General features: G+C 74.4%; 50 protein-coding genes (2 of these 50 only partly in view). 15 read left to right on the forward strand and 35 right to left on the reverse strand.

The genetic code is table 11. The features are described from left to right. Positions 1-1,175, forward strand: the 3' portion of a protein-coding gene (locus E8D37_RS07770; RefSeq protein ID WP_240770271.1) for a cytochrome P450. It extends 208 nt beyond the left edge of the window; the window shows 1,175 of its 1,383 coding nt (coding positions 209-1,383); its start codon lies off the left edge, out of view; the stop codon is at positions 1,173-1,175. Here the strand turns inward: E8D37_RS07770 and E8D37_RS07775 are convergent. The 13 genes from E8D37_RS07775 to E8D37_RS07835 all read right to left on the reverse strand — a co-directional run bounded on the left by E8D37_RS07775 (position 1,172) and on the right by E8D37_RS07835 (position 16,731). After that, positions 1,172-3,145 (reverse strand): phosphoenolpyruvate carboxykinase (GTP), encoded by a 1,974-nt coding sequence (locus E8D37_RS07775; RefSeq protein ID WP_240770272.1) that lies wholly within the window; start codon positions 3,143-3,145, stop codon positions 1,172-1,174. The genes E8D37_RS07770 and E8D37_RS07775 overlap by 4 nt on opposite strands. A gap of 278 nt (positions 3,146-3,423) precedes the next feature. Continuing rightward, positions 3,424-4,482 carry a hydrogenase expression/formation protein HypE gene (gene hypE, locus E8D37_RS07780; RefSeq protein WP_136569215.1) on the reverse strand — a complete coding sequence of 353 codons (1,059 nt, stop codon included), beginning with the start codon at positions 4,480-4,482 and terminating at the stop codon, positions 3,424-3,426. A 28-nt stretch (positions 4,483-4,510) separates the two neighbouring features. Next, positions 4,511-5,611, reverse strand: a complete 1,101-nt coding sequence (gene hypD / locus E8D37_RS07785; protein WP_136569216.1) for a hydrogenase formation protein HypD — start codon at positions 5,609-5,611, stop codon at positions 4,511-4,513. Further along, complete coding sequence (locus E8D37_RS07790) at positions 5,608-5,946, reverse strand: HypC/HybG/HupF family hydrogenase formation chaperone (protein WP_136569217.1); 339 nt, start codon at positions 5,944-5,946, stop codon at positions 5,608-5,610. The genes hypD and E8D37_RS07790 overlap by 4 nt, the downstream gene beginning before the upstream one ends. 169 nt (positions 5,947-6,115) lie before the next feature. Then, complete coding sequence (gene hypF, locus E8D37_RS07795; protein ID WP_206055634.1) at positions 6,116-8,572, reverse strand: carbamoyltransferase HypF; 2,457 nt, start codon at positions 8,570-8,572, stop codon at positions 6,116-6,118. Then, on the reverse strand, positions 8,569-9,825 hold the full coding sequence (locus E8D37_RS07800; protein WP_206055635.1) for an NHL repeat-containing protein: 1,257 nt from the start codon (positions 9,823-9,825) through the stop codon (positions 8,569-8,571). Before E8D37_RS07800 ends, hypF begins: the two co-directional genes overlap by 4 nt. Next, the gene (locus E8D37_RS07805) at positions 9,822-10,736 is read right to left on the reverse strand and encodes a NifU family protein (RefSeq protein WP_136569218.1); all 915 of its coding nucleotides are present in this window, start codon (positions 10,734-10,736) and stop codon (positions 9,822-9,824) included. Before E8D37_RS07805 ends, E8D37_RS07800 begins: the two co-directional genes overlap by 4 nt. Beyond that, positions 10,733-12,271, reverse strand: a complete 1,539-nt coding sequence (locus E8D37_RS07810; RefSeq protein WP_136569219.1) for a hypothetical protein — start codon at positions 12,269-12,271, stop codon at positions 10,733-10,735. The genes E8D37_RS07805 and E8D37_RS07810 overlap by 4 nt, the downstream gene beginning before the upstream one ends. A 94-nt stretch (positions 12,272-12,365) precedes the next feature. After that, positions 12,366-12,548 carry a hypothetical protein gene (locus E8D37_RS07815; RefSeq protein ID WP_206055636.1) on the reverse strand — a complete coding sequence of 61 codons (183 nt, stop codon included), beginning with the start codon at positions 12,546-12,548 and terminating at the stop codon, positions 12,366-12,368. Further along, the gene (locus E8D37_RS07820) at positions 12,526-13,593 is read right to left on the reverse strand and encodes a hydrogenase maturation protease (protein WP_206055637.1); all 1,068 of its coding nucleotides are present in this window, start codon (positions 13,591-13,593) and stop codon (positions 12,526-12,528) included. Before E8D37_RS07820 ends, E8D37_RS07815 begins: the two co-directional genes overlap by 23 nt. Further along, positions 13,556-15,184 carry a nickel-dependent hydrogenase large subunit gene (locus E8D37_RS07825; protein WP_136569221.1) on the reverse strand — a complete coding sequence of 543 codons (1,629 nt, stop codon included), beginning with the start codon at positions 15,182-15,184 and terminating at the stop codon, positions 13,556-13,558. The genes E8D37_RS07820 and E8D37_RS07825 overlap by 38 nt, the downstream gene beginning before the upstream one ends. A 30-nt stretch (positions 15,185-15,214) precedes the next feature. Then, entirely contained in the window at positions 15,215-16,186 is a 972-nt protein-coding gene (locus E8D37_RS07830; protein ID WP_136569222.1) for a hydrogenase, read from the reverse strand. Between the two features lie 26 nt (positions 16,187-16,212). Then, the gene (locus E8D37_RS07835; protein WP_136569223.1) at positions 16,213-16,731 is read right to left on the reverse strand and encodes a DUF1641 domain-containing protein; all 519 of its coding nucleotides are present in this window, start codon (positions 16,729-16,731) and stop codon (positions 16,213-16,215) included. 209 nt (positions 16,732-16,940) lie between these two features. On the opposite strand from E8D37_RS07835, the gene E8D37_RS07840 reads away from it, so the two are divergent. From E8D37_RS07840 to E8D37_RS07855, 4 genes are read left to right on the forward strand one after another with little or no spacing between them, the layout of a single operon-like run. Next, positions 16,941-18,005, forward strand: coding sequence for an AraC family transcriptional regulator (locus E8D37_RS07840; protein ID WP_168929675.1), 1,065 nt, complete (start codon positions 16,941-16,943; stop codon positions 18,003-18,005). Next, positions 17,998-18,390, forward strand: coding sequence for a hydrogenase maturation nickel metallochaperone HypA (locus E8D37_RS07845; RefSeq protein ID WP_136569225.1), 393 nt, complete (start codon positions 17,998-18,000; stop codon positions 18,388-18,390). Before E8D37_RS07840 ends, E8D37_RS07845 begins: the two co-directional genes overlap by 8 nt. After that, on the forward strand, positions 18,390-19,241 hold the full coding sequence (hypB, locus tag E8D37_RS07850; protein WP_136569226.1) for a hydrogenase nickel incorporation protein HypB: 852 nt from the start codon (positions 18,390-18,392) through the stop codon (positions 19,239-19,241). Before E8D37_RS07845 ends, hypB begins: the two co-directional genes overlap by 1 nt. A gap of 2 nt (positions 19,242-19,243) precedes the next feature. Continuing rightward, entirely contained in the window at positions 19,244-20,119 is an 876-nt protein-coding gene (locus E8D37_RS07855) for a hypothetical protein (RefSeq protein WP_136569227.1), read from the forward strand. 117 nt (positions 20,120-20,236) lie between these two features. Here E8D37_RS07855 and E8D37_RS07860 read toward each other — a convergent pair whose 3' ends face one another. From E8D37_RS07860 to E8D37_RS07890, 7 genes are all read right to left on the reverse strand, one after another. Further along, complete coding sequence (locus E8D37_RS07860; protein ID WP_136569228.1) at positions 20,237-20,812, reverse strand: hypothetical protein; 576 nt, start codon at positions 20,810-20,812, stop codon at positions 20,237-20,239. 136 nt (positions 20,813-20,948) lie between these two features. Beyond that, complete coding sequence (locus E8D37_RS07865; RefSeq protein ID WP_136569229.1) at positions 20,949-21,839, reverse strand: PHB depolymerase family esterase; 891 nt, start codon at positions 21,837-21,839, stop codon at positions 20,949-20,951. Positions 21,840-22,094: 255 nt separating this feature from the next. After that, on the reverse strand, positions 22,095-22,370 hold the full coding sequence (gene catC, locus E8D37_RS07870) for a muconolactone Delta-isomerase (RefSeq protein WP_136569230.1): 276 nt from the start codon (positions 22,368-22,370) through the stop codon (positions 22,095-22,097). A 466-nt stretch (positions 22,371-22,836) separates the two neighbouring features. Continuing rightward, on the reverse strand, positions 22,837-23,694 hold the full coding sequence (catA, locus tag E8D37_RS07875; protein WP_136569231.1) for a catechol 1,2-dioxygenase: 858 nt from the start codon (positions 23,692-23,694) through the stop codon (positions 22,837-22,839). 151 nt (positions 23,695-23,845) lie between these two features. Further along, positions 23,846-24,949 carry an enolase C-terminal domain-like protein gene (locus E8D37_RS07880; protein WP_136569232.1) on the reverse strand — a complete coding sequence of 368 codons (1,104 nt, stop codon included), beginning with the start codon at positions 24,947-24,949 and terminating at the stop codon, positions 23,846-23,848. 89 nt (positions 24,950-25,038) lie between these two features. Next, positions 25,039-26,001, reverse strand: a complete 963-nt coding sequence (locus E8D37_RS07885; protein ID WP_136569233.1) for a LysR substrate-binding domain-containing protein — start codon at positions 25,999-26,001, stop codon at positions 25,039-25,041. Positions 26,002-26,069: 68 nt separating this feature from the next. Further along, the gene (locus E8D37_RS07890; protein WP_136569234.1) at positions 26,070-27,020 is read right to left on the reverse strand and encodes an AraC family transcriptional regulator; all 951 of its coding nucleotides are present in this window, start codon (positions 27,018-27,020) and stop codon (positions 26,070-26,072) included. Positions 27,021-27,312: 292 nt separating this feature from the next. Between E8D37_RS07890 and E8D37_RS07895 the strand changes: the two genes are divergently transcribed. From E8D37_RS07895 to E8D37_RS07905, 3 genes are read left to right on the forward strand one after another with little or no spacing between them, the layout of a single operon-like run. Beyond that, the gene (locus E8D37_RS07895; RefSeq protein ID WP_136569235.1) at positions 27,313-28,539 is read left to right on the forward strand and encodes a cytochrome P450; all 1,227 of its coding nucleotides are present in this window, start codon (positions 27,313-27,315) and stop codon (positions 28,537-28,539) included. Continuing rightward, the gene (locus E8D37_RS07900) at positions 28,539-29,615 is read left to right on the forward strand and encodes a 2Fe-2S iron-sulfur cluster-binding protein (protein ID WP_206055638.1); all 1,077 of its coding nucleotides are present in this window, start codon (positions 28,539-28,541) and stop codon (positions 29,613-29,615) included. The genes E8D37_RS07895 and E8D37_RS07900 overlap by 1 nt, the downstream gene beginning before the upstream one ends. A 2-nt stretch (positions 29,616-29,617) precedes the next feature. After that, positions 29,618-29,905, forward strand: coding sequence for an EthD family reductase (locus tag E8D37_RS07905; protein WP_136569236.1), 288 nt, complete (start codon positions 29,618-29,620; stop codon positions 29,903-29,905). Between the two features lie 18 nt (positions 29,906-29,923). On the opposite strand, the gene E8D37_RS07910 is transcribed toward E8D37_RS07905, so the two are convergent. Together E8D37_RS07910 and E8D37_RS07915 are read right to left on the reverse strand one after the other, a co-directional pair. After that, positions 29,924-30,811, reverse strand: coding sequence for a Cof-type HAD-IIB family hydrolase (locus E8D37_RS07910; RefSeq protein WP_206055639.1), 888 nt, complete (start codon positions 30,809-30,811; stop codon positions 29,924-29,926). Between the two features lie 107 nt (positions 30,812-30,918). Continuing rightward, positions 30,919-32,298 (reverse strand): NAD-binding protein, encoded by a 1,380-nt coding sequence (locus E8D37_RS07915; protein WP_136569237.1) that lies wholly within the window; start codon positions 32,296-32,298, stop codon positions 30,919-30,921. Positions 32,299-32,523: 225 nt separating this feature from the next. Between E8D37_RS07915 and E8D37_RS07920 the strand changes: the two genes are divergently transcribed. Continuing rightward, on the forward strand, positions 32,524-33,456 hold the full coding sequence (locus tag E8D37_RS07920) for an SMP-30/gluconolactonase/LRE family protein (protein ID WP_206055640.1): 933 nt from the start codon (positions 32,524-32,526) through the stop codon (positions 33,454-33,456). Positions 33,457-33,503: 47 nt separating this feature from the next. Further along, positions 33,504-35,381 carry a glycoside hydrolase family 3 N-terminal domain-containing protein gene (locus E8D37_RS07925; RefSeq protein WP_136569238.1) on the forward strand — a complete coding sequence of 626 codons (1,878 nt, stop codon included), beginning with the start codon at positions 33,504-33,506 and terminating at the stop codon, positions 35,379-35,381. Positions 35,382-35,547: 166 nt separating this feature from the next. Here E8D37_RS07925 and E8D37_RS07930 read toward each other — a convergent pair whose 3' ends face one another. Genes E8D37_RS07930 through E8D37_RS07950 form a run of 5 tightly spaced genes read right to left on the reverse strand, consistent with a single transcriptional unit; the run spans position 35,548 to position 41,016 of the window. Continuing rightward, a complete protein-coding gene (locus tag E8D37_RS07930) occupies positions 35,548-36,600 on the reverse strand; it encodes a cyclase family protein (protein ID WP_240770273.1) in 1,053 nt (350 codons plus the stop codon). Continuing rightward, positions 36,597-37,814: an alpha/beta fold hydrolase gene (locus tag E8D37_RS07935; protein WP_136569239.1), complete on the reverse strand. Its 1,218-nt coding sequence runs from the start codon at positions 37,812-37,814 to the stop codon at positions 36,597-36,599. Before E8D37_RS07935 ends, E8D37_RS07930 begins: the two co-directional genes overlap by 4 nt. Positions 37,815-37,870: 56 nt before the next feature. Then, positions 37,871-38,854 (reverse strand): fumarylacetoacetate hydrolase family protein, encoded by a 984-nt coding sequence (locus E8D37_RS07940; RefSeq protein WP_206055641.1) that lies wholly within the window; start codon positions 38,852-38,854, stop codon positions 37,871-37,873. An 11-nt stretch (positions 38,855-38,865) separates the two neighbouring features. Beyond that, on the reverse strand, positions 38,866-39,828 hold the full coding sequence (locus tag E8D37_RS07945) for a VOC family protein (RefSeq protein WP_136569597.1): 963 nt from the start codon (positions 39,826-39,828) through the stop codon (positions 38,866-38,868). A 57-nt stretch (positions 39,829-39,885) separates the two neighbouring features. Beyond that, positions 39,886-41,016: an FAD-dependent monooxygenase gene (locus E8D37_RS07950; protein ID WP_136569240.1), complete on the reverse strand. Its 1,131-nt coding sequence runs from the start codon at positions 41,014-41,016 to the stop codon at positions 39,886-39,888. 160 nt (positions 41,017-41,176) lie between these two features. On the opposite strand from E8D37_RS07950, the gene E8D37_RS07955 reads away from it, so the two are divergent. Both E8D37_RS07955 and E8D37_RS07960 read left to right on the forward strand, forming a co-directional pair. Next, positions 41,177-42,145 (forward strand): LysR family transcriptional regulator, encoded by a 969-nt coding sequence (locus E8D37_RS07955; RefSeq protein WP_240770274.1) that lies wholly within the window; start codon positions 41,177-41,179, stop codon positions 42,143-42,145. Between the two features lie 143 nt (positions 42,146-42,288). Beyond that, positions 42,289-43,542: an MFS transporter gene (locus E8D37_RS07960; protein ID WP_136569242.1), complete on the forward strand. Its 1,254-nt coding sequence runs from the start codon at positions 42,289-42,291 to the stop codon at positions 43,540-43,542. A 122-nt stretch (positions 43,543-43,664) separates the two neighbouring features. Here E8D37_RS07960 and E8D37_RS07965 read toward each other — a convergent pair whose 3' ends face one another. The 4 genes from E8D37_RS07965 to E8D37_RS07980 all read right to left on the reverse strand — a co-directional run bounded on the left by E8D37_RS07965 (position 43,665) and on the right by E8D37_RS07980 (position 52,399). Then, positions 43,665-44,564, reverse strand: a complete 900-nt coding sequence (locus E8D37_RS07965) for an SGNH/GDSL hydrolase family protein (protein WP_240770275.1) — start codon at positions 44,562-44,564, stop codon at positions 43,665-43,667. Between the two features lie 171 nt (positions 44,565-44,735). Continuing rightward, positions 44,736-49,559 (reverse strand): PKD domain-containing protein, encoded by a 4,824-nt coding sequence (locus tag E8D37_RS07970; RefSeq protein ID WP_136569243.1) that lies wholly within the window; start codon positions 49,557-49,559, stop codon positions 44,736-44,738. Positions 49,560-49,748: 189 nt separating this feature from the next. Continuing rightward, on the reverse strand, positions 49,749-51,917 hold the full coding sequence (locus E8D37_RS07975) for an ATP-binding protein (protein WP_168929676.1): 2,169 nt from the start codon (positions 51,915-51,917) through the stop codon (positions 49,749-49,751). 206 nt (positions 51,918-52,123) lie between these two features. Then, positions 52,124-52,399, reverse strand: coding sequence for a chorismate mutase (locus E8D37_RS07980; protein ID WP_136569599.1), 276 nt, complete (start codon positions 52,397-52,399; stop codon positions 52,124-52,126). Positions 52,400-52,648: 249 nt separating this feature from the next. On the opposite strand from E8D37_RS07980, the gene E8D37_RS07985 reads away from it, so the two are divergent. Continuing rightward, the gene (locus E8D37_RS07985) at positions 52,649-52,810 is read left to right on the forward strand and encodes a hypothetical protein (protein ID WP_136569245.1); all 162 of its coding nucleotides are present in this window, start codon (positions 52,649-52,651) and stop codon (positions 52,808-52,810) included. Positions 52,811-52,903: 93 nt separating this feature from the next. On the opposite strand, the gene E8D37_RS07990 is transcribed toward E8D37_RS07985, so the two are convergent. After that, on the reverse strand, positions 52,904-53,374 hold the full coding sequence (locus tag E8D37_RS07990; RefSeq protein WP_136569246.1) for a hypothetical protein: 471 nt from the start codon (positions 53,372-53,374) through the stop codon (positions 52,904-52,906). Between the two features lie 229 nt (positions 53,375-53,603). Here E8D37_RS07990 and E8D37_RS07995 point away from each other — a divergent pair, with 229 nt between their 5' ends. Next, positions 53,604-54,407 carry a siderophore-interacting protein gene (locus E8D37_RS07995; RefSeq protein ID WP_240770276.1) on the forward strand — a complete coding sequence of 268 codons (804 nt, stop codon included), beginning with the start codon at positions 53,604-53,606 and terminating at the stop codon, positions 54,405-54,407. Positions 54,408-54,437: 30 nt separating this feature from the next. Here E8D37_RS07995 and E8D37_RS19795 read toward each other — a convergent pair whose 3' ends face one another. Then, entirely contained in the window at positions 54,438-54,593 is a 156-nt protein-coding gene (locus E8D37_RS19795; protein ID WP_168929677.1) for a hypothetical protein, read from the reverse strand. Positions 54,594-55,409: 816 nt separating this feature from the next. After that, positions 55,410-56,441, reverse strand: a complete 1,032-nt coding sequence (locus E8D37_RS08000; protein WP_136569248.1) for an ATP-dependent 6-phosphofructokinase — start codon at positions 56,439-56,441, stop codon at positions 55,410-55,412. A 110-nt stretch (positions 56,442-56,551) separates the two neighbouring features. Here E8D37_RS08000 and E8D37_RS08005 point away from each other — a divergent pair, with 110 nt between their 5' ends. Beyond that, positions 56,552-56,998, forward strand: a complete 447-nt coding sequence (locus E8D37_RS08005) for a MarR family winged helix-turn-helix transcriptional regulator (protein WP_136569249.1) — start codon at positions 56,552-56,554, stop codon at positions 56,996-56,998. 55 nt (positions 56,999-57,053) lie between these two features. Here the strand turns inward: E8D37_RS08005 and E8D37_RS08010 are convergent, their stop codons facing one another. Beyond that, on the reverse strand, positions 57,054-57,517 hold the final stretch of the coding sequence (locus tag E8D37_RS08010; protein ID WP_206055643.1) for an MFS transporter. It continues 1,000 nt past the right edge of the window; only the last 464 of its 1,464 coding nucleotides appear in the window; its start codon lies off the right edge, out of view — the gene reads right to left on this strand; the stop codon is at positions 57,054-57,056.

The following is a 57,517-nucleotide window of genomic DNA, read 5'->3' on the forward strand; positions in this document are numbered from 1 at the left end:
GGTACGCCTGGACGACGGCCGACCACGCCGTCGTGAAGGAGGTGCTCAGCCACCCCGACCTGCGCAGCGGCTTCCCCCGCCCGCAGCGCGACCGGGTCCAGCGGCTCGCCCTGTGGGCCGAGGAGCCGCGGCGGCTCGGGCCGCTCTCCCCGCCGTCCCTGCTCGTGACGGACGGCCCCGACCACGCCCGCTACCGCCGCCTGGTCACCCGCGTGTTCAGCGTGCGGGCCGTGGAGGCCCTGCGCGCCCGCACCCAGGAGGTGGCGGACGCCCTCGTGGCCGACCTGCCCCGGCACGTGGGCCCGGACGGCACCGTCGACCTCGTCGAGGCGTACTGCTCACCGCTGCCGGTGACGGTGATCTGCGAGATCCTCGGCGTCCCCGCCTCCGAGCGGGAGCGGGTGGCGGCCTTCGGGCAGGCCGCGGCACCCAGCCTCGACCTCGGCCTCTCCTACCGGCAAGCCAGGCGGGTGGAGGACGCGCTGGAGGACTTCCGCACCTGGCTGGTGGCGCACCTGGAGCACCTGCGGGCGCACCCGGGCGACGACCTCATGAGCCGCCTCGTCGCCGCGCGCGACGACGAGACCGGGGACGGCCTCAGCACCGACGAGCTCCTCGCCACCGCCGGGCTGGTGCTCGCGGCCGGCTTCGAGACCACCGCCAACCTGCTCTCGAACGGGCTGGTGCTGCTCCTCGAGCACCCCGACCAGCGCGCCCGGCTGGCGCGGGAGCCGTCGCTCTGGCCGAACGCGGTCGACGAGGTGCTCCGCTACGACCCGCCGGTGCTGCTGACCGGACGCACCCCCGCGGTCGACACGGAGGTCGCGGGGCGGCGCGTCCGCGTGGGCGAGATGGTCGCCGCCGTCCTGGCCGGGGCCAACCGCGACCCGGCGGTCTTCACCGACCCCGACGTCTTCGACGTGGCCCGGGAGAACGCCCGCGAGCACCTGTCGTTCTCGGGCGGCCGGCACTTCTGCCTGGGCGCCGCCCTGGCTCGGATGGAGGGCGAGGTGGGGCTGCGGACGCTGCTCGACGCGTTCCCCGACCTCGCGCTCGGCTCGGGGGAGACCCGCGCGGCACGACGGCCCACCCGCATCCTGCGCGGGTGGGCCGTGCTGCCGGCGCACCTGGTTCCCTCGACCGTGTCGGCGCCGGCCGTCCGCAGCCGGCCCTAGGCCTGGCCCTCGGCGCCCGCCGCCTCGTCCAGCGCCGCCGCCACCCGGCGGTGCGCCTCCCAGATCTCCTCCGGCAGCCGCTCGAACTGGGCCAGGTGGTCGGCCCGGAAGCCCATCTCCTGACGCCACCGCTCGAGGTCGACGGTGAGGATCGCCTCGAGGTCGGCGGCCGGGACGTCGAGCCCGACCAGGTCGAGCTCCTCGGCCGTCGGGACGACGCCGACCGGCGTGGCGGTGCCGGTGACCTCGCCGTCCTTGAGGGCGAGCAGCCACAGCAGGGCCCGCAGGTTCTCGCGGTAGCCCGGCCAGCGGAAGTGCCCGTCCTCGGGGTCGCGCGCGAACCAGTTCACGTGGGCGAAGATCGGCTGCTCGGTGGCCGCGCCGACGACGTCCAGCCAGTGCTGGGCGTAGTCGCCCTCGCCGTAGGCCAGGAACGGCCGCATGGACATGGGGTCGTAGCGCAGCTGACCGTCCAGGCCGTCCGCCGCGAAGGTCGCCTCGGCGCCCAGCGTGAGGCCGTCGTAGACGCCCTCGGCCAGGTCCGTGATGGCCCGGACCAGCGGCTCGCGGTCGCGGGTGCGGCCGCCGAAGATGATCGCGTCGACGGGGACGCCGGCGGGCTCGGCGTAGTCCGCCGCCACGTTCGGCACGTTGGCCAGCGTGGTGGTGAACCGGCTGTTCGGGTGGGCCCACGGGGAGGTGTCCCCGGGCTCGCGGTCGGCGATCGCCTCGCCCTTCCAGTCCAGCCACCCCGTGACGTCGGCCGGCGGCTCCGCGGTGCGGCCCTCCCACCAGACCTCCTGGGTGGTCGGGTTGTAGGCGACGTTGGTGAAGATCGCGCCGCTGCCGGGCTGGATCGCCTCGAGCGCGGTCGGGTTGGTCTTCTCGTTGGTGTCCTTGGCGACGCCGAAGACGCCGAACTCGGGGTTCATCGCGTAGAGGCGGCCGTCCTGGCCCACCCACAGCCACGCGATGTCGTCGCCGTAGAAGTCCACGACGTACCGGTCGCCGAGGGCGTCCGGGGCCAGGGTCATGGCGAGGTTGGTCTTGCCCGAGGCGCTCGGGAAGCCGCCCGCCACGTGCCACCGCTTGCCCGTCTGCTTGTCGGTGATCCCGAGGAGCATGAACTGCTCGGCGAGGAAGCCCCGCCCGTCCTCGAACCCCCGGGCGGCCGAGGCGTACCCGTCGAAGCAGGCCTGGCGCAGGCCGTGCGCGATCTTGCCGAGCAGCGCGTTGCCGCCGTAGCTCGAGCCGTAGTGGAGGATCGTGCGCCGGTCGGCGACCGTGACGAAGTAGCGCTGGTCCTCCGGCGTGCCCTGGCCCAGGTTCGGCAGGTCGCCGGTGACGTGGACGGCCTTGACGAAGTCCTGGGGGTCGTCGAGGGCGTCGAGGTGGTCGATGCCGACCCGCGCCATCCGGATCATGTGCAGCACGACCGGCCGGTTGTCGGTGACCTGGACGCCGGCCGCGTACTGCGCCAGCGGCGAGCCCTCCGGGCTCATCAGGTAGGGCACCACGTACATGGTCTTCCCGACCGACTGCCCGGCCATCCGCTCGATCTGCGAGCGCACCATGTCGTCGCCCGAGCGCCAGTTGTTGTAGACGCCGCGGTGCCGCTCGTCGTCCGTGGCGACGATCGTCCGCTCCTCGCTGCGGGCGGTGTCCTTCACGTAGCTGCGCGAGTAGTAGAGGCCCTCGCCCGCGGGCTGGAGCTCACCTGCCTCCAGCGCCTCCGCGACCAGCCGCGCGTCGTCCGAGGCGTCGACCACCTCGACCCGCGACGGCTGCGTGATGTCGGCCCAGTAGCGGACGTAGGCGCGCACGTACGGGTTGCGGACCCGTCCGGCGTCCAGCGCCGCGTCCACCTCCGCCGCGCTCACCGGGGTGTCGCCACCCCGCGCGACACCGTCTTCCATCGTGCTGTCGACGCCCTGCTCGGCGACCTGCTCCATGCCCATCTCCGTGACCATCTCGATGCCCGTTCCGTCGGCCTGCGGCCGCCAACCTAGTCGCGTCCATGACCCTCGTGGGCGTTCCGACGAATTGGAACGTTCAAGACGTCCGCGCAGGTCAGAACGGGTGAGAGTCGTGCTTCCTTTACCCAGACAACCTCGCGGCCCGAGCGTCGGGCAGGGGCCTAGGGCCCGACATCCGTGAACGGTCGCGGGCCCGCGAGCAACGACGCCGCCGCCCGTTCGGGCGGCGGCGTCGTTCGGTGAGCGGTCGGGGACGACCGGTGAGCGGGGGCTCAGCAGATGCGCGGGAGCTGCTCCCCGATGGGCAGGTCGATGACGCGGGTGCCGCCCAGGCCGGTGCGGGCCACCACCATGCGCGGGTGGTCCTCGACGACCGTGCCGATGCGCACCGCCCCGAGGCCGAACGGGTGCGCGCGCAGCGCCGCCAGGGCGACGTCCGCGTGCTCCGCGGGCACGATCGCCACGAGCTTGCCCTCGTTGGCCACCTGCCACGGGTCCAGCCCCAGCAGCCCGCAGGCGTCCTTGACCTCCGCGGGCACCGGGACGTCCCGCTCGACGACCTCGATCCCCACCCCGGAGGCCGAGGCGATCTCGCACAGGGACGCCGAGAGCCCGCCGCGCGTGGGGTCGCGCAGCACGTGCACGTCGGCCCCGGAGGCGAGGAGGTCGGCGACCAGCCCGTGCAGGGGCGCGGAGTCGCTGCGGACGCCGGTGCCGAACTCCAGGCCCTCGCGGACGCTCATCACGGCCACGCCGTGGACGCCGATGTCGCCGGAGACCAGGACGACGTCGCCCGGCCGCGCGCGGGTCGGGCCGATGTGCACGCCGTCCGGGACGACCCCGATGCCGGCGGTGTTGACGTAGACGCCGTCGCCGGAGCCGTGGTCGACGACCTTGGTGTCGCCGGTGACCAGCTGGACGCCGGCGGCCTCGGCGGCCTTGCCCATCGCGGTGGCGATGCGCCCCAGGTCGGCCATCTCGGTGCCCTCGGCCACGATGAAGCCGGTCGAGAGGTAGAGCGGCACCGCGCCCGACATCGCCAGGTCGTTGACCGTGCCGTTGACGGCCAGGTCCCCGATGCACCCGCCGGGGAAGAACATCGGCTTCACCACGTAGGAGTCCGTCGAGAACGCCAGCCGCCCGGCCGGCCGCGGCAGCACGGCGGAGTCGCCCAGCTCGCCGGGCGAGGCCGCCGCGAACGCCGGCAGGAACAGGTTCTCCACCAGCTCGGCGCTCATCGCGCCGCCGCCGCCGTGGCCCATCACGACCTGCGGGGTGTCGCGCAGCGGCATCGGGCAGGTCCAGCCCTCGAAGTCGAGGTCGTTGCTCATCTTCTCTTCTCCTCCGGTCGTGCCGGCGTCAGCGCGTGGTCAGCTCGAGGCGGCGGTAGGCGTAGTACGCGGCGCAGGCGCCCTCGGAGGAGACCATCGTGGCCCCCAGCGGGTTGCGCGGCGTGCACTCCTTGCCGAAGGCGGCGCACTCGTGGGGCTTGATCAGCCCCTGGAGCACCTCGCCCGAGCGGCACAGCGGCGACTCCTCGGTCACGATGTCGGTGACCTGGAACCGCAGCTCGGCGTCGAAGTCGGCGTACTTGTCCGCCAGCCGCCAGCCGGACCCGGGGATGCGGCCGATGCCGCGCCACGTCCGGTCGGTGACGGTGAAGACGTCCTCGAGCATCGCCTGGGCCGCCGGGTTGCCCGCGGCGGGGACGGCGCGCTCGTAGGCGTTCTCCAGCTCGTGCCGGCCCTCCTCGAGCTGCACGATCGTCTTGCGGATGCCCTCGAGGATGTCGAGGGGCTCGAAGCCGGTGACGACGATCGGGACGCCGTACTTCTCGGCCAGCGGCGGGTACTCCTCGGTGCCCATCACGGAGCAGACGTGGCCGGCGGCCAGGAACGCCTGCACCCGGCAGGTGGGCGACTCCATGATCGCCGACATCGCCGGCGGGACGAGCACGTGGCTGACCAGCAGCGAGAAGTTCGTCAGGCCCAGGCGGCGGGCCTGGTGCACCGTCATCGCGTTGGCCGGGGCGGTGGTCTCGAAGCCGATGCCGAAGAAGACGACCTGCTTGTCGGGGTTCTCCACGGCCAGCTGGACGGCGTCCAGCGGCGAGTAGACGACGCGGACGTCGCCGCCGCGGCTCTTGATGGTGAACAGGTCCCGGTCCGAGCCGGGCACGCGGAGCATGTCGCCGAACGAGCAGAAGATGACGTCGGGGCGCTCGGCGATGGCCAGGGCCCGGTCGATCGTCTCCAGCGGCGTCACGCAGACCGGGCAGCCGGGGCCGTGGATCATCTCCACGCCGTCGGGCAGGAGCTGGTCGATGCCGTGCCGGATGATCGAGTGGGTCTGCCCGCCGCACACCTCCATCAGCGCCCAGGGGCGGGTGGTGACGGCGTGGATCCGGTCGAGCAGCCGCTTGGCGAGGTCCGGGTCGGAGAACTCGTCCAGGTACTTCACGAGGCCACCCCCGGCGTGGTCGGGTCGACGCCCCGGGCGGGCTGCCCGACGGGGTTGGGCATGCCCGCGTCCCGGGCCGCCAGCGCGAAGCCGTCGCCGAACTCCTCCTCCAGGATGCCCATCCGCTCGAACGTCTCGAGGGTCTCCTTTGCGGAGGCCTCGTCGAGCCGCTGGATGGCGAAGCCCACGTGCACGATCACGTACTCCCCGACGGTGATGTCGGGCAGGTAGGCGAGGCAGACCTTCTTGCGGGCGCCGCCGAAGTCGACGTCGGCCATGGTCGTGCCGCTCTCCTCGTAGACCTCCAGGACTCGCCCAGGGACGGCCAGGCACATGGTGTTCTCCTTCGGTTGGCGGTGCTCTGCTTCAGGTGCTGCTTCGGGGTGGTGCTGCGGGGTGGTGCCGTGTGGTGCTGGTGCTGCGTGAGCGGGGGGAGAACCCCTTCACTCTGCCTCCGCGGGGCGACGCGGCCAAGGGGTCGGGCCCTCCGCCGGGCGGGTGGGGTCAGACGTCCCGCGCCGCCGGTGACGAACGGGCCAGGACGGCCGCGCCGACGGCGGCCTGCCCCAGGGCGAGCCCCCCGTCCGTGCACGGCACGACCGCGTGGTGGAGGACGTCGACGCCGCGCCCGCGCAGGGCCGCGACGACGGTTTCCAGGAGGAGACGGTTGACCCATACCCCGCCGCTGAGCCCGACGGCGGAGGCCCCGTGCCAGGCCGCCTGCTCGGCGGCGAGGGAGGCCAGGGCCGTGCCCAGGCCGGTGTGGAAGGCCAGCGCGAGGTCGCCGGGGTCCTCGCCGAGGCGGGCGCGCAGGGCGAGGTCGCGGACGGCGGGGCGGACGTCCAGCCGGGTCAGCCCGCCGGCGTCCTGCACGAGGTCGAAGGCGACGGGCTCCGGGGACCAGGAGGCGCGGGCCGCGCGGCGGGCGACCGCCTCGAGCTCGATGGCCGCCTGGGCGTCGTAGCTCGTGCGGTGCCGGACGCCGAGGATCGAGGCCGCGACGTCGAAGAGCCGCCCGGTGGAGCTGGTGTCGACCGCCCCCTCGCCGGAGAGGTGCACCCGCTGGAGGAGCGACTGCTCGGCCTCCGAGAGCTCCTCGCCGACCGCGGAGCCCTCGAGGTCCACGCCCGCGTCGAGCAGGGCGAGGGCGGCGGTGCGCACGGGGTTGCGGACGCCGGCGTCCCCACCGGGCAGGCGGACGGTGCCGAGCGCGGCCACCCGCTCCACCTGGGTGCCGCCCTCGCTCAGCACGAGGAGCTCCCCGCCCCACACGGTGCCGTCGCAGCCGTATCCGGTGCCGTCCAGGACGACGCCCAGCAGCCGGTCCTCGAGCCGGCCGTGCTCGGCGGCGAGCGCGGCCAGGTGCGCGTGGTGGTGCTGCACCTCGTGCGTCTGGACGCCCAGCTCCGAGGCGAACCGGCGGGCCCAGGCCCGGGAGGCGTACCCGGGGTGCGCGTCGCAGACCAGCAGGTCGGGGCCGGCCCGGTGGAAGGTCAGCAGCGCGTCGGTGACCCGCTGGTGGTGCTCGCGCGCGGCGAGCGAGGCCAGGTCGCCCACGTGCCCGGAGACGTACGCGCGACCGTCGCGCACCAGGGCCACGGTGTTCTTGATCTCGGCGCCGGCGGCCAGCACCACCGAGGAGGGGTCGGCCCCCGGCAGCTCGACCGGCTGCGGCGCCCACCCGCGCGAGCGACGCACCGGCACGGCGCCGAGCGCCCCGCTCCACGCCACCACCGAGTCCTCCACCGGCACCGCGATCGGGCGGTCGTGCGCGAGCACCAGGTCGGCCGGGCCGTCGCCGGCGAGCCTCGCCACCGCGTCCGCGTCGTCCACGCAGAGCGGCTCGCCGGAGACGTTGCCCGAGGTCATCACGAGGAACATCGGGGCGCCGGGGCCGCCGTCGGGGTCCGCGCCCAGGAGCAGGTGGTGCAGCGGCGCGTAGGGCAGCAGGACGCCGAGCTCGTCCAGGCCCGGCGCGACGCCCTCGACCAGGGGCCCGCCCTCGAGCGCGGGCAGCAGGACGACGGGACGCTGCGGGGACTCCAGGAGCGCCTCGGCGCCGGAGCCATCCCCGCCGGTGTCCACGATCGCGCGCGCCGCCTCCAGGTCGCGCGCCATCACGGCGAACGGCTGGTCGGGGCGGTGCTTGAGCCGGCGCAGCCGCGCCACGGCCGCCGAGCTCTGGGCGTCGCACGCCAGGTGGTAGCCACCGACTCCCTTGATCGCCACGACCCGGCCGGCGCGCAGCGCCGAGGCGGCCGCGGAGAGCACCGGGTCTGTCCCCCGCGCCACGACGTCGCCGCTGCGGTCGAGCAGCCGCAGGGTGGGCCCGCAGTCGTGGCAGGCGATCGGCTGGGCGTGGTAGCGCCGGTCCGTCGGGTCCTCGTACTCGGCCCGGCAGGCGGGGCACATCTCGAACCCGGCCATCGTGGTGGCGGGTCGGTCGTACGGGAGGTCGGTGATGATCGAGAGCCGCGGCCCGCAGTGGGTGCAGGTGACGAAGGGGTGCCGGTAGCGGCGGTCCTCGGGGTCCGCCAGCTCGGCCAGGCAGGCCGCGCAGGGCGCGGTGTCCGGCGGGACCTCGGTGCGCGCCGCGCCCTCCACCGGCCCGGTCTCCGACGCCACGATACGGAAGCCGGACGCGCCGGTGGGCTCGACGTCCGTCGTCTCGACGTCCCCGACGCGCGCCAGCGGCGGCGCCTGGGAGACGAGGCGGTCCAGCAGGGCGTCGACCGCCCCGCGCGGCCCCTCCACCTCGAGGACGACGGAGGCGGCGTCGTTGCGGCACCAACCGGCCAGCCGCAGCTCGCGGGCGAGCACCGCGACGTGCGGGCGGAAGCCGACGCCCTGGACGACCCCGCGCACGACCGCGCGTCGACGCACCACGCCGGCGGGGCGGTCGTCGCCGCCGATCGCCACGGGGTCGAACGGGTCGAGCGGGGCCGTCGGGAAGGAGCTCACGCCAGGCCACGCTGCCAGAGGACGACACGGTTGTTGCCGGAATCGGCGACAGCCACGGTCTCGACGGGCACTTCCCCGTGCGCGGAGGCACCCGCCACGGGCCGGTGCCAGTGCACGCCGTAGGGCCAGCAGAAGGTGTCCGCGGCGACGCGCTCCCAGCGGTTCTCGCCGTTGGCGGCGTAGGTCGGCTGGCCGAGCACCGCGACCGGCAGGGCGTCGCCCACCGCGTCCGTGCCCGGGTAGAGCAGCACGCGGTTGTTGGCGGTGTCGGCCACGGCGGTGCCCCACGCGCCCGCGCCGGTCACCGTGGCCAGCCCGTAGGGGAAGCGCATCCGCCCCGCCTGGGAGACGTAGGGGAACTCGGTGCCGGTGACGAGGTCGGGCTGGCCGAGCACGGCGTCCGCGGGGGCGTCGGCCTCGGGGTGCACGTCCCAGCGCAGGACGCGGTGGTTGCCGGCGTCCGCGACGAGGAGGCCGCCGGTGCCGGTGCCCGCCATCGCGTGCGGCCAGCGGAAGGACGCCGGGCCGACCTCCCCGCCGCGGTTCTCCTCCCGGGCGTGCTCGTCGGGCTGGCCCAGGACGACGTCGGCCGGGCGCCCGTCGAGGGGCAGGCCGTCGCGCCACACCAGGACGCGCCGGTTGCCCGTGTCGGCGACGTGGAAGCGGCCGTCGACCAGGGCGATCCCGAAGGGCCAGTAGAAGGTGCCGGCGTCCGCCTCGCCGCCGGCGTTGGGTTCCACGTCGGACGCGCTCGGCTGGCCCAGCACGTGGTCGGGCGGGGTGGCGGTGGCGGTCGGCACCTCGTCCCACACCAGCAGCCGGTGGTGCCAGGCGTCGGCGACGACCAGGCGGCCGTCCACGACGAGGACGCCCGTGGGCAGGTACATCCCGTTCTCGGGGCCGGCACCGCCGGCGGCCGGGCCCTCGGTGTGCTCGTCGGGCTGGCCGAGGACGACGTCCGCCGGCGTCCCGTCGGCCGTGGGCATGGTGTGCCACACGAGCACGCGGTGGTTGCCGGTGTCGGCGGCGACGACCCGCGTGCCGTCGGTCCACACCGCGCGCGGGCCGTACATCCAGGCGGCCGTCGGGCTGGCCGGGGGCAGCGCGAGGCCGCCGGGCGAGTCGGCGCCCAGCACCACCGCGGGCCGCCAGCCGTCGTAGGTGGACGGCGGGGCGTCGGGGGTGTCCGGGACGCCCAGCCCGGGCACGTGCCCGGTGTGCACCTGCCCGGGGGCGATGACGCGGACCTTCACGACCGGCCCCCGACGGCCGCGTGCGCGCCGCGCACCCAGACCCGACCGGCCTCGACGCGCACCGGCACCTGCTCCAGCTGTGCACCCGGCATCGAGGTGCACTCCCCCGAGTCGGCGTCGTAGCAGAAGCCGTGCCACGCGCAGGTGAGCGTGCCGGCGTCCGGGTCGACCAGCGCGTTGGCCAGGCTCAGCCCCTGGTGGGCGCAGCGGTCGACGTAGGCCTGGACCCCGAGCCGCGTCCGCACCACGACCACGTCGGTGGAGGCGGCGTCGTCGACGGCGGTGGCGGTGCGCAGGTCGCCCAGCCCGAGGTCGTCCGCCCCCGTGTCCGTCCACCCCGCGGCGACCAGCTCGGTGGCGGTGTCGCCCGCGTCGGCGGGGCGGAGCCCGATCGCGGACAGCGGGATGACGGTGGGGCTCGGCTCGTTCGGCACGACCTCGACGCCCCGCAGGCCGGGCACGCCGGCGGTGAGCGCGGCCTCCACGGTCTCGCGCAGCGTCACCGACGCCATCGAGCAGCCGTTGCAGGCGCCCTCGAGCCGGATGTAGGCGATCCCGTCCTCGACGCGGTCCAGCGACGCGTCCCCGCCGTGGGAGGCGAGCGTGGGGCGGACCTGCTCCAGCGCCACGCTCGCGGCGGTCGTCGGGTCCGGCCGGATCACCCCCAGCACGGTGAGCAGCATCCGGACCTCGGGCACGTCGACGAGCGCGAAGAGCAGCTCCTTGCCGCGGGGGTCCTCCCGGAGCCCCCGCACCATCGCCACGACGCCGCGCCGGTGCAGCTCGGTGTGCGCGGCCAGCGCCTCCTCCAGGACGTCGCCCTGGCCCGCGTCCGCGGCCCGGGCCGTGGCCTCGTCCAGGCGCGCGGCGAGCTCCTCCAGCGACAGCGGGCCGAGGTCGGGGGCGCTCATCGGGCGTCCGTCCCCGCGCCGTTCCCGGCGTCCGGCCGGCCGGTCGGGCGCTGGCTGGGGTCGACCCGCGTCACCCGCCGCGGCGGCGGCACGGAGTCGCCCGCCGGCAGGTTGATCGAGCCCGCGTCGATGCTGACGCCCATCCCCGACGTGAACGAGGTGGGGGCGTCCATCCGGCTCATCGCCTCCACCTGGCGGGCCAGGTCGTCGAGGTCGGTGTCGGGGTCGGTGACGCCGACGCGGGCGATCTCGTCCTGGAGGCCCCGGACGGTGAGCGCGCCCTCGTGGTCGAGCTCGGTCTCGAACAGGTACCGGGCCTCCGCGAGCGCGGCGCGGGCCTCGTCCAGCGCCCCCGCGTGGGCCAGGGCGTTGCCCAGGTTCATCAGCAGGCGGGCGCGGCCGACGGCGTCGTCGTCGCGGGTGCCGGAGTCGACGACCTCCTGGTAGAGCCCGATCGCCTCGACCAGGTTCTCCGAGCGGTGCTGCGAGGGCGTGTAGACGAGCGCGTTGGCCAGGTTCACCGTGGCCGTCGACCACGGGCCGGGGTGGGTCTCCGGCGTGAACACGCGGCGGCAGGCGCGCAGCGACTGGGCGGCCACACCCAGCCGCAGCTGGTCGCTGGCCTGGGTCATCGGGACGGCGAGGTGGGCGGCGGCCAGGTCGAGCTGGACCGAGGCCCACAGCTCGGGGGCCGACGTCTCCGAGACGAGCCCGAGGGCGTCGTAGTAGTGCCCCATCGCCTCGCGCATGAGGGCCGCGCGCTCGACGTCGCGGGGCTCCTCGGCGGCCCGTTCGTGGACGCACAGGCCCAGCTCGTGCAGCAGCTCGGCGCGCACCTCGGGCAGGTCGCTGCCCTCGAGCGCGTCGGTGGAGCGGCGCAGGAGGGTGCCGACCTGCTCGGCGGGCGCGCCCGCCTCGCGCAGCAGCGAGGCGGTGTTGCCGCGCAGCATCGCGGCGAGCGCGGGCCCGCGCGCGTCCGCGGCCTGGGCCGCGTAGCCCAGCAGGGCGCAGGCGACGTCGGGCGAGCGCTGCTCGAGCGCGGCGCTGGCCCGGGTGGCGAGCACGAGGGCGCCCACCTCGGGCTCGGAGCGCACCTGCTCCGGGGTCGGCTCGGCCGGCACCTCGGCACCGGGGACCCCGATCGTCCACGCGACCACGTCGACCAGGGGCCGCAGGTCCTCGGGCAGCCCGGCGCGCACCGCGTTCGGCTCGGCGGTCGCGGGGTCGAGCAGCCACCGGTTGAACGCCACGAGCGGGTCGCCCGCCCGGGGGGCCCACGCCGCGAGGGCGCCCGCGAGGTCGCCGGCGTGCGCGGCGGCCACCGGCGCCAGCCCGCTCGGCCACACCGGCGGCACCCGCCCGGCGGCGAGGTTGGCCCGCACGGCCAGGGACTCGGCGTCGTCGCCCAGCAGGAGCAGCCCCTGGGGCAGGGGGAAGACGCCCAGGCCGCGGGGGGCGCCGGCGCCTGAGCCCGGCCCCTCGACGGCCGCGTCCTCACCCGGCGCGGTCGGGAGCTGCTGCTGGGTGGTCGTCATCGGTGTTCCCCCTGGTGAGCGAGTGGTGCTGCGGGTTGGTGCTGCGAGCGGTGGAGCAGGGCCTGGAGCGAGCGGTGGTGCCGGTCAGGGCTGGTCAGGGCTGGTCGGGGCGGGGCGGGCGTCGTCGGGAGGCCGTCCGCTCCACGACGGACGCGGCGGTGCGGGCGAGCGCCTCCGTGCGGTAGGTCTCGAGCCGGCGCCGCTCGACCCCGTCGGGGCCGAGGACCAGCAGGTAGACCGCCCACTGGCCGCGCTCAGCCACCACCTCCGTGCTCACCTCCGGCACCGCCACCCCCGTGGTCCGACTCGTGCGTGCGGAGCGCGACGCGCAGCACGCCGCGGCCCTCGTCCCAGTCTGCGTCGAGCGTCCCCGGCTCGGCCACGGTCCTGCCCACCGGGGAGGAACCGACGCTGAAGCCGAGCACCTCCGAGAGCAGGACGGCGCGGTCGCCCGCGGCGTTGCGCTGCTTGAGCACCAGCCCGCCGTTGCCGGGGCCGACCAGCGGAAGCAGCTCGAGGACCGGGTGCGCCGCCCCGGCGTCCCCGCCTGCCCCGGAGTCCGACGCCGAGCCCTCCACGACCCGGGCCACCAGGGCCGACTCGGGGAACCAGCGCTCGGCCTGGGCCGCGCTGAGGTGCAGCGAGCCGCCCGCGGTGAGCGTGACGGTCTCCCCCGCCGGCCGGGCCGGGTAGAACTCGCGCTCGAGCAGGTCGGCGAGCACCGCCACCTGCGGCTGCACCTTCTCGCTCAGCGGCTGCCCGGGCTCGAGCGCACCGGCCTCGCAGAGCAGGACCGTGACGTCGGTGGGCGCGTGCGGCCCGAGCAGCCAGGAGGACAGCGCGAGCGCGTGGTCCCAGCGGAAGTTGTGGCTGTGCAGGCCGGCCAGCGGCGGGGTCTCGCCCAGCTCCGAGGCGGGCAGCCGGTAGAGCGTCCCCGGCTCGGCCCCGGTCGCGCACGCGTCCACGAGGACGACGCGCGCGGCGCCGCGCATCCCGAAGGCCACGTCCATCCCCGCGGTGCCGCCGTCGACGAGGCGCACCCCCTCGGGCACGCCCCGTTCGTAGAGGGTGCGCACGAGCACGGGACCGAACGCGTCGTCCCCGCGCAGGATGTTGCCGCAGCCGACCACGAGCAGGTCGCACGGCTCCGGCGCGAAGCCGTCGTCGAGGAGCTCGTGGGGCGCCTGCGTCGCGACCGCCGCCTGCCCGGCGGCGGGAAGCGCAGGACCGCCCGACCCCTCGGTCGGGCGGCCTGCCTGCGGGACCGGTGCCGTGGCCGTGGCCTCAGACCATCCCGTTGATGACGAAGTTGTTGAGCTCACGGCCCGTCTTCCCGTCGTACGCGTGCACCGTGCAGACCAGGCAGGAGTCGAACGAGCGGGCCACGTGACCGAGCTCGACCGGGTCCTCCATGTCCTTGATCGGCGTGCCGATCAGCGCCTGCTCGATCGGACCCAGCGTCCCCTCGCTGTCGCGGGGGCCGATGTTCCAGGCGGTCGGGGTGATCACCTGGTAGTTCGCGATCTTGCCGTTCTCGATGACGATCCAGTCCTGGAGCGCGCCTCGAGCGGCCTCGGTGGCGCCCCAGCCCTTGCCGTTCTCGAGCTCGGCGGGCTTGGTGTGGAACGAGCCCTGGAGGTCGATCTTCGACAGCCAGTCCATCACCCAGGTGAAGTACTTGGGCGCCTCGTGCATGCGCGCCATCTGGCGCACGAACACCGAGGGGCCGAGCTTGGCCAGCATGTCGATGAACAGCGGGTCGGAGTCCTGGTGCGAGCCCGGGTTCGGGGCACCGGCCGCGACGCGGCGGGCCAGCGGGCCGGCCTCGAGCGGGGTCCGGCCCAGGCCGGGGACCTCGTAGCGGGGCGACTTGGCCCAGGAGTACTTGCCCTTCTCGCGCGACTTCACCGGGTCCAGCGGGTCGGTCTCGCCCTCCCACGGGTGCAGCGGGCGGCTGCCCGAGTAGAAGGAGTGGGTGACGTCCTCGGAGACCAGCATCTGGTCGTAGTCGAAGTGCTGGCCGTTCGCGTAGACGCCGCCGCGACCGATGAGCGCGTCCTGACGCCCCTCGACGGTCGGGTTCTCGTAGAGGGAGGGCTCGAGGTACGTGCCCGGCGCGATGAAGTTGCCGCAGCCGGCGCCGTACTTGTCCAGCCCGATCTCGAGGGCGTAGCGGATGAAGAAGCCGCAGTCGGAGTTGTACTGGGACTCGTTCTCGTTGACCCAGGCCTGCATGTCCTCCCAGGTCTTGATCTCCATCCACCGGTCGATGGAGCAGCCCAGCCACTCCTTCTCGAGCCAGTTGTCCTTCCAGTGGTTGAGGATCGCGGTGGCGCGGGTGACGTCCGCCAGGTTCGGGGCGCTCATCACGCCGCCCGGCACCATGAAGGACGAGTGGGGCCACTGGCCGCCGAAGATCGCGTAGACCTCGACCGGCTTGCCGGAGAGGACGACGCCCTTCTGGTAGCTCGTGCCGACGTAGGGCGCGAAGCGGCGGACCGCCTCGTCGTACATCGGGTTCCCGGCGTAGTTCTTGTTCACCAGGTCGATCGCGAACAGCGCGTAGAAGTACCGCGGGATCGACTGGAGCGTCTCGCAGGCCTGGGCGATGTTGCGGATCAGCGTCGCGTTCTGCGGCACGTGCGTCTTCCACGCCGTGTCGAGGGCGTAGCAGGCCTTGTAGAGGTGGCTGCCACCGCAGATCCCGCAGATGCGCGGGGTCACCACCAGGCCGGCCTGCGGGTCCTTGCCGCGCAGGATCATCTCGAAGCCGCGGAACATCGCGGCCTCCGTCCACGCGGAGGTGACGACGCCGTCCTCGATGGTGACGCGGACGTCGAGGTCACCCTCGACGCGGCCCATCGGTGAGACGAAGAGGTCCACGGATCCCGCGGAGGAGTCGACTGCAGTCATCGGTTCGTGCTTCCTTTCCCGACATGCTCGTCAGACGACGAACATGTCCTCCTTCGACCACGCGGGCGCGGCGATGCGGGCGGCGGCGGCGTGCGCCATGTAGGTGAGGTGGTCCGAGCCCTCCGGGACCTCCTTGGGGATCGTCCCGCTGACCTTCTGCGTCTTGAAGACCGTTCCCGGCGCGAGGTCGAAGAACGGGAACTCCGGCTCCGTGCAGCCCAGGCACGGCATGCCGGCCCGGGTCTTGGAGGACTGCCGGTTCCACAGGATGCGGTTGCAGGGGCTGTGCGTCATCGGGCCGCGGCAGCCGAACTCGTAGAAGAGGCAGCCGGTGCGGGTGCCCTCGCCGAAGCTGAACGTCGACTGCTTGTACTCGAAGAACTGGACGCGGGTGCAGCCGGTCTGGGTGAACGTCTTGAAGAACGTCTGCGGCCGGTGCAGGTCGTCCAGGGCGATGTCGCCGGCGCGGCCGGTGGCCAGGGCCACGAGGATCTGGGTGATCCAGTCGGGGTGCGCGGGGCAGCCGGGGATGTTGATGACCGGCAGGCCGGACTTGCTGCGCCAGTCGGGGCCCAGGAACCCGCCGCGCTCGCGCTTGTGGAACTGCAGCCCGGTGGAGTCGCTCGGGTTGGGCGCCATCGCCGGGATGCCGCCCCAGCAGGCGCAGTCGCCGATGGCGACGACGATGCTCGCGGCCTCGGCCAGCTCGGTGACCCAGTCGATCATCGGGCGGTCGGCGAACACGTCCATCGTGCCGCTGCCGTCCGGGCCCTTGATGATGGATCCCTCGAGCACGAAGATGTCGAGGTCGCGCTCGCCGGAGGCGCAGTCGCGGAAGATCTTGGTGGCGTTCTCGCCCAGCTCCATGCCGAGCGAGGGGTGCCAGAGCAGCTCGAGGCCGAAGTCGACGATCAGGTCGACGACGCTGGGCTCCTCGGCGTTGAGGAACGACATCGTGTTGCCCGAGCAGGCGCCGGCCTGCAGCCACAGGACTGAGCTCACTGAGGTTCTCCTGGTGTGCGGCGCCCTCAGGCGCGGGTGGTCGGGGTGTCGGGTCCCTTGGCGACCTCGCGGCCGATCGCCTTGGCGACGGTGGCGAAGTAGCTGATGGCCCGGTTGACGTCCGGGTCCTTGAGGAGCTTGAGCAGCGACAGCGGGCCGCCGACCTCGATCGGCGCCGCCTTGTAGTCCTCCCCGCCCTGGACGAGGCCGCGGGCCAGGACGGAGACCTGGTCGACCGCCTCGGGCGTGAGCAGGTCCGCGTTGATGAGGCGGACGGCCGCGCCGGCCACCTTGGGGACGTCGACCTGGAGCTCGCCGAGGAGCTCGTTGCCCTCCACGGTGGCGCGGGCGTCCACGACCGCCTCCATGAGGGAGGCGCCGATCGACTCCGAGCGGGCCAGGAACCCGTCGAGGCCCTCGAGCAGGACGGCGACGAGGTCGGCGTGCTCGAGGAGCGTGGCGAGGCTGGCGGCGACCTGCGGGTCGTCCAGCCTCGAGGCGAGGATCGCGGCGGGCCCCTCGGGGCGCGGTGGTGCGACGGTCATGCCTGTCCTCCCGGTCGTCCGGCCTGCGCTGGTAAGGCCGAAAGTAGGCAGTTGTGCGGGCCGTCACTATCGGATGCGCGCAGGGCCTGTCGGATTCGCGCAAGTTCCTGGTGCGGACGCGCAACGGGGCACAGAATCGAGTGAGGGCGGCCACGGGGGACGGCCGCCCGGCCCCGCGCCGGGGCTGTCCGCGAGCAACAGGGGGTGGCGTGGACGACCTGCTCGGACGGGTGCGCTTCATCGACGTCGCCCGCACCCGTGAGCCCGTGCGGCCGCGCCGGCGCTCCCGCGGGGTGCCCGTCGCCCTGGCCGACCACCCGCTGGTCGACACCACCGACCTGGCCGCCGCCGAGGCCGCCGTCTCCCGCCTGCTGGGCCACGCCCAGCTCGCCCCGGACCCCGCCTGGCGCGACCGGTTCCGCTGCCGCCTCAACGCCGTCACGCTGCTCGACACCACGCTGGCGCACCTCGACCTCGGCGTGCCCAGCCACCTCGGCGTGCCCGCCAGCCCCGACGCGTTCACCGTGCAGATGACCGCCTCCGGCAGCGCCGAGGTGACGATCGACGGCGTCACCGAGGAGCTCTCCCCGTTCCACGCGCTCGTGGTCTCCCCGGGCACCGCCTACCGGCTCAGCACCGGCGCGGACTCGCCGCAGACGATCGTCCGGCTCGAGCGTCCGGCCGTCGAGCGCCAGCTCTCGCGCATGCTGGGCCGCCGGCTCCCCGAGCCGCTCGTCTTCGACCCGGTGGGGGACCTCACCTCGGACGCGGCGGGCCGGTGGACCGCCGCCCTCTCGATGGTCTTCACCGAGGTCGTCAGCCCCGCCTCGCTCGTGCGGCAGGGGGTCGGCGCGGGGGCGCTCGAGGAGCTCCTCATCTCCTCGCTCCTCTACGTCCACCACTCCAACTACACCGAGGCGCTGCGCAGCCCCGGCACCAGCGGCCGGCGGGCGGTGCGCAAGGCGGTGGAGTACATCGAGCGGCACCTGGCCGAGCAGATCCGGCTGGAGGACCTCGCCGAGCACGCGCAGATGAGCACCCGCTCGATCCAGGCGGGCTTCAAGGAGGACCTGGGGACCACGCCGGTCGCCTACATCCGGGACCGGCGGCTGGACGCCGTCCGCCGGACCCTCATGGAGTCCGCGCCGGGCCTCACGGTCACCGACGCTGCCTCCCGCTGGGGCTTCTCGCACCTCGGCTCGTTCTCGGTGATGTACCGCGAGCGGTTCGGCGAGTCCCCCTCCACCACGCTGAAGGAGGCGTTCCGTGCATGAGCTGAGCCTGTGCCGCTCCATCGCGCAGATCGCGGACCGGGCGCGGCAGGGCCGCCCCGTCGCCGCGGTGCACCTGCGGGTCGGGCAGCTGCGACAGGTGGTCCCCGAGACGCTCGTCTACTGCTGGGGCCTCGTCACCGACGACGGCCCGCTGGCCGGCTCGCGCCTCGAGGTCGAGTCCGTGCCCGTCGTCCTGGACTGCCGCGCCTGCGGCGAGACCACCCGCGTCGCGCACGTCCTCGTGCTCACCTGCGCGGCCTGCGGCTCCGGCGACATCGAGCTGCGCACCGGCGAGGAGTTCCTCGTGACCAGCCTCGACCTCGGCCCCCCGGCCGACGAGCCGGCACCCACCCCGACACCCACCCTGAGAGAGCAGGAGGCCTGATGGGCCGCTTCCACCGTCACGACGACGGCACCGTCCACGAGCACGACCACGAGGACTCCCACGACCACTCCCACGGGGAGCACGGGGACCACGGGCACGCCTCCGCCGCCGACTCCGAGCACGGCGACCACTCGGCCTACGAGACCGGCACCGAGCGCGTCGAGGTGCTCGAGCGGATCTTCGGCGAGAACGACCTCGCGGCCGCCGAGAACCGCACCGCCTTCGACGCGGCCGGCGTCACCGTCGTCAACCTCATGTCCTCCCCGGGCGCGGGCAAGACCTCGATCCTCGAGCGGACGCTGGAGCACCTCCAGTCCGCCGGCACCCGCGCCGGCGTCGTGGAGGGCGACATCGAGACCTCCATCGACGCGGACCGCCTCGCCGGCTTCGGCGCGCAGATCTCGCTGCTCAACACCGGCGACGGCTTCGGCGGCGAGTGCCACCTGGACGCCCCGATGGTGCGCCGGGCGCTCGACCGGCTCGACCTCGACACCCTCGACCTGCTGATGATCGAGAACGTCGGCAACCTCGTCTGCCCGGCGGAGTTCGACGTCGGGGCGCACCGCTCGGTGATGGTCTACTCGCTCACCGAGGGCGAGGAGAAGCCGCTGAAGTACCCGGTGATGTTCCGCTCCTGCGAGCTCGTGCTGCTCAACAAGGTCGACCTCGTGCCCTACCTCGACGCCGACCCCGCCCTCTTCGCCGAGAACCTGCGCCGGGTGAACCCGACCGCGCGGGTCATCGAGGTCTCCGCCCGCACCGGGCAGGGCCTGGAGGAGTGGTACGCCTGGCTGGCGGAGGCCGGGGTGACGACCGTGACCGAGGGCGAGCCGGTCGGCTCGGGGGCCTGAGGGTGGCCGTCCCGCGGATCGACCAGGCCGACGGCGTCCTCGGGTTCGGCTGGACGACGCCCACCGGCGAGCCCGCCCGGCTGGCCGACCTGCTGGCGCTGCCGGACGCCGAGCCGCACCGCTGGCTGCCGACCCACCTCGAGGCGCTGGACGACGTGCTCATCGCCGTCACCGGCGCCCTCGGCGAGGTGCTCGGCGGCGGCCGCGCGCCGCGTCCCGAGGAGCGCGAGGACCTGGCGGCCGCCTACGTGGCGCTCGACCGGGCGGTGCTCGAGTACGCGCGGGCGGCCGAGGCCGCCGACGTCCTGGGTGTGCCCCGGGACCTGCGCGCCGGGCAGATCCTCGGCACCGCCCACCTGGTGGGGGTCCGGGCCCGGTACTGCCTCGGCCTCGCGGGGGTCCCCCCGTTCGAGGGCGAGCTCGACACCCCGGGGCCGGGCATGGTCGGCGGGTTCGCCGGCCTGCACCGCGTCGACGACGCCCAGCCCTGGCGGGGTGCCCGCTGGCTGGTCGTGACCGAGGACGGCCGGCGCCTCCCGGCGTCCCTCTCGATGCTGCTGCACGACTCCTCGGGGGTCGACAAGGAGGCCACCCTGCGCGAGCACCGCGAGGCGCTGGCGCAGGTCACCGAGGCCGTGGACGGCGCCCCGGGCTCCCCCGGCGGGGTGCCGCGCGGCGGGGAGCTGGAGGCGGCGGGCGCCGTCGACTGGCTGCTGTTCGACTGGGTGATGGCCCACCGGGAGTCGGAGTCCGGGGCCGGCGTGGAGATCCGCAGCGGGAAGGTCGAGGACGCGACGATGATCGTCGCCGCCGCGGCCGCCTCCGTGGCGGTGCGCGCCCGGTTCGACCCCGCCCTCCTGCCCCTTGCGAGCCAGTAGGGCGGGGTCCGCGGACTGCCGCTATCCGCTCCGTCATCGAGGGTGCGCCGCGGCCGGCGGGGCGCCCGGGAATTGTTCAGGCACCCGCGCGCGGGAGCAACAACTCCCTCCGGCGGGTCAGAACCCGCCCGGGCCGCCGCCGGGGCCGCCGGGACCGCCCCCGTGGCCGCCGGGTCCACCGGGGCCGCCGCCGAAGCCGCCCGGCCCACCGAAGCCACCGGGCCCCCCGAACCCCCCGAAGCCACGCCCGAACCCGCCGCCACCGAACCAGCCCAGGTCCCAGAAGGGGCGCCGGTGGTGCTCGAAGAGCGCCTCGAACAGCGCGGAGCCGACGACGCCGAGCGCGAGGCCGGCGAAGAGGCCACCCATCACGGAGCGCTTGTCGCTGCCGAGCACCCGCTCGAGCGTGCCGGGGTTGCGCATCTCGGTGCGGGTGGCCACGCGGGCCAGGGCGCGCGGGTCGTCGCTGAGCTGGGCACGCTCGGCGGGGGTGATCTCGTCGCTCAGCGCCACCAGGACCTGCTGGCGCTGGTCCGGGGTCAGCCGGGCGAAGGCCTCGGCGTGGGCCTGCTCGATCTCCTCCGGCGGCGCGGTGCGCAGGACGTAGCGGTACCGCTCGATCGCGGCCTGGTCGGACGAACCGCCGTCACCGCCGTAGGCGCCGTAGCCGGTGCTGGAGTACGTGCTTGCCATGGGAACCTCCTGTGCTGGGTTCCCTCCACGGTGGCGCGGGGGCTCGTCGGCGGGCCGTGCCGGCCGTGTGCGGTCGCTGTGGGGCCGCGGGGCCTCCGGCGCTCCCGGTGGCTCGGGCTCGGGCGGCCCCGGAGGCTCAGGCCTCGGCGGCGGCGGAGAAGAACCGCCAGGCGGCCTCGCCGGTGTCGAGCGCCCGGTTCGTGGCGCCCATCTTCCGGAAGGCCCGGACCCGCAGGTTCGGCACCGAGTGCCCGCCGCCGTGGACGCTGAGCAGCGACACCGGCGGGCGGCCGTCCTGGCGCCAGGAGAGGTGCTGGACCGAGGTCGCCCCGTCGTCCGCGAGGCTCGTCTCGGTGGCCGAGGAGCTGATGCCGTTGCGCCAGACCCAGTAGGAGCTCGAGTCCTGCACCGAGAGGTTCTCGCCGCGGGCCTGGCCGAAGAGGGTGGCCACGCCGCCGGCGTACGGCACGACGGGGTCGTGGGTGCCGTGGACCATGAGGACCGGCACGGGGACCTCGCGGTCGTCGAGGTCGAGGTTGTCGGCCACCGGGAGCGTCGCGCCGATGAGGGCCACGCCGTGGGCGAGGTCCGGACGCTCGAAGGCGAGCGTGCTGGCCAGCATGCCGCCGTTGGAGAAGCCGGTGACGTAGGTGCGGGCCCGGTCGACGCCGGTGCGGGCCACCAGGTCGTCGATGACGTCGGAGACGAACGAGACGTCGTCCACGCCGTCGCCGCGGTCCTTGGCCGGGCTGCTGATCCGGCCGTCCACCCACAGGCCCTCGATCGCGTCGGGGTAGGCGACGACGACGCCGTGGCGCTGGGCCAGGTCGTCGAAGGTGCCGCCGGAGAACTGCCGGAACGAGTCGCCGTCCATCAGCGAGCCGTGGAGCACGACCATCGCCGCGGCGCCCGGGCGGACGTCGGCGGGGCGGACGACCCGGTAGGAGCGACGTCGCCCGCCGGAGAGGAGGTCGACCCGCTCGGTGACGGGTGCGGGCTGCTCGGGGGTGACGGCGAGGGCGGACATCTGGGCCTCCTGGACGGGACGGACGGCCCTGGCGGTCGTCCGTGAAGGACAACCGACACCCTGCCCGGGTCCTGCCCGGTTCGCACCGTCTCCCTGGTCACACTCCGAACCGAATGGAGCGATCCAATCCGTTATGCGGACGGAAACCGGACGGTCGCGAACGGAAGTCGTTCATGCGCCCCAGGTCACACCGCGCCTGACGGCCTCCCCTCCCCCGGTGGCCGGGCGGCTGGCGCCTCCGGGGCGGCCGGGGGCTCAGATCGCGGAGGGGTGCGTGGCGAGCGCCGTGACCTCGATGTCCATGTACGGAAAGAGCGGGAGGCCCCAGATCACGTCGTTGAGCGCGTCGCCGTCGGGCACGTCGAAGACCGAGAGGTTCGAGTAGGTGCCGGCGATTCGCCACAGGTGGCGCCACGTCCCGGCCCGCTGGAGCTCCTGGGCGTAGGCCTTCTCGCGGGCGACGGTGTCGGCGCGGACCTCGGGGTCGAGGTCGTGGGGGATGTTCACGGTCATCGTCACCGCGAAGAGCACGGGTTCTCCTGATGGGGTCGGGGTCGGGGTCGGGTCCGGGTGGCGTTCGGTCCTCGTCGTCACGTGGACCCAACGCCCGGGGTGCGCCGAGGTTGGCTCTCTGACCTGCGCAGATGCGGGGCAGGTGGCGGGAGGCAGCGGGTTCGGTCCTCATGGAGGACGGTTTCGGGTGGCGTTCGGTCCTCGTCGGCACGAGGACCCAACGCCCACACGTTCGGTCCCAGTGGGCACGAGGACCGAACACCCAGGGTTCGCCGAGGCTGCAGTCAGGTCAGCCTTCTGACCTGCGCAGATGCGGGGCGGGTGGGTGGAGGCGGCGGGTTCGGTCCTCGTGGAGGACGGTTCCGGGGACTGCTGGCCCGCCCCGCAGGCACGTGCGGGGCGGGCCGGTGGCCGGCGAGAGGTGCCGGCCGGGCCTGGTGCAGCGCAGGCCGCGTCAGGCCGGGTCAGGCCGCGTCAGGCCGGGTCAGGCCGGGTCGAGGACGAAGTCGTACCCGACCTCGTTGCCCATGCCGTCCGCCTTGGCCGTGGGCCGCAGGATGAGCTCCGGCTTCACGGCGTCCGCGATGTCGGTGTCGATGTACTCGCCACCGTCGAAGTAGAGCTGGGTGGTGATGAGGAGGTGCCCGGGCGCGCTCACCTTGAGGTGGAGGTGCGCGGGGCGCCAGGCGTGCCAGCCCGCGGCGGCGATGAGCTTGCCGCAGGAGCCGTCGGTCGGGATCTGGTACGGCGCCGGCTGGAGCGTGTGGATCATGAACCGGCCATCGGCGTCGGTGGTGAACGTGCCGCGCAGGTTCCACTCCGGGATGCCGGGGGCGAACTGGCTGTAGAGGCCGAGGTCGTCGGCGTGCCACAGGTCGACGGTCGCGTTCGCGAGCGGGGTGCCGTCCACGGCGCGGACCTGGCCGGAGAAGTCGAGCGGGGTGCCCGGCTCGTCCTCGCGCATGGGCAGGGTGCCCTCGGAGCCGAGCTGCGGGGAGCCGGGGACGTAGTACGGGCCCTCGATGGTGCCCTTGGAACCCTCGCGGTCGGCGTTGGCGACCTCCTCGACCACGTGCTCGATCCACACGTCGAGGAAGAGCGGCCACTCGCCGTCCTCGCCGACGCTGATCAGCCAGCTCTTGAGGGCGTCGTACTCGGCGTAGGTGACCTGCTTCTCGCGGATGACCTCGTGCAGCGCCTTGATCGCGGCGGTGGCGACCTCGTCCACGCGGGCCGGGTCGACGGCGACGGACTCACCCTGCTTGTTCTTGAAGACGCTGGTGGCGTTGGCACCGGAGTTGGCGGCGGTCGCGGTGACCTCGCGCTCGAGGGACTGGGTCATCGGTGGTGCTCCTTCTCTTCACCCGGGGACGTCCCCGGTGACGTGGGTGGAGGCGGTGCGCCTGGTGGCGGTGCGCCTCGGTGGCGGTGCTGCTGGTGTGGCTGCGGTGCTCGTGTGCTGGTGGCGTGCTGGGACTGCGGCGGTGCCGTGGTCAGGTGTCCTGGCGGTAGCGGGCGAGCTGCTGCTCGTCGACCTCGACGCCCAGGCCCGGCCCCTGCGGGACGCGGAGGGCGCCGCCCTCGATGACGAGCGGCTCCGCCAGGAGGTCGTCGCTCATGTCGAGGAAGTTGGAGAGCTCGGCCGGACGCCGGGCGCTCAGCTCGTGCGCGGCGCCGAACGCGGCGGTGGCGACCGTGCCGAGCTGGGTGTCGATCTGGTTGCCCATCACGACCTCGACCCCGAGGCCCTCGCAGAGTCCGAGGACGCGCTGGCTGGTGGTGAAGCCGGTGCGGGCCGTCTTGATCGAGATGCCGTTCGCGGCGCCGGCGAGCAGCTCGCGGGTGATCTCCGCGGGCGTCGTGGCCGACTCGTCGGCGAACTGCGGGATGGTCGCCTGCTGGGTGAGCCAGCGGCGGCCGAGCACGTCGTCGGCGGGGCACAGCTCCTCGGCCATGGTGAGGCCGAGGTCGTCCATGGCGCGCAGGGCCTGCGCGGCCTCGGCCGGGGTCCAGCCGCGGTTGCCGTCGACGTAGAGCTCGACGTCGTCGCCGAGCGCCGTGCGCAGCGCCCGGACGGCGTCCGTGTCCTGTCGCCACGGCCGGCGGCCCACCTTCACCTTGAAGGCGGTGACGCCGTGCAGGTCGCGCATGCGCTCGGCGTCCTCGACCATCCGCGCGGCCGGGGCGAAGCCGACCATGTGCGAGACGCGCAGCCGGTCGGTGAACCCGCCGAGCAGCTCGCTGACGGAGACCCCGAGGGTGCGGCCGAGCGCGTCCCACAGGGCGATGTCGACGGCCGCCTTGGCGACCGGGTTGCCGACCGTGCGGTGCAGCCGGGCCCGGGCGGTCTCGCGCTCGAGCACGCTCAGCCCGGTGACCTGCGGGGCGAAGATCCCGGTGACGGCCGCGACCACGGAGGCCTGCGTCTCGCCGTAGGTGAACGGCCGCGGCGGGGCGTCGGCGGTGCCGACGACGCCGTCGTCGGTGTGCACCCGGACGAGCACGTGCTCGGCGGCGTGCACCTCCCCCGAGGCGAAGCGCAGCGGCTTGCGGTAGGCGACGGAGTACGGGATCGCCTCGACCGCGGTGATCTTCATGTGGGGAGACTCACACGACTATCGAGACGAGGGAAGGACTCGTTGCGTCTCGATCATGACTCCTAGCCTCTCGTTGCAGGTGGCGGCCGTCACATCGCGGCGGAATCTTCCGCGGAATCCCCCGCTGGAGCTCCCGCGGGACCCCCGCCGGTCCCCGGCCGACGCGAGCGATCGGCGACGACGGTCCGGACGACGTCCAGGACCCTGCGCACGACCGGCGAGGCCTCCCCCGCCCGGTGCGCGACCGCGAGCTCCACGTCCGCGGAGGCCGCCACGAGGGGCCGGTAGGTGGCCCCGGTGATCCGCAGGTGCTGCACCGACTCCGGCACCAGCGCCACGCCCAGGCCGGCCGCGACGAACGAGACCAGCGTGGACGTCTCGGCCACCTCGGCGCCGTGCGGCGAGAAGCCGGCCTCCTGGCACGCGGCCTGCACCGCGTCGTGCACCACCGAGCGCTGGTGGCTGGGGTAGGTGACGAACGGGTCCTCGGCCAGCGCGGCCAGGTCGACCCGCCCGTGCCCGGCCAGCCTGTGGGTCTCGGGCAGGACGACGACCAGCCGCTCGCGCCGCAGGGGGTGCACCTCGATCCCCGGGTCACCGACGGGCGGGCGCAGCAGCCCGACGTCCAGGTCGTGCCCGAGCAGGCCCTGGACCTGTCGCGGGGTGAGCAGCTCGCCACGCAGGTCGGCCTCCACCCCGGGCAACCGCGAGCGCAGGGCCCGGCTGATCGCGGGCAGCAGCTCGTAGGTGGCCGAGCCGGTGAACCCGATCGAGACCCGGCCCACCATCCCGCCGGCCACGAGCGCGGCCTCCTCGTTCGCCGCCTCGACCCGGGCCAGGACGTCCCGCGCCCGCTCGAGGTAGCGCTGCCCCGCGGGGGTCAGCTCGACCCGCCGCGAGGTCCGCTCGAGCAGCCGCACCCCCAGCTCGGCCTCGAGCTGCTTGATCTGCTGGCTCAGCGGCGGCTGGGCCATGTGCAGCCGCTCCGCGGCCCGCCCGAAGTGGCACTCCTCCGCGACCGCGACGAAGTACCGCAGGTGGCGCAGCTCCATGGGCGGAGCCTAGAGCGCGCACCGGCGCTCGGGGGGCACTCCGCGCGCGACCGCGGGCCTGCGAGGGCTCAGCCGCGAGCCTGGGAGGGCGGGCAGCCGTAGCGGCGGCGGTGGGCGGCGGCGAACCGGCTGGCGGACGAGAACCCCCAGCGGGCGGCCACGTCGGAGACGGTGGCGTGCGGGTCGGCCCGCAGGTCGGCGGCCGCCCGGACCAGCCGCACCTCCACGAGGTAGTCGCCGGGGGTGGTGCCCAGCCAGGTGCGGAACGCCTCCTGGAGCCGCCGCACCGACACCCCGGCCACCTCGGCCATCGCGGCGGCGGTCCAGGCCCGGGCGGGCTCGTCGTGCAGGGCGTCCACCACCCGCCGGACGTGCCTCGGCTGGGCCGGCCCCGCGGACGCGCCCGGGCCCGCGCCGTCCGGGAAGACCGTGAGCAGCAGGCCGCTGGCGAGCGCCCCCGCGAGCTGCTCGCGCACGACGTCCGCCTGGGCGAAGAGGGACGGCTCGCGCAGGTGCGCCGCCAGGCTGAGCGCGAGCTGGCGCCAGGCGCGCCCGGGGCCGTCGTCGAGCGAGAGCTGGTCGGGCAGGCGGCCCCGCAGGTGCATCCGGTCCAGGCCCACGACCCGCTCGGCCTGCGCCTCGAGCCAGCCGGCGTCGAGCTTGACGCCGAGCACGGTGCAGGTGGCGTCCCAGTGGGTGATCCGCGAGGGCACGTCGGCCCGGAAGACGGTGGCCTGGCCCGGCATCGAGACCAGGCCACCGTGCCGGGCAGTGCTGGCGAGGTGGCCGGTGAGCGGGAGGTTCACCTCGTAGGACGCCGGGTAGTCGCACTCGATCGCGACGTCGGCTCCCCAGCCGACCTGCCCCACCACGACGGGGCCGAGGTCGAGCGACGCCAGGGTCAGCCGCGGCTCCGGGCCGCCGCCGAGCACCTGGAGCCGGTGCGGGAAGTAGACCTGCGCGACCGCCTGGCTGGCGCGGCCCCAGTCGGGGGCGTCGGGTCTCGGCCGCACAGGCATGCGCAGAAGGTACATGAGACCTGGGTCACACATCAGCCGCGCAATCGGTACCTTCCCGGCGTCATCGGTGTCGCCGGACGCGTCCGGGCGCTCCTACTTTCAGCGCACCGAGCCACCCTCGAGCCGCTCTCGAGCCGGCTCCCCGGCCTCGTCCAGAGGCCGGACGAGCGTCCCGCCCGCCGTCCTCACCCGGGCCCGACCCGCGCCCCGCGCGCACCGACCCGCGCCCACCGAACCGCGCCCACGAGACGTCGACGACCGCCGACGACCGCGCCGACGAAGAGGAGTCACCATGACCACCACGCAGCAGCCCGCCGAGCTCGCCTGGCTCGACGACATCACCATGACCGAGCTCGAGCGCAACCCGTACCCGGTCTACGAGCGGCTGCGCCGCGAGGCGCCGCTGGCGTTCGTCCCGGTGCTCGGCGCCTACGTGGCCTCGACCGCGGAGATCTGCCGCGAGGTCGCCACCAGCGCGTCCTTCGAGGCGATCATCCCGCCCGCAGGCGGCCGCACGTTCGGCCACCCGGCGATCATCGGCGTCAACGGCGACGTGCACGCCGACCTGCGCAGCATGGTCGAGCCGGCGCTCCAGCCGATGGAGGTCGACCGCTACGTCGACGAGCTCGTCCGGCCCATCGCCCGGCAGTACCTGGAGAAGTTCGAGGACGCCGGCCGGGCCGAGCTCGTCGCGGACTTCTGCGAGCCCGTGTCGGTGCGCAGCCTGGGCGACCTGCTGGGCCTGGAGTCCGTGGACTCCGAGACCCTGCGCCGCTGGTTCGCCCAGCTCAACCGCAGCTTCACCAATGCGGCCGTCGACGAGAACGGCGACTTCGCCAACCCCGAGGGCTTCCTGGAGGGCGACCAGGCCAAGGCCGAGATCCGGGCCGTGGTCGACCCGCTCATCGACCACTGGATCGAGCACCCGGGCGACTCCGCGATCAGCCACTGGCTGCACGACGGGATGCCCGAGGGGCAGACCCGCGACCGCGAGTACGTCTACCCCACCATCTACGTCTACCTGCTGGGCGCGATGCAGGAGCCGGGCCACGGCGCCGCGTCCACGATCGCGGGCCTCTTCACCCGGCCCGCCCAGCTGGAGGAGGTCGTCGACGACCCGACGCTCATCCCCCGCGCCGTCTCCGAGGGCATGCGCTGGACGTCCCCGATCTGGTCGGCCACCGCCCGGATCAGCAAGGAGCCGGTCCACCTGGCCGGGCTGGACCTGCCCGCGGGCACCGTCATCCTCCAGTCCTACGGGTCGGCCAACCACGACACCGGGCTCTACGACGCCCCGTCCGAGTACGACCTCCACCGCCCGCCGCTGCCCCACCTCGCCTTCGGCGCGGGCAACCACGCGTGCGCCGGCATCTACTACGCCAACCACGTCATGCGGATCGCGCTGGAGGAGCTCTTCGAGGCCATCCCGAACCTCGAGCGGGACACCGAGCACGACGTGGACTTCTGGGGCTGGGGCTTCCGCGGCCCGACGTCCTTGCACGTCACCTGGGAGGTCTGATGCCGCGGGTCAGCGTCGGGCCGAGCAGCGTCGAGGCCCCGCCGGGCCAGAGCGTCCTGGAGTCCCTGCTGCGCGCGGGAGTCTGGATGCCGAGCTCCTGCAACCAGGGCACCTGCGGCACGTGCAAGGTCCGGGTGCTCTCGGGGGCGGTCGACCACCGCACGTCCCCGCTCGAGACGCTACCGCAGGAGCAGCGGGACGCCGGCCTGGCACTGGCCTGCCAGTCCCACCCCGCCGGCGACGTCGAGGTGGCGCCCGCCGGGCCCGCCTCGGCGGGCGCCGGCGAGGTCCGGACCCACCCGCTGCGCGACCTCGTCGCCCGGATCACCGGCCTCGAGGACGTCGCCACCGACACCCGGCGCGTCCTGCTCTCCCTCGACGAGCCGCTCGCCTTCAGCGCGGGCCAGTACGTCGAGCTCGAGGTGCCGCGCACCGGCGAGCGCCGCCAGTTCTCCCTGGCCAACACCGCCACCGAGGACCGGGTGCTGGAGCTGCACGTGCGCCGCGTCCCCGGGGGCGCTGCCACCGACCGCTGGCTGTTCGCCGACGCGGCCTGCGGCGACGAGGTGCGGCTGACCGGGCCGCTCGGCGACTTCCGGGCGCCCGAGGAGGAGGCGGACGACGGCGCGCCGCTCGTCCTGCTCGGCGGCGGCACCGGCCTGGCACCGCTGCTCGGCATCGTCCGCACGGCCCTCGAGCGCCACCCCGACCGCGAGGCGGTGCTCTACCACGGCGTCCGCTACGCCTCCGACCTCTACGACACCGAGCGACTGGTCGACCTGGAGCAGCGCTTCGCGAGCTTCCGGTTCGTGCCGGTGCTCTCCCGCGAGGAGACCCGCGCCTACCGCACCGGGTACGTGACCGACGCCTTCCTGGCGGACGTCGCCTCCGCCCGCGGCTGGACCGGCTGGCTGTGCGGCTCGCCCGCGCTCGTCGAGTCCGGGGCCGCGGCCTTCAAGCGGCGGCGGATGGCGCCGCGGCTGATCCACCGGGAGAAGTTCACCGCCGCGGTCCCGGCGGCGCCCGGCTCTCCCTCCGAGACCCTCACCAGCCCACTCACCAGAACAGGAGCCTGACCATGGCCACCCTCACCGTCCTCTACGGCACCCCGACCGACGCCGACGCGTTCCGCGCCCACTACGAGCAGGTGCACGCGCCGCTCGCCCTCGCCCTGCCCGGCGCCAAGGACCCGCGTTGGTCGCTGGACGTCTCGACCCTGGCCGGCGAGACCGTCCACGCGATCTTCCAGGCCGACTTCGCCGACGCCGACTCGCTCGACGCCGCGCTGGCCTCCCCGGAGGGTCAGGCCGCGCAGGCCGACGTGCCGTCCTTCGCCACGGGCGGCGTCACGATCCTCGTGTCCTGAGCCCGGCGGCGACCGGGCTCAGGCGAGGCGGTCGAGGAGCTCCTCGAGCACGGTGAGCACGCCGTGGTCGCGGAAGGAGGGGGCGCGGTAGGCGGCTACCTCGACGACGTCGGGGTGGGCCTCGGCCATGGCGAAGGACAGCTCCGCGGCCTGGAGCATCTCGAGGTCGTTGAGGTAGTCGCCGAACGCGGCGGTCTGGGCGGGGGTCACCCCGAGGGACTCCTGGAGGGCCCGGACCGCGACGCCCTTGTTCGCCCCCGGCGGCATGAGATCGACCCAGTGGTGGCCGGACACGACCACCTGGTGCGGGTCGCGGTGGTGCAGGAGCCGCGGGGCGGTGCCGTCCTCGACGTCCACGAAGTCGTAGACCGCGACCTTGACGATCTCGTCGACGATCCGGTCGGGCCCGCCGCTGCCGTCGACCACCGAGCGCAGGTCCTCGACCGCGGTGAGCCGCGCGTAGTAGCGCGACGCCTCGTCCCAGAACGCCGGATCGGTGCGGGAGACGTAGGCCGACTCCTTGCCGCACACGACCACGCCCAGGTCGTGGCCCTCCGCGGCGAGCCCGTCGAGGGTCTCCAGGACGTCGAGCACGAACCCGGCCTCGAGCGTCGAGGCGCTGATCACCTGGCCGTCGCGGACCACGAGGCAGCCGTTCTCGGCGACGAAGACCATGCCGTCGGCGACGCGCTCGAACAGCGCGGTGAGCGTGTGCAGCTGCCGGCCGCTGGCGGGCGCGAACACGACCCCGGCCGCGCGCAGCCGCTCGATGAGGCCCCAGGTGCCCTCCGGGACCTCGCCGTCCGCGTCGAGCAGCGTGCCGTCCATGTCGACGAGCACCAGGCGCAGGTCCAGCGGCGCGTCGGGCAGCGTCAGGGCAGGGGCGGGCGGCTGTGTCGGGGTCACGCCCCCATCCTGACGACCGCACCGGCTTCGCGACGAGTCGCCGGCGCGAGACCTGCCCCACCCGGGTGCGGGCGGGGCGGGCGGGGCCGCCGGTCCAGGGGTTCGGCTCAGGGGGACGTCGTCCCGTGCCCGCAGTCCGCGCGGGGCAGCTCGAGGTCGCGCGGCACCCCCTCGGCGTCCACCTGGACGATGCCGCCGCGCGTGGCCACGAGCCGACCCGGCGCCGCCTCCCGCAGCGCGAGCACGACCCACGCCGCGGCGAGGTGGACGACGTCCCGCGTGCGCCCCACGGGGAGCAGCGAGCGGGTCTCGGCGATGGCCTCCTGCTCGCCGGCGCGCAGGACGACGGGCAGCGCCGGCTGCACGGCGCTCGCGGCGACGGCCACGGCCACGTTGTCCAGGTCGTCGGAACCGACGGCCGCGAGGGCGCGGGCGGTGTCGACCCGCACCCGCAGGAGCGTCGAGCGGTCGCCGCCGTGGGCGGTGACGACCGGGACGCCGAGCGCCTTGGCGGTGCGCAGCTGGACGGCGTTCCGGTCGCGCTCGACCCCGAGGACGGGCACCCCGATCCGCAGCAGCTCGGCGGCGAGCCGCAGGCCGACCTGCCCCATCCCCACCACCACCACGTGCCGGCGGCGCGGGGCGGCGTTGCGGCCCCAGATGCCGACGAGCCGCGGGCCGAGCATCCGGTCGACCAGCCCGGCGGTGAACGTGGCCGCCAGCATGATCGTGGTGAGCATGGCCAGCCCCGCGAACACCGCGTACGCGGGCTCGGCCCCCTCGGCGGCCGGGCCCACGGTGGCCACGACCCGCGAGGCCTCGAGGAACGAGTCGACCGGCGGGTGGTGGCTGAGCACCAGCCAGGTCCAGTCGGCCAGCAGCACCGCCACGAGCCCGTGCAGCCCCAGGAGCATGAGCCGGGTCCCGGTGTCGTGGACCCGCCACGACGGCAGCACCCGCCGCCACGGCACCGGGTGGCGGATCGCGTGCCGCTCCAGCCGCACCCACGGGCCGCCGTCCGGGCCCGGGTCGGCGCGCACGGCGTGCACCGCCTCCCCGTCCTCGTACCAGGCGGCGAGCACGTCGGGCCCGAGGCAGGGCCCGGCCAGGCTCGCCGCCGCGATCTCGGCGGGCGAGGTCACCCGCGCCTGGGGCAGCAGGGTGCGCAGCCGCTCGGAGACGGTGCGGTCGAAGATCGTCACCACCAGGCGGACGCGGGGGTCCAGGTGCGCCACCGCCAGGGCGTAGCGCAGGGCCGCGGCGTCCCCGCGCACGGCGATGACCACGCCGGACGGCGCGGCCCGGAGTGCCTCGACGAGCGCCCGGTCGTCGGGTGCCGCGAGGTGGCGCACGCGGGTGCCGCCGCTGGTCAGCGCGCCGCAGACCCGGACCGCCACCGCGGCGTCCCCGATCACGAGGACGGGGCGGGTGGGCTCGCTGGGCTCGGTGGGGCCGGTGGCCGGCGGGGGCTGCGGGGTGCTGGTCATGTCGCCTCCGGCGTGGGTCGGACGTCGGGCGGTGCGGCGGCTGCCACGCGCGAACCGGCATCGTGACGGCGGGCACCGGCGTCCGGCTATCGGAATCACGCGGGTGGCGCTGCGCCATCGTGACTGCGCCCTCGTGGCTGCGCCCGCCGGACCGCGGCCTCGTGACTGCGGCCCGCGCCGCTGCCCGCTGCGCGACCGCCCCCGGCCGCGCGGCAGGATGGCGAGGTGCCCGACCCGCTCATCGAGACCACCGCCCGCCCTCTCACCGCTGTCGTGACCCACCACGGCGAGGGACCGGTCCGGGACGACGCGGGCACGCTGCGCTGCGTCGACCTGCTGGCCGGCGACGTCCTCACGTTCGGCGACGACCCCACCTCCGACGACCCCACCCCCGACGACCGGCCTCCCCGGCTCGCGCCCGTCGACCGCCTGCACGTCGGCGACGTGGCGGCGCTGTGGCGCCCGCGCGTCGGGGGCGGGGCGGTGGTCGCGGTCGAGCGCGGCGTCGTCCTCCTGGACGCCGAGGGTCGGACCGAGCGCGAGGTCACGGTCTTCGAGGACGACTCGCTGCGGATGAACGAGGGCGCCTGCGACCCGTGGGGCCGGCTGTGGATCGGCTCGATGCCCTACTCCGAGGACCGGCCCGACGGCGTCCTGTACCGGGTGGACGCCGACCTCACCGTGACGCCGGTGCTCGACGGGCTCACGATCCCCAACGGGCTCGCGTGGTCGGCCGACGGCTCGGTGGCCTACCACTCCGACAGCCCCACCCGCGTGGTCTCCCGGCTCGTCGTGGACGCGGCGGGCTCGCTGGTCTCCCGGGAGCCGTGGCTCGACCTCGACGCCCTCGGCATCGCCGGCTACCCCGACGGGCTCACCGTCGACACCGCGGGCGGGGTGTGGGTGGCGCTGTGGGGCGCGGGCTCGGTGGTCCGCTTCGCCGACTCGGGCTCCGGCGTCCGAGCCACCCACCGCGTGTCGGTGCCGGCGTCCCAGACCTCGGCCGTGGCGCTGGGGTCCGGCTCGACGTCTCTGGCGATCACCACCTCCGCCAAGCTGCTGCCGGCCGAGGGCCCCGGCCACGAGCCGCTGGCCGGCGCGCTGTTCACCGCCGAGGCGCCCTACCCCGGCGTCCCGGTGCGCGCCTTCGCCGGCTGAGGAGCGCCCGCGCATGTGAACGCGCACATGACAGGCAGGATGTCCCCGTGACGAGACTTCCCCTGCAGCACCTGTCCGACGGCACCGCGTGGCGCGACCTCAACGGCAACGGCGTCCTCGACCCCTACGAGGACCCCCGGCTCAGCCCCGAGGAGCGCGCGGACGACCTCGTCGGCCGGCTCAGCCTGGCGGAGAAGGCGGGCCTGCTGTTCCAGTCGATGATCGACACCACGGCGCCCCGCGCCTACGACGAGCCGAGCATGTTCGGCCTGCCCACGCACCGCGCGATGCTCACCGAGCTGATGCTCAACCACGTCAACGTGCTGGGGCTGCCCGGCGCGGCCGAGGCCGCCGAGTGGATCAACGGCCTCCAGGAGCTCGCGGAGGCCACCCCGCACGGCATCCCGATGACCATCTCCTCCGACCCCCGCCACGGCGTCACCCACAACCTCGGCATGGCCCTGGCCGCCGACGGGTTCAGCGCCTGGCCCGAGACGCTCGGCCTGGCCGCGCTGGCGCTCGGCACCGGCGACGAGAAGGTCGTCGAGGAGTTCGGCGCGCTCGTCCGCGAGGAGTACCGCGCCGTCGGCATCGGCGCGGCGCTGCACCCGCAGATCGACCTCGCCACCGAGCCGCGCTGGGGCCGCCAGCTCCAGACCTTCGGGCAGGACCCCGAGCTCACCACCCGCCTCGTCGCCGCCTTCCTGCGCGGCCTCCAGGGTGACGAGCTCGGCCCCGACTCCGTGGCCGCCACCACCAAGCACTTCCCCGGCGGCGGCCCGCAGAAGGACGGCGAGGACCCGCACTTCCCCTACGGCACCGACCAGGTCTACCCCGGTGGCCGCTTCGCCGAGCACCTCGAGCCCTTCCGGGCCGCGCTGGAGGCGGGGACGGCGGCCGTCATGCCGTACTACGCCAAGCCGGTCGGCCTCGTCCTCGACGGCGAGCCCGTCGAGGAGGTCGCCTTCGGGTTCAACAAGCGCATCGTCACCGGCCTGCTGCGCGAGGAGCTGGGCTTCGACGGCGTCGTCGTCACCGACTGGGGCCTGGTCACCGACCTCGTCGCCGGTCCGCTCACCCTGCCGGCCCGCGCCTGGGGCGTCGAGCACCTCACCCCCGTCGAGCGGGTGGCGCGCATCCTGGACGCCGGCTGCGACCAGCTCGGCGGCGAGTTCTGCCCCGAGCTGGTGCTCGAGGCCGTGCGCACCGGGCTGGTGAGCGAGGAGCGGCTCGACGTCTCCGTGCGCCGGCTGCTCCTGGTCAAGCTGCGCCTGGGCCTCTTCGACGACCCGTTCGTGGACCCGCAGGCCGCCGCGGGCGTCGTCGGCTCCCACGCGGACGCCGGGCGTCGGGCCCAGTCGGAGTCGGTGGTCGTGCTGGAGACCGGCCCGACCGGTGATCAGGCCGGCGACCCGGCCGGCGAGGCGGTCCTCCCGCTGCGTCCGCACCGCAAGGTCTACGTGGAGGGCGTCGCCCCCGAGGCCGTCACGGCCGCCGGGCTCGGCACCGTCGTGGACGACCCGGCCGAGGCCGACCTGGCCCTGGTGCGCGTCGGCGCCCCGTTCGAGCCGCGCAACCAGTACTTCCTCGAGGCCATGACCCACCAGGGCTCGCTGGACTTCCCCGAGGAGGTCGTGGCGCACCTGGCCGAGCTGGCGGGCTCCTGCCCCGTCGTCCTCGACGTGCACCTGGACCGCCCCGCGATCCTTACGCCCCTGCTGCCGCACCTGGCGGCGCTGACGGTGTCGTTCGGCACCGGCGACGCCGCCTGGGTCGACGCGCTCACCGGCCGCACCGCGCCCCGCGGCCGGCTGCCCGTCGAGCTGCCGCGGTCGATGGCCGCCGTCCTCGCCGGCGACTCCGACGTCCCCGGCGGCACCGAGGACCCGCTCTACCCGTTCGGGTTCGGCCGCGACCTGGGCTGAGGCTGCACGGGCGGTCGGTGCGCCGGGACGTCATACGTCTGAGGGACTGGACGTCCGCCCCGTATGACGTCCCGGTGGGCCCGCCGCTGACGTCATACGTCTGAGGGACTGGACGTCCGCCCCGTATGACGTCCCGGCCGCACGCCCGGGCCGGCGGCGGAGCCCCTCAGCGCAGCGCGATCGGGTTCAGCGGGGCACCGACGGCGCCGGTCACGCGCAGCGCGCCGGCGACGAGCAGGAACTCCCACCGGCCGTCGGCGGCACAGGCGGCCGAGAGGGCGTCGAGGTCCCACATCTCGCCGATGGTGAGGCCCATGTTCGGGATGCACACCTGGTGCAGCGGCTGGAACGCCTCGTCGAACTCGTTGGGGCGCACCTCGAAGCCCCAGGTGTCGGTGGCGACCGCGGCCACGTCGTGGGCGTGCAGCCACCCCGCGGTGGTGAACGACAGCCCGGGGGCCGCGCCCCCGGCGTAGCCGCTCCAGCCCTGGCCGGCCGCGACCGACCGACGGGCCCGCGCCATCTGGCCGGTCCGCACGAGCAGCAGGTCGCCCGGCTGGATCTCCACGCCCTGCGCCTTCGCGGTGGCCTCCAGGTGGGCCGGGGTGATGGCGAACGCGTCCGGCAGCTCGCCGACGGCACCCTCGGCACCCTCAGCACCCTCCGCCGCCTCGCCGACCACCCGGCCGACGTCCAGCAGGACGCCGCGCCCGGCGATCAGGTCGGCGGTGTGCTCGATCCCGGTCACCAGGTCGCCGAGGGACGTGACCACGGACTCGGCCGGCCGGCCGTTCCAGGCCATGCCCCGGTCGAAGATGTGCCCGAGGCCGTCCCACTGCGTGGCGCACTGGAGCGGCATGGCGATGACGTCGTCCGCCCCGCCGATCCCGTGCGGGAAGCCCTGGATGCCGGTGACCGCGTCGGTCCCGGTGTCGAGCATCGTGTGCACGGGGTTGGTCCGGCGACGCCAGCCGGTCTGCGGGCCGTCCATGTCGAACGACATGGACAGCGAGATCGACTCGCCCGTGCGCACGAGGCCGGCCGCGGCCGCCCGCCGCTCGGGCGTGATCAGGTTGAGGGTGCCGACGCGGTCGTCCTCGCCCCAGCGCCCCCAGTTGCGCACCTGCTCGGCGACCTGGGCGATCGCGCCCGCCGGGTCCGAGCGGTCGTAGGGGAACTCGTCGGGGCGGGCGAGCGTCGGCTCGTCCAGCACGCTCACGCCTGCGCCCCGGAGCCCAGCGCGCCCGAGCCCAGCTCGGCGAACGTGTCGGCCACCCAGTCGGCGATGTAGGTGACGACGTGGGGGAAGTGGTCGAGGCCGATGTGCTCGGTCGCGCCCTCCGCGGGGGTGAACACCCGCAGCTCGCGCTTGGGGCTGTTCACGGCCTGCTCGTACTGGCGGTGCGCGAGGGCCAGCGGGATCTGGCGGTCGTTCTCGCCGTGGGCGACGAGGACCGGGCAGGTGATCTGCTCCATGACGCCCTCGAGGTTCACGGCCTCGGACTTGGTGATGAAGGTGTCGAGGTCGGTCTCGCCCCACACCCACAGGACGTGGTCCCAGTAGTGCGGCACGGGGTTCTCGCCCTCGCGGTCGAGGCGGCGCTTCTGCACCGCGCCCCAGTCCTGGTTGGCGCCCCACGCCACGCACAGCGCGAGCCGCTTCTCGAAGGCGGCGGCGCGCGGGGCGTAGTAGCCGCCGAGCGACCAGCCGACGACGCCGATCCGGTCGGCCTGCACGTCCTCGCGCTTCTCCAGCCAGTCCACGCACGCCGCGGCCCAGGCCTCGGTGTCCACGCGAGCGGTGAGCCCGCGCAGGCGCAGGGCCTCGCCGGCGCCGGGGCAGTCGACCATGAGCGCGGAGATGCCGCGGGCGGCGAGCTCGGTGTGGATGCCGGAGCCGATCATCATCTCCTTGGTGGAGTCCAGGCCGTTCCACACGATCATCACCGGGGTCGGCTCACCGGCCACGGACGCGTTGTGGAAGTAGGCCGGCAGGCTCGTGAGCGTGCCCTCGGGCTGGCCGTCGGCGGGCCCCGCCAGGTAGGGGATCTCGACCTTCGTGGTGGGCTGGTCGAGCAGCTCGAAGCTGCGCACGAGCAGGTCGACGCTGCGCTGGTACTCGTCGTTGCGCGAGAGGTCCTTGGCGGACTGCATGCGCTCGGCCTGGGAGACGTAGACGCTCGCGCGGAAGAACTTCTGCCCGGCGGTGCGGCGGTGACCGGCCTTCTCGGCCTCGACCGCCTGCTCCTCCAGCTGGTCGGCGACGGCGCGCCAGGCGGCCATGAAGTCCTTGGTGCCGACGTCCGAGCCCTGGGCGGCGAGCTCCTTGAGCGGCCGGCAGGCGCGGTCGACCTCGTCGATCGTGCCACCGGAGTTCAGGGTGGCGACGACCCCCAGGTTCCAGACGTAGTTGCCGGGGAAGTACTCGAACATCGTGCGCTCTCTCTCGTGCGGTGGTGCGGCTCAGGGGTGGTGGGTCGGGGGTGGGCTCAGCCGGCGGCCGGCTGGGCAGGGGCCCGGTGCCGCTCGGAGGGCCGGAACGCGGGCAGCGGCGGCGGCTCGGGGGCGGAGGCGATCGTCGCCGTGAGCGAGCCCAGCCGCTCGACGGTGAGGGTGACGACGTCCCCGTCGACCAGCGGCGGCGGGTCCTGCCGCCCCGCGAGGCCCCACAGCTCGGCCAGGCAGCCGCCGTGGCCGAACGTGCCGGAGCCGAGGACGTCCCCGCTCACCACGCGGGAGTCGCGGGAGGCGTAGGCGATCATCGCCTCGAAGCTCCAGCCGCAGTTGGCGAGCAGGTCGCGACCGACCTCCACGCCGTTGATCTCGACGGTGCCCACGAGCTCGAGGAACCCGTCGGCGTCGCGGCGGTCGGCCACCTCGTCCGGCGTGACGATCCACGGGCCGAGGCTGGTGGCGAAGTCCTTGCCCTTGGCGGGGCCCAGGCCGACCTGCATCTCGCGGCCCTGCAGGTCGCGCGCGGACCAGTCGTTCATCACGAGGAAGCCGAAGACGTGGTCCGCGGCCTCCTCGACGCTCAGCGACGTCCCCTCGCCGGTCACCACGACCGCCACCTCGAGCTCGAGGTCGCGCGCGCGGCTGGCCGCCGGGAACGGCACCGCCTCGTCCGGGCCGAGGAGCCGGTGCGGGTTGGTGAAGTAGAAGGTCGGCGCGTCGTACCAGGCGTCCGGCACGCCCCCCGTCCCCTCGATCGAGCGGCGCACGCCCTCGACGTGCTCCTCGAAGGCCACGAAGTCACGCACCGAGGCCGGCTCCAACGGCACCTGGAGCCGGAGGGTCGAGAGCGGGACGCCGGGCCGGGCCAGCGCGGCCTCGGCGAGCCGGCGGGCCGCGGGCAGACCGGCGGCGACCACGTCGCGCATGGTCGTGCCCGCCTCGAACGGGTGGAGGTGGTCGTCCTCGACGACGCCGACGAGCAGGTCGTCGACGCCGTCGAGCGCGGTGGCGAGTCGCACCGGGCGCCGCCTCAGACCGGCGGGGCGACGAAGACGCCGCGGTCCGGGTCGTTGAACGACTCGCGGGCGACGAGCTCGTTCATCGGGTTGGCGGTGCCCCACTGGTCGGTGACCTCGGGGTTGGAGAAGTCGTAGACGTGCGGGTGCCAGGTGTCCTCGTCGAGCAGCTCGAGCTCGGTCGTGTACTCGAGCGTGTTGCCGTGCGGGTCGAGGAAGTAGGTGAAGGTGTTGTTGCCCGCCATGTGACGGCCGGGGCCCCAGATCTTCTGCACGCCCGCGCGCATGAGCCGGCCGGAGCCGCGCATGTACTCGTCGATGCCGCGCATCTCGAAGGACGCGTGGTGCAGCGCGACGTGCGGGCCGCGCGCGATCGCCATCGAGTGGTGCTGCGGGTTGGTGCGCATGAACCACATGACCTCGCCCATGTGCGGGGAGGAGAGCGTGTCCGAGAGCGCGAAGCGCAGGTGCTTCTCGTAGAAGGCGACGGTGGCCTCGGGGTTCGGGGAGTTCACCACGACGTGGGAGAGCTTCACCGGCACCGACTCGCCCTCCTCGACCTTGCGGTGCTGCCGCACGGCGACGTCGGAGGAGATCTCGATCGTCCGGCCGTCCACGTCGAAGAACCGGAAGCCGTAGCCGCCGCCGGGCGTCTGCAGCTTGTCGGGCTCGCCGACGAGCTGGACGCCGTCGCGGCCGAGGCGCTCGGCCATCTCGTCGACGTCCTCGGCGCACGCGACGCCGAAGGAGATGAGGTCGAGGCGCTTCTCGTCGGCCTTGCGCAGCCGCACCGAGTACTGCTCGGGGCTGCCGGCGGCGGCGAGGAAGGCGATGCCCTCGTCGGTCGTCTCGGGGTCCAGGCCCCACATGGTCGTGTAGAACTCGAGCTGCTTGTCGTAGTCGGGGACGGCGAGGTCCACGTGGCGCAGGTGGGTGACGAGGCGTCGGCCCAGCTCGTCGGTGGGCGCGTTGATCATGTCGGTCACGGCGTGCTCCTGGGGAAGGTCAGCGGGTCAGGGGTCGGCGGGAGAGGCTCAGGGACGCTCGGCGAGCAGCGCCGAGATGCGGCCCATGAGGCCGGGGACGTCGCCGCGCTCGTGCGCGAGCAGCCAGTCGCCCAGCTGGACGGAGGCGGCCACCACCTCGGCCGCACGCGGGAGGCGGCGGGCGTGGAAGGCCGACCACAGGGCGTCGTCCACCTCGTCGCGGTCGAGCAGCAGCTCGGCCAGGACCACGGCGTCCTCGAGCGCCTGGGCGGCACCCTGGGCGATGGTGGGCGGGCAGGTGTGCGCGGCGTCGCCGATGAGGACGGCGCGGCCGCGGTTCCACGGCTCGGGGAGCACGTGGGTCTCGAACCAGGTGTAGTTGACCCGGGAGGCGTCGGTCATGACCTCGCGGATGTCGTCCCACGGGCCGTGGTAGCTCGAGGCGAGCTCGCGCATGACCTCCAGGCCCTCCTCGGGGGAGAGGCCGGAGCGGTCCTGCGCGTCCTCGACGACGTAGGCGTAGAGGGAGTCCTCGCCGGTGGGGCAGTAGCCGGCGATGTAGCAGCGGCCGCCGTAGACGAGGTCGGTGCGGGTGACCGAGGCGGGGCGCGGGGCGAAGACGCGCCAGATGCCCATGCCGGTCGCACGCGTCTCCAGCTCGACGCCGAGGGCGGAGCGGACCGCGGAGCGGATGCCGTCGGCGCCGACCAGCAGGTCGTAGCGGCCCGAGGAGCCGTCGGAGAACTCGACGTGCACGCCGTCCTCGTCCTGGCTGATCGTGGTGAACGTCGTGCCCAGGCGCAGCTTGGCGCCGGCCTCGACCGCGCGGTCGACCAGGATGCGGGCCAGGTCGGGGCGGTACATGCCCATCGTCGCGGGCAGGTCGGGCCCGCCGGTGCGGATCTCCTCGAGCTCGGCGACCAGCGTGCCGGCCGGGTCGGGGGCGCGGATGCCGAGGCTGTCGAAGGAGTAGCCCAGCTCGCCGCAGGCCTCCCAGACGCCGAGGTCGCGCAGCACGCGCAGGGCGTTGCCCTGGATGGTGATGCCCGAGCCGAGGGCCGAGACGTCGGCCTTCGCCTCGACGAGGTCGACCGAGACCCCACCCTCGGCGAGCAGGATCGCGGTGGCGGCACCGGCGGCACCGGCTCCCACGACGAGGACGGAACGGACGGCGGACATGGGGACCTCCGGGGACGAGGAACGGTGACGAACGACAGGGTCGGGACGGGCCGAGAGCCTGTGACCTGGCCCACTGTGAAGGACCAGAAGCCATCACGGAACCCACAATCTCCAATCGACACCATCGACAGCGTCGATACCTTCGTCCATGCTTGGCCCCGTGGCCACCACCGCGCTGACGAACCTCGACCTCAACCTGCTGCTCGCCCTCGAGGCGCTGCTCGCCGAGCGCAACGTGACGCGCGCGGCCGCCCGCCTGGGCCTGAGCCAGCCGGCCGTCTCGGCCTCCCTGGCACGGCTGCGCCGGCACTTCGGCGACGAGCTGCTCCACCGGACCGGCAACCGCTACGAGCTCACGCCGCTCGCCGAGCAGCTGGTCCCGCGCGTGGGCAGCGCGGTGTTCGGCGTCCAGCGGGTCTTCGACACCACCCCCGCCTTCGACCCCACCACCACCGAGCGCGAGTTCACCCTCCACCTCAGCGACTACGCCCTGGCGATGCTCGGCGGACCGCTCACCAGCCTCGTCTCCACGCGGGCACCGGGCGCCCGACTGCGCTTCCGCCCGAACAACGCGGCGACCGTCGACCACGCCTTCGAGGCGCTGCGCGGCGTCGACGGCATCGTCGTGCCCCCCGGCTTCCTCGCCGAGCTGCCCAACCTGCCCCTCTACGAGGACGGGTGGACGCTGGTCGTCGACGCGCACCACCCGGTGCCCGAGGGCGGGCTCACGCTGGACGACCTGGGCCGGCTGCCCTGGGTGACCACCTACCACGAGCGGACGGCGGTGGTGACCGTCGAGCGGCAGCTCCAGATGATCGGCGTCGAGGTGGACGTCCGCGTGGTCGCCGACTCGTTCCTCGCGCTGCCGTTCCTCGTGGCGGGCACCGACCACGTCGCCGTCCTCCCCTCGACCCTGGCGCGGACGCTGCAGCACGCCGCCCCCGTCCGCCTGGTGCCGTGCCCGTGGGACCCCGTGCCGCTGACCGAGTCCCTGTGGTGGCACCCGAGCCACCGCGCCGACCCGGCCCACGCCTGGCTGCGCTCGCAGCTGCAGGAGGCGGGCCGCACCGTCACCGACCAGCAGCGCTCCCACCCGCCGACTATCGACACCGTCGATACCCGCCCCTAACGAGATCCATTGGCGCGCGGGCGCCTCGCGCCACCACCCTGTCTCCACGTGACCCGGGTCACGTCCGACGGGGACCTTCGCCCCGCTCTCGAGGAGGACGTCCGCCCGGCACCCATCGACGCACTCTCCCGAAGGGGCCACTCATGTCCACCACCCGTCCCGCCTCCGAGGCAGGCGCTGCCGCGGCCACGCCCGGCACCCGACCCGCGGGCCACCGCCACGGCGCGCTGCTCATGGCGATCAGCTGCCTGCCGGTGCTCGGCGCGGTGCTGCTCGCCCCCGTCCTCCCGGCCATGCAGGACCACTTCGCCGACACCCCGGGGGCGGACGCCCTCGTGCCGATCACCCTCACGGTCCCGGCGCTCATGATCGGCCTCACGGCGCCGTTCGCCGGCCGCATCGTCGACCGGTTCGGACGGCTGCGCCTGCTCGTCGGCGCCCTGCTGGCCTACGCGGTGCTCGGCATGGCCCCCCTCGTGCTCGAGCCGCTGCCGGCCATCGTCCTCTCCCGCGCGGGCGTGGGCCTCACCGAGGCCGCGATCATGACCTGCTGCACCACGCTCATCGCCGACTACTTCGCCGGTGCCGACCGCGACCGCTGGCTCGGGCTCCAGACCGTCACCACCGCGCTCGCGGCGACCGTCTTCTTCGGCCTCGGCGGCGGCCTGGGCTCCATCAGCTGGCGCGCCCCGTTCTGGCTCTACGCCTCCAGCCTGATCTTCGCCGTGCTCACGCTGGCGATGCTGCCCAAGGTCCGGCCCGCCGACGGGAGCGACCCCAAGCACCCCGCTCGCGAGCCCGAGGCGACCACCCCGGAGGCCGCCCTCCCGCCGATCCCGTGGGCGAAGCTGCGCGTGCCGGTGGCCGTCACCTTCTTCGGCGGCATCGTCTTCTACACCCCGATCGTGGAGCTGCCCTACGTCCTCGACGGCCTCGGGGTCGACGCGACCTCCACCATCGGCGCCCTCGCGGCGCTGGCCTCGCTCGCGACCGCGATCGGTGCGGCGTCCTTCGGCCGGCAGTCGCGTCGCGGCACCCGCGTCCTGCTGCCCGTGGCGCTGGGCCTCGCGGGTATCGGTCTCGCGGGCCTCGGCCTGGCCCCGTCCGTCCCGCTCGCCGCCGTGGCCGCCGTGGTCGCCAGCGCCGGCACCGGCCTGCTGCTGCCGACCCTCATCACCTGGGCGATCTCCGGTCTCTCGTTCGTCGAGCGCGGCCGCGGCACGGGCCTGTGGACCGCCGCCCTCTTCCTCGGTGAGTTCGTCTGCCCGCTGCTGGTGCTCGCGCTCGCCGCGGCCGCCGGCGGCACCGGCCTGGCCGTCAGCCTCGTGGGCCTGCTCGCGCTCGTCCTGGCCGTCGCCAGCCGTGCCCTCGTGCGGCCCGCCGCGGCTGCTGCCTGAGCCCCACCGCTCCGCCTGACGACGTCCCGTCACGGCCGGCCCTCGCGCCGGCGGTGGCGGGACGTCGTGCGTCTGAGGGAGTGTGCGTCCGCCCCGTATGACGTCCGCGGGGGCGAGCAGCCTCAGGAGAGGCCGAGGGTCCGGCGGGCCTGGTTGGCCATCTTCCGCTCACCGGTCGCGTTCGGGTGGACGATGACGGGGTTGGTCCCGAGGACGACCGGCTCGACCCAGCGGGTCCCGACCGGCTGGCAGGCGTCGTGGCCGTCGGAGATCACGCCCATGTCGACGAAGGTCGCCCCGGTCGCCGCGGCCGCGCGCGACACGGCGTCGTTGAGGACGCGCTGGAGGGTGCGCAGGTACGGCACGTCGCCCTCGGCGACCGGCATCTGCGGGAAGCAGCCGCCGGTGCGCGGCATGATCCACGGGTAGCCGATGATCGCGACCTGCGCGTCGGGCGCCGCCGCCTGCACGTCCGTGAGCGCGTGGACGAGGCTCGGGTAGGTGACCCGCCGGATCGTCCGCACGAACTCGTTGCCGTACCTGTCCTTGCAGGGGCTGCCGGTGCCGGCGGTCGAGAGGCCCGCGGCGCCGCAGGACGCGATCGCCCCCACGAACACGTTCGAGTCGTTGCCGCCGATCGTCATGGTGACCAGGTCGACGCCCTCGACGGCGGTGAGCGCGTCGAGCTGCGGCGCGACGCCGGGGTACTGCGACGCGGTGAAGTGCGAGGTCTCGGCCGCCCCGCACGAGACGTCGACCAGGTCGGCGTCGAGCTGCCCCGCGAGCACGTGCGGGTAGTTGCGCAGCGAGCGCAGGCACTCCGGCGGCGCCGTCGGGTCGAGGGGCAGGACGCCGGTGGCGGCCGAGTAGGAGTCCCCGAGCGCGACGTAGCGCAGCGGGTCCACGTCCGCCGCGGACGCCGGCGCCGGGCCGAGGGGCGCGAGCAGCGCCAGCCCGGCGGCGGCCGAGGCCAGCGCGGTCGACACGAGCGCGAGCAGGGGACGGGGACGGATCGAGCGCACGGGACCTCCCGAGGACGGCGTGTTGACACTCGTTCAACGACGCCCGGTGGCCGGGGTGACGCCCGGCCCGCGGCCACCGCCGCAGCAGGGCCGGCACCCGCACGCACAGCCCGGCCGCCCTCCCGAGGGAGAGCGGCCGGGCTGGGGCGCCTTCTGGTCAGCCGACCCGCCTCACCAGGCGACGTAGTCCACGAACCCGCGGCCCGTCACCATCCGGATCACCACGGTGTGGCGTCCCCGGCCCAGGCCGGTGAAGGTCCGGGTCGAGCCGAACCGCACCGCCTTGCCGGGCCCGGCGAAGGACACGGTCCCGACCCGGTCCCCGTCCACCAGGACGGCGGCGCGCCCGCCGCTCGCGCTGCGGCCGGTGGCCAGCACGAGGTCGCCGCCGCTGAACCGGCTGGTCAGCGTCCTGCCCGTGCCCCGCGAGGACGTGGTGGCGCAGTACGTGCCGCCGTCGGCCCCGCGCGCCTGGACCTGCTTCCAGCCGCCGCGCCGGGTCGTCCGGTCGGTGCCGCACTGGGCCAGGTCACGGACGAGGACCCGGGCCGTCGCGGTGCTCGACTCCCCGTCGGGGTCGGTCACCGTCAGCCGCACCAGGTGCGAGCCGGGCGTGCGCCAGCGGGACTTGACCACGGAGCCGGTGGCGTCCTGCCTGGTCCCGCCGTCGCCCAGGTCCCAGGCGTAGGTGAGGCCGTCCGGGTCCTCCGCGTCGGTCGAGCCCGTGCCCCGCAGGGTCAGCCGGTGGCCCTTGAGCACCACCCAGCCGCGCGCCCCGATCCGGGCGGTGGGCGGGGTGTTGGTGTTCGGCTCCACCGAGTCCGTCGGGTCCGGGGAGCCGGTGGACGTCACCGTCGCCGTGGAGGTCGCGGTCGTCGTCGCCGTGGCGGTCGTCGTCGCCGTCGCCGTCGCCGTCGCCGTCGCGGTGGCCGTGGCCGTCGCGGTGGCCGTGGCGGTGGCGGTGGCCGTCACCGTCGCCGTCGGGTCGCCCGACGGCGTCCCGGAGCCACCCGTCACCACGACGTCCACGGTGTCGGTGGCGCTCGCCCCGTCGGGGTCCGTGACGGTGAGGGTCGCGGTGAAGGTGCCGGCGGCGGGGTAGGTGTGCGTCACCTCGGCACCCTCGGCGTCCTTGCTGATCCCGTCGGCGTCGTCGAAGTCCCACGTGTACGTGAGGTCGTCCGGGGTCTCCTCGTCGTCACCGGTGCCGGTGAACGTGAAGGAGGTGGACGTCGTGCCGGTGCCGGGGTCGACGGCGGCCGAGGCCGTCGGCGGGGTGTTGGTGGGCAGCTCGACGTCGCCGTAGCCGTAGTCGAAGGTGCCGCACCCGTCGCCCAGGGTGAAGCGCACGTCGCCGGTGAGGTCGCCGTCGGACGTCGTGGGGCCGACCCCCTCGCCGCTCATGTCGAGCACGTCGAGGGCGAGGCAGCCGTACCCGAACTCCCAGTTCCCGGAGGCGCTGGTGGGGTCGGTGTAGTTGTCCACCCACGGGTCGGCCGGGTCGTCGGAGAAGGACGAGTCGCCGACCGCCGCCGTGAAGGCCGCGTCGTCCAGGTCCGGCGTGATGTCGCCGGCCACCGGCTGGGAGTCCAGCGGCGACTGCGCGGGCGCCCCGTCGGTGCCGACGTTGCCGTAGCCGTGGCTCTCGTCGGTGTAGGAGAGGTAGAGACCGGCGGCGAAGCCCAGGGCGTCGCGGTCGTTCTCCCCGTGGCTGTCGGCGTCGAACCCGGAGCGGTCGCGCATCTCCAGGTAGTAGGCGTGGTCGGCGCTGGCCTCCGCGGTGGAGTCGACGTAGGACCAGCCGGCCGAGCAGGTGGAGGAGACGGCCAGGTCGCTCTTGCAGCCGCCGTTGAAGAACCGGTAGTCGTCCGGGCCGCCGTCGCTCTCCAGGTCGGTCGTCAGGAGCGTCCGGCTGCTGCCGTCGGGCAGGGTGGCGACCACCGAGAGGTCGTCGATGAACCAGCCCGGACGGGCCAGGCCGGCGTCCGTGACGTAGGCGAACCGGAGCGTGCCGCCCTCGACGCCGGCGAGGTCGGAGACGTCGTAGGAGTCGGTGATCCACTCGGGGTCCGGGTAGGAGTCGAGCGTGCTGTCCAGCAGCTCGGTGCCCGCGGCGTACGAGCCGGAGCTGCCCGTGATGCCGTTGGAGTAGGTCGTCTGGCAGCCGATCGCCTGGGCGTTCGTGGTGCTCGTCGTCCCCTCCTGCGAGGCGTGCGAGGTGTAGGTCGCGCCCCCGTCCGTGGTGGTCATGACGTAGCCGTAGTCGTAGTTCCACTCGATGTCGAAGGACGACTTGAAGGACGCCTCGACGGTGCTGCCCTCGGGCAGGTCGGCCAGACCGGGGACCACCACGTCGAGGTTGTGCCCCGACGCGTCGGGGACGCAGCCGAACTCGTTGCCCGAGCCCGAGTACCAGGCGTGGGTGGCCGAAGCGCCCTCGCCGGTGGCGAAGTCGTCGTCGCTGATCAGCCGGCGGCCGGGCAGCTTGGCCACGTACATCTCCGAGTTGTGCACCCCGGCGCCGGTGAGCGTGTACGGCTCCCCGTCGCGGGTCCGCCACGTGATCGTGTGGGTGTCCTGCTTGGAGTCGGTCATGCCGCGCACGGTGGTGCTGGCGTCCAGCACGGAGGGCACGACCCAGCCCAGCTCCTGGCGCCCGTAGGCGTCGATGTCCTGGGACTTGTCGGTGGCCATCAGCGTCCAGTCGCCGTAGGTCTCGCGGCCGTCGGAGCTGATGGAGTAGAAGTCCGGCAGGCCGAGGCTGTGGCCGTACTCGTGGGAGATCACGGACGCCTTGTCGATGGCGGTCTCCGGGTTCACGTTGTACGGGCCGATCCGCACGTGCACCGGCAGGCCGGTGTCCTCGGTGGTCTGCGTCGTCCACGTGTCGTCGGTCCAGAAGAGCGGGTTGCCCTCGAGGTCGGTGAGCTGGTCGTCGGTGGCGAAGCCGGGCAGGCCGGTCTCGGGGTCGGTGTAGCTGTACTCGAGCGAGGACGAGTGGGGCCACACGTTGTCGTAGGGCAGCGCGTCCTGCGGGTCGTCGGTGCAGGCGCCGAGCTGGCTGGCGCCGTTTCCGCCGCAGCCGGCGAACACGACCATGAGGAAGTCGACGACGCCGTCCTTGTCGGTGTCGTAGTCGTTGTAGTCGATGTCGGGGTCGGCGATGGCCGCGGCGTCCAGGACGAGCTTGCCGGTCGAGCCGCAGCCGGAGTCGATGTCCATCAGGGCGCCGACGCCGGCCAGGGAGGCGACGACCGCGGAGCCGAACTTGTCGGAGCCGTAGTACCCGGTGGTGCCGGGCAGCTGGTAGAAGCCGTCCTCCACGCGGTCGGGGTAGAGCGCCGAGCCGTAGACGGAGTCGCCGAGGTCGGCGTAGGTGAAGCCGGTGCAGGTGCCGGCGGGGTCGAGCGTGGTGAACGGGTAGTCGGCGTCGCCGAAGCCCGCCGTGGCCACGCCGGCGGACGGCACCGTGCCCTCGGGGAACAGCTGGCCCAGCGACATCTCCTGGTACAGGTTGAACGTCGAGCCGACGACGTCCGCGCTGTTGATCTTCTCCGCCAGCTCCTCACCGGAGTTGTCGGCCAGGTGCTTGCGGTCGCTGTAGTCGACCGGCAGCACCGGGAACGGGCGGTCGCCGTAGCGCGCCGAGTCGTAGGTGCCCGAGGGCGGGATGACCTTGGGGCCGTGGCTGGTGGAGGTGCTCGACGCGGTGCCGCTGTGCAGGACGGCGGTGGTCGAGAGGTCCTTCCACACCAGCTCGGGGTCGCGGACGAGGGTGTACGCGCGGCTCTCCAGGACCAGCGTCGTCACCGACGGGGTGGTGCCGGACGCCGCGGGCAGGCTCGGGATCGTCCAGTGGACCGTCCCGCCGGAGATCGAGGCGGAGGTCCCCTGCGGGGCGCGGGTGGAGGTGTAGGTCGCGCCGTCCGGGGAGGGCACGGTCACCGTCACGTCGGACGCGGCCTCGCCGTAGTTGCGCACCACCAGGCGGGACGGATAGGTCTCGCGCGGCTTGACCCAGCCGACGGAGGAGACGAAGGAGTTCTCGACGGTGATCGCCGCGTCCGCGGGCGCCTCGGCGGCCACCACGTGACCGTCGGTGCCGGCCGTCCCGGCCGCCCACCCGCCGGAGCCACGCAGGACCCGGGTGTCGGTCCAGGACGCGTCGACGACCGCGACCGCGACGGTCTCGCGGTAGCCCTCGTCGGCGCCCGGGTCCAGCGCGCTGGTCGCGGAGGCCGGCACGGCCACCGAGAACGCCCCGGCCGCGTCGGCCGTCTGCGGGGCCGAGGTCCACAGCGCGTCCCCCGCGGCGTCGGAGACCACCACCGCGAAGGACGCGCCGGCGGCGTCGACGTCGGTCGCGTCCGCCCCGCCCGCGTCGTGCGCGACCAGGCTGCCGGTCACGCTGAACGCCTCGCCCGGCGCGGTCGCCGACCCGGCGTCCACGTCGGCGACGAGGGCGTTGAGGAAGAACGGGTAGCTGCCCACCACGCCCTGGTCGTCGCTCACGCGCAGGGTCACCTGCCCGGCCGGCCAGTCCGCCGTGGGCACCAGGTCGGCCTGGTAGCTGCCGGGGGTGCGGGTGTCGGCGGCGACGTCGACGTCGGCGAACGCGTCCCCCGACTCGTCCACGAGGACGCCGGTCGGCGCGCCCGTCAGCGACGAGGCGCTGAACTCCACGAACCCGCAGTCGTTGCGGTCGAGGTAGGGGTCGTCGGAGACGGCGAGCCCGAGGCCCGTGCAGCTGAGCGCGCCGCCGACCTGGCCGGTCGGGAAGGCGAACAGCGCGAACCCGGAGGCGACGCCGGCGAGGTCGGTGTCGGCCGCGCCGGCGGCCTCCAGACCGCCGACGAGTCCGGCACCGGACAGGCCGGTGAGCGCCACGGTGGCGGACAGCAGGGCGGCGGGGAGCCGTCGGCCGCGCCGGTCTCGACGGCGTCCGGCATCGGGGCCCGGCGCGGGGGGCAGGGGGGCGGGGAGGGGGGTCGTCACCCTCATACGGTGCGCACAGGAAGGCCGTCCCGGGGAGGGGTGAGCGGCCCAGGACGGGATTTTGTTACCTACTGGTACACACCGATCGAAGACTTTCAGGGGCCAGCCGTGACCTACGGCAGGATCGCCCGTTGAGACGGGTTCGGGGCCGGATACGGACCCCGTTCAGGGCCCTGGACAGGATGCCCGTCAGAGCCCGTCGACCGGGCCCGCCGCCGGCAGGTCGAGCACCACCCGACTGCCGGGCACCCCGCCCTCGGCGCGGTCGAGGGTCTCCACCCGGATCGAGCCACCGTGCCGCTCCACGATGCTGCGGGCCAGCGCCAGGCCGAGCACCCCGGCCGCGTCGGAGTCGTCCGGGCTGGGCAGCCGGACGAACCGGCTGAAGACCCGCTCGTGCCACTCCTCGGGCAGGGCCGCGCCGTTGTCGGTGATCGTGAGGACGACGCGGGAGGCCACCTCCGCGCCGGAGACGGCCAGGACGGGCGTGGTGCCGTCGGACACCCGGTGGACGGCGGAGCGCAGCAGCTGCGCCAGCAGCTCCGCCACCATCTCCCGGTCGGCCGAGACGGCGGGCACCTGCCCGACGCGGACCCGGGCGCCCGGCACCTCGCCGTCGGCGACCTGGCGCACGAGCCCGAGGAAGCCGTCGAGCTCCACCCGCTCCGGCTTCACCGGCCCGGCCTCGACCCGGGTGCGGACCAGCAGCTCCTCGACGAGGTCGCCCATCCGGACCAGCGCGAGGTCGATCCGCTCCACGGCGCGGCCGGCGCGCGCGGCGTCCACCGGCTTCCCGTCGGCCGCGGGGGCGAGATGCGTGCGCGCCAGCGCGGCCCAGTCGCGGGCCGCGGTGAGGGGGTCGGCCAGGTCGTCGCGGACCCGGCCGGCGAAGCCCGAGAGCTTCTTGGCACGGGCGCGGACCTCGCTGACGTCGGTGAGCACCACCAGGACCTGGGACTCCTCGCCCCACGCCGTCCGCTCACGCAGCCGCACGGCCTGGGCCTGCACGGTGAGCCGACCGAGCGAGGTGTCGATGAGGAGGTCCTGCGGGGGCGCGAGGCCGTCGCGCAGGGCACGGCGGGAGGGGTACTCCTCGGGCGGCAGTCGCTCGCCGTCCATCCGGTGCAGGACGAAGCGCGAGGAGTGGTCCTGGAGGCCGCCCTCGGTCCGGGCCGCCCAGCTGCGGGCGGTCGCGTTCGCCGTCACCAGGCGCCCGTCCGCCCCGAAGACCAGGAGCGCCTCGGCGATGGAGTCGGTGATGGAGTCGAGCAGCTCCAGCCGCGACGAGCGCTCCCGGTCCCGCTCGAGCAGCGCCGCCACGAGCCGGCGCCTCTCCTCGGTCACGGTCGAGGTCGCGAACACGGCGGTGAGCAGCGTGAGCAGGAAGAGCTGGAGGAGCAGCATCCGCAGCTCGACCACGTCCAGGTCGTTGAAGATCACGAACGAGCGGGTGGTGAGGGTGACGACCAGGCCACCGAAGGCGACGACCCAGGCCGCGGCGACCATGGGGCTGTAGCGGGCGGCGATCCAGGTCCCCACGGGCAGGACGAGGAACACCAGCGCGTCGTCCCGGGTCATGCTCGCCGTCCAGGCGGCCACGGCGATCGCCGAGAGACCGGCGAAGGACAGCCAGCCGCGGACCCCCAGGGGGCCGAACTCGGTCCGCCAGGTCCGGCCCTGACGTCGCAGGTCGCCCACCACGATGGCGGGGATGACGACGTAGGCGGCCGCCGTCAGGTTGCGCCCGGCCCAGACGAGGACGTCGATCGGGACGACCTCGTAACCGGTGACCGCCGTGACGGCCGTGGCGAGGACGGCCCCCGCGACGGAGGCGAGGCCCAGGGCGCCCAGGGTGCGCACGAACGGCACCCGGGCCAGGAGGTCGGCCGCGTTCGCGGTGTCGGGAGTCAGCCTCCAGCGCTCGAGCAGCCAGGTCCCCAGCCACGCGACGAGCAGGGAGTTGAGGGTGCCCCGGGTGGAGAGCAGGGGCTCGGCGTCGATCAGGGTGGCCACCAGGAGGGAGCCGACCGCGATCCCCGCCAGGCCGAGCGCCCGCGCCCGACGGCCCTCCAGCGTCAGCAGGAGCAGGATGCCGGCCCCGGCGGTCGGCCAGATGCCGTCGCTGTGCGCGTGCTGCCGCCCCGCGAGGACGCCGGACACCACGAGCGCGAGGTAGAACACGCACACGACCACGACGCCCACGGCCCGCAGCGCCGGCGTGAAGCCGGCCCAGGGAGATCCGGGCGGAGCCGCCTCGGACGTCGGCCTCGGGGCGGACCGCGGCCGGCTCGGGACGTCGCGCCGAGGCGTCGTGCCGCCGGCGCCGCGCTCGTCGGAGCGTGCCTCGGCCACGTCCACGCGCTCCTCCTCAGCCGACCGGTCCTCCGCCACCGGCGGCCCGAGCGCCGGTGGACACGAGTGTGACCCACGCCATGCGGGGGCTGGCAAGACCCCGGGGTGGGTCCGCGTCCCCTCCGGGGGTCCGTCAGGAGGATCGTCCGGCGCACGGCAGACCTGAGGGCGTCCGCACCCGGCCGATCAGGCCGCCGAGCAGGTCCCGCAGGTCAGGCCTGGGGCTCCTCGCGCGCGTGGAGGTGGTGGTGGATGACCTCGTCGATGATGAGCGCGAGGAACTTCTCGGCGAACTCCGGGTCGAGACCGGACTCGCTCGCGAGGTCACGGAGCCGGGCGATCTGGATCTTCTCGCGACCGGGGTCGGCGGGCGGGAGGTCCATCCGGGCCTTGAGCGCACCCACCGCCCGGGTGCAGCGGAAGCGCTCGGCGAGCAGGTGCACGAGGGCCGCGTCGAGGTTGTCGATGCTCGCGCGCAGGGACAGCAGCTCCGGGGGCGTGGTGCCTCCGGCGGGCTCCTGCGCGGGGGTCGCCCCCGCCTGGGCGGCGTCGGCGGGCTGGTCGCTCACGCGCTCTCCTCGTGCTCCGGGTGCGGTGCCGCCCGGCCGGCGGCGCCGCCGATCAGGCTAGTGCGAGAGCCCTTGCACCGGCGGACCGGACCAGGGCTTGGAACTATCCCCCATGGGGGTTAGAGTTTGTCCGGACATAACACCACGATCCTCCCGAGGAGACCTCTCATGTGCCGAGCAGTCACCTGCAAGAAGTGCGGCAAGACCACCTGGGCCGGCTGCGGCCAGCACGTCGACATGGTCATGGCCGGCGTCGCGAAGTCCGACCGGTGCCCCGGTCACGAGAACGAGCCCTCCACCGGGCTCATGGGCAAGCTCTTCGGCCGCTGAGCCCCCGCTCCGCCACGACGCACGAACGCCCCCGACCAGGACCTGGTCGGGGGCGTCTGCGTCAGCGGCCGGTGCGGGCACCGGCAGCCCCGCTCAGTGCGTGGGGGCGTTGATGCTGGTGGCGTCGCCACCGTTCTTGGTGTCCAGGCTCAGCACGAAGCCGATGACGATGAGGACGCCGGAGATGATCTCGCTGCCCTGGCCGACGTGGCTGTCGTGCGGCATGAGGGCGCCGAGCAGGATGTAGGCCAGGCCCACGACGACGCCGATGCCCACGGCCACGGCCGACGGACCGACCTGGCGCAGCCACAGGGCGGGCAGGATGACCGCGGTCACGAGGGCCCCGGACCACAGGGCGTTGAAGTGGCCCGTCTCGCCGGCGCTGTAGATCGTGTAGGAGGCGATGATCAGCCAGACCGACACCAGCAGCACCAGGTGCACGCCGACGGAGGAGAAGCCCGGGGTCGGGTAGGAGTGAGCCAGGCTCTCGCGGTACTCCCGCAGCTCCTTGTCGCTCATGATCGCCTTGTTCTCGACCACGGCCGGGGTGTGCTCGCTGCTCATCGTTGCGGTCCTCTCGTCAGCGCACGCGGGTGCTGGCGTACATCTTGCCGCACGCGCGTGCTCGCGCGCACAGGTGGGTGCGCATTCGCCGGGCCCGCCGTCGCCCGCTCAGGGCCCTGGCGCCCCGGCCCGCTCACGCCCGGGCATCCCGGGCACCCGGGCCGCCAGGGCCTCCCCGCTACGGTGGCGCCGGCGTGGCACCGTCCACGCGGACGACGAGGAGGCAGCGGTGCACGGAGTGGTGACGAGCGTGGAGCGGCTCACGCCGTCCCTGGTGCGGGTGGTCCTGGGCGGGGACGGTCTCTCCGGCTTCTGGCCCGACGCGGGCGAGACCCCCGACACCGACGCCTACGTCAACCTCGCCCTCCCTCCGGCCGGTGCCGACTACGGCCCCGTGTTCGACCCGGCCGAGGTGAAGGAGACCCACCCCCGCGAGCTCCAGCCGGCCCGGCGCCGCTACACGGTCCGCGCCTGGGACCCCGACGCCCTGCTGCTCACGCTCGACTTCGTGGTGCACGGCGACGAGGGCGCCGCGGGTGCCTTGGCCGCGTCCGCCCGGCCCGGCGACGTCCTCGTGCTGACGGGCCCCGGCTCGGGCTACCGGCCCGACCCGTCCGCCGACGTGCACCTGCTCGTCGGGGACGAGTCGGCCGTCCCCGCGATCGCCGTGGCGCTGGAGTCCCTGCCGGCCGGCGCCCGCGCCGTCGTCCGCCTCGTCTGCGACGGCCCCGACCACGAGCTCGCCCTGGTCACCCGTGCCGACGCCGACGTGGCGTGGGTGCACCGCACGCCGGAGGACCCGACCCCGCTGCCCGCGGCCGTCGCGGCGCTCGCGCGCCCGGAGGGCCGCGTGCACGCCTTCGTGCACGGCGAGGCGGACGAGGTCCGGGAGATCCGTCGTCACCTGCTCGGCACCTGGGGCCTGGCCCGCAGCGACATGTCCTGCTCGCCCTACTGGCGGCGGACGATGACCGACGAGGCCTGGCGCGCGGTCAAGCGCGAGTACGTGAAGGCGATGGACGCCGACGCCTGAGCCGCGCCGGCAGGACGCTCAGCGCCCAGGTCAGCGGGCGCCGGCGAGCACGCCGAGCTCGGCCACCTGCTGGGCGCGCGCGGCGACCTTCGCCGGGTCGAGCCGGATCGGGCCGATGACGAGCGTCCCGGCGACCAGGGTCACGACCGCGACGCGGTAGGTCCAGCGGGCAGCGTCCTGGCGCACCAGCGCCTCCTCGAGCATCGTCCGGGGGCACCCGCGGGGAACGGGTGGGGACGACGGGGGGGTCGTCCGCGCCTCCCATCGGCGCGCGCGACGCGCGCCCCAGGGAAAGCGGACCCCCCTACCGGATCTTCAGCAGACCTTCACGCCGCCTCAGGCGGCGGGTCAGCCTGCCACGCTCGGCCTCTTGGACGCCCCCGCCTGCCCGCCCGAACTGCCTCCCGGAACAGGTGCTGCGGGTGGCTGGGTGGTGTTCGGTCCTCGTGGCGACGAGGACCGAACCGGTGGCAGCCGACCGCCCGCGTTCGGTCCTCGTGTGGACCAGGACCGAAGGCCCCCACGGCGGCCCGCGACCTGGCCAGATGCGAGGCCGGCGGGCGTTGGGTCCTCATGGGGACGGTGCGAGGGCCGACCGGTGGCGGCTGCGGACGTTGGGTCCTCGTGTCCACGAGGACCGAGCCGTTGACAGCCGGCCGGCCGCGTTGGGTCCTCGTGTGGACCAGGACCGAGCCGGTGGCAGCCGGCCGCCCGCGTTCGGTCCTCGTGTGGACCAGGACCGAACCGGTGGCAGCCGACCGCCCGCGTTCGGTCCTCGTGTGGACCAGGACCGAACGCCCCCACGGCAGCCCGCGACCTGGCCAGATGCGAGGCCGGCGGGCGTTGGGTCCTCATGGGGACGGTGCGAGGGCCGACCGGTGGCGACTGCGCGCGTTCGGTCCTCGTGGCCACGAGGACCGAACGCCCCCACGGCCGCCCCTCGAACGCCCGAACAGCCAGCCCCGCGAGCAGCCCCTGGCGGCGGCTGCTCGCTCAGGCGGCTCAGCGGCCGAAGAGCGACTTCGCCTCGTCCCAGCGGTGCTGGGGGACGTGCTTGAGGCCGATGAGGGCCTCGGCGAGCGGGATGCGCTCGATCTCGGTGCCGCGGGCGGCGACCATCTGGCCCCAGCCCTCGGCGTGCGCGAGGTCGGTCGCGGCCATGCCGAAGCGGGTGGCGAGGACGCGGTCGTAGCCGGTGGGGGCGCCACCGCGCTGGACGTGGCCGAGGATGGCGGCGCGCGTCTCGATGCCGGTGCGCTCCTCGATCTGGTGGACGAGGTAGTCGCCGATGCCGCCCAGCCGGGGGCGGCCGTCCTTCTCCGTGCCCTTGTCCGAGAGGACGTCGCCCATGCCCTCGGGGATGAACCCCTCGGCGACGACGACCAGCGGGCTGCGGCCCGACTCGTGCACCTGGCGCACCCACGAGCAGAGCTCGCCCATGCTCACCCGCTGCTCGGGGATGAGGATGGCGTGGGCGCCGGCGGCGACGCCGGAGTGCAGGGCGATCCAGCCGACGTGCCGGCCCATCACCTCGGCGACCATGCACCGGTGGTGGCTCTCGCCGGTGGTGCGCAGCCGGTCCATGGCATCGGTCGCGATGGCGACGGCGGTGTCGAAGCCGAACGTGTAGTCGGTGCCCATGAGGTCGTTGTCGATCGTCTTCGGCACGCCGATGATCGGCAGCCCCGCGTCGGCCAGGCGCTTCGCCCCGGCCAGGGTGCCCTCGCCGCCGATGACCATGAGCGCGTCCACGCCGAAGTCGCGCAGCCGCTGGGCCACGACGTCGGCACCGCCGCCCTCGTCGTCCATCGGGTTCGTGCGGGACGTGCCGAGGATCGTGCCGCCCTGGCGCGAGAGCCCGCGCACGCGCGTGCGCGGGAGCTCCATGACGTCGCCGTCGAGGACGCCGCGCCACCCGTTGCGGAAGCCGAGGAACTCGTCGTCGTACGTCTTGACGCCCCGGAGGACCGCGCCGCGGATGACCGCGTTGAGGCCGGGGCAGTCGCCGCCACTGGTGAGGAGACCGATCTTCACGGCTCCCACCCTCTCACCTTCGCCCGTGGCGCGGGAGGCAGGGAGTCCACAGGCTGGCACCTCAGGGGTGCGGTGCGCGTCACACGCGAGCCGGTGGCAAGGTTCGGGGCGTGCCCACGCATGTCACGCCCGAGGACGAGGAGCCGCAGGAGGCCGTGATGCGCCGCCTCGGCCGCTCGCTGCTGCGGCTGCAGCGCCGGGGTCTGGTGAACCCGCCCGGGGTCCGGCTGGACGGCTCGGTGTTCAAGGTCCTGATGGCGCTCACCGCGGACGGTCCGCTCACCGTGGGCGGCCTCGGGGCCAGGCTCCAGCTGGACGCCTCGACGACCAGCCGGCACGTGAAGGCCGCCGTCACGCTCGGCGTGGTCGAGCGCGCGCTGGCCGAGGACGGCTCGCACGTCGTCCGCCCGACACCGGCGGGGCTGGAGGCGTTCGCGGCCGACTCCGGCGTCCGCGCCGCCCGCTTCCGCGCGGTCGTGGACGGCCTGGGCGCGGAGCGGGCGGAGCGGCTCGCCGCCGACCTCGAGGCGCTCAACGACGCCCTGGACGAGGACTGAGCCGCCCGCCGCAGCACCCCGCCGCAGCACCCGCCGAAAGACCCCTCGGGACGCCTCAGGCGACCCCGACCGGCTGGGCGTCGTCGTCGGCCACGGGCGGCGCGGCCACGGCGCGGGGAGCCCTGGCCGGCACGGTGAGCATCAGCAGCACCCCGACGACCGCGGCCGCCGCGCCGATGAGGAAGCAGGCGGTGAAGGCGCCCTGCGTCGGCAGGCTCACCCCGGGCGCGAGCTCGGTGGTGTTGCTCGCCAGGACCGTGCCCATCAGGGCCGCGGCCAGCGTCGTGCCGACCGAGCGGCTGAGCGCGTTGAGCCCCACGGCGGCACCGGCCTCGCGGGGCTCCGTGTGGTCCATGATGATCGTCGGCATCGCGGCGTAGCCGATCCCGACGCCGGCGGAGCAGACGAGCGAGGCCACCATCAGCTGCCACGGGGCGCCGGTGAGCAGCGTGGCCACCAGGTAGCCGAGCGCCAGCACGGCCGCGCCGACCATGAGCGTGGTCCGGGCGCCGACCGAGC

Origin of the sequence: Nocardioides sp. GY 10127 (genome assembly GCF_004919085.1) — a bacterium.
In the GTDB taxonomy this organism is placed as follows: Bacteria; Actinomycetota; Actinomycetes; order Propionibacteriales; family Nocardioidaceae; genus Nocardioides.

Excerpts from the sequence above, each read along its gene's own strand:
- E8D37_RS07775 (WP_240770272.1), bottom strand. The coding sequence starts at position 3,145 with ATGGTCACGGAGATGGGCATGGAGCAGGTCGCCGAGCAGGGCGTCGAC.
- hypE (WP_136569215.1), bottom strand. The coding sequence starts at position 4,482 with ATGAGCAACGACCTCGACTTCGAGGGCTGGACCTGCCCGATGCCGCTG.
- E8D37_RS07790 (WP_136569217.1), bottom strand. The coding sequence starts at position 5,946 with ATGTGCCTGGCCGTCCCTGGGCGAGTCCTGGAGGTCTACGAGGAGAGC.
- E8D37_RS07805 (WP_136569218.1), bottom strand. The coding sequence starts at position 10,736 with ATGAGCGCCCCCGACCTCGGCCCGCTGTCGCTGGAGGAGCTCGCCGCG.
- E8D37_RS07810 (WP_136569219.1), bottom strand. The coding sequence starts at position 12,271 with ATGACGACCACCCAGCAGCAGCTCCCGACCGCGCCGGGTGAGGACGCG.
- E8D37_RS07825 (WP_136569221.1), bottom strand. The coding sequence starts at position 15,184 with ATGACTGCAGTCGACTCCTCCGCGGGATCCGTGGACCTCTTCGTCTCA.
- E8D37_RS07835 (WP_136569223.1), bottom strand. The coding sequence starts at position 16,731 with ATGACCGTCGCACCACCGCGCCCCGAGGGGCCCGCCGCGATCCTCGCC.
- hypB (WP_136569226.1), top strand. The coding sequence starts at position 18,390 with ATGGGCCGCTTCCACCGTCACGACGACGGCACCGTCCACGAGCACGAC.
- E8D37_RS07860 (WP_136569228.1), bottom strand. The coding sequence starts at position 20,812 with ATGGCAAGCACGTACTCCAGCACCGGCTACGGCGCCTACGGCGGTGAC.
- E8D37_RS07865 (WP_136569229.1), bottom strand. The coding sequence starts at position 21,839 with ATGTCCGCCCTCGCCGTCACCCCCGAGCAGCCCGCACCCGTCACCGAG.
- catA (WP_136569231.1), bottom strand. The coding sequence starts at position 23,694 with ATGACCCAGTCCCTCGAGCGCGAGGTCACCGCGACCGCCGCCAACTCC.
- E8D37_RS07880 (WP_136569232.1), bottom strand. The coding sequence starts at position 24,949 with ATGAAGATCACCGCGGTCGAGGCGATCCCGTACTCCGTCGCCTACCGC.
- E8D37_RS07885 (WP_136569233.1), bottom strand. The coding sequence starts at position 26,001 with ATGGAGCTGCGCCACCTGCGGTACTTCGTCGCGGTCGCGGAGGAGTGC.
- E8D37_RS07890 (WP_136569234.1), bottom strand. The coding sequence starts at position 27,020 with ATGCCTGTGCGGCCGAGACCCGACGCCCCCGACTGGGGCCGCGCCAGC.
- E8D37_RS07895 (WP_136569235.1), top strand. The coding sequence starts at position 27,313 with ATGACCACCACGCAGCAGCCCGCCGAGCTCGCCTGGCTCGACGACATC.
- E8D37_RS07900 (WP_206055638.1), top strand. The coding sequence starts at position 28,539 with ATGCCGCGGGTCAGCGTCGGGCCGAGCAGCGTCGAGGCCCCGCCGGGC.
- E8D37_RS07905 (WP_136569236.1), top strand. The coding sequence starts at position 29,618 with ATGGCCACCCTCACCGTCCTCTACGGCACCCCGACCGACGCCGACGCG.
- E8D37_RS07915 (WP_136569237.1), bottom strand. The coding sequence starts at position 32,298 with ATGACCAGCACCCCGCAGCCCCCGCCGGCCACCGGCCCCACCGAGCCC.
- E8D37_RS07935 (WP_136569239.1), bottom strand. The coding sequence starts at position 37,814 with ATGTTCGAGTACTTCCCCGGCAACTACGTCTGGAACCTGGGGGTCGTC.
- E8D37_RS07945 (WP_136569597.1), bottom strand. The coding sequence starts at position 39,828 with ATGATCAACGCGCCCACCGACGAGCTGGGCCGACGCCTCGTCACCCAC.
- E8D37_RS07950 (WP_136569240.1), bottom strand. The coding sequence starts at position 41,016 with ATGTCCGCCGTCCGTTCCGTCCTCGTCGTGGGAGCCGGTGCCGCCGGT.
- E8D37_RS07960 (WP_136569242.1), top strand. The coding sequence starts at position 42,289 with ATGTCCACCACCCGTCCCGCCTCCGAGGCAGGCGCTGCCGCGGCCACG.
- E8D37_RS07985 (WP_136569245.1), top strand. The coding sequence starts at position 52,649 with ATGTGCCGAGCAGTCACCTGCAAGAAGTGCGGCAAGACCACCTGGGCC.
- E8D37_RS07990 (WP_136569246.1), bottom strand. The coding sequence starts at position 53,374 with ATGAGCAGCGAGCACACCCCGGCCGTGGTCGAGAACAAGGCGATCATG.